Origin of the sequence: Aromatoleum diolicum, from assembly GCF_012910955.1 — a bacterium.
Classification (GTDB): domain Bacteria; phylum Pseudomonadota; class Gammaproteobacteria; order Burkholderiales; family Rhodocyclaceae; genus Aromatoleum; species Aromatoleum diolicum.
Genome location: NZ_WTVQ01000033.1, coordinates 1 through 55709, shown reverse-complemented (window position 1 = coordinate 55709; position 55709 = coordinate 1). Strand labels below are relative to the sequence as shown.

Below are 55709 nucleotides of genomic sequence, written 5' to 3'. Positions count from 1 at the left end.
CCGATAACCCGTATTGGTGATGCGGGTATCGCGCGCCAGGCATAGATTCGGTCGCATACGGACACCCCCGACGAACAGGAACCTGCAATGAAACCGGCATCGTTCGACTATTACGCGCCGCAGACGCTGCCCGAGGCCGTGGCCCTCCTGGCGAAGCTCGACGGCGAAGGCTGCGACGCCAAGATCCTGGCCGGCGGACAGAGCCTGATGCCGATGCTGGCGATGCGCGTCGCGCGCCCCGATGCGCTGGTCGACCTGCGCCGCGTCGCGGGCCTCGACCACATCACCGAAGCAGACGGCACGATCGCCATCGGCGCGATGGCGACCAAGCGCGCGGCCGAGGAATCGGCGCTCGTCCGCGAACGCCAGCCGCTGTTCCACGCCGCCACGCAGCTCGTCGGCCACCGCCAGATCCGCAACCGCGGCTCGGTCGGCGGCTCCTTCGCGCATGCCGATCCCGCCTCGGAATACCCCGCGGTCGCGCTCGTGCTGGACATGCAGATGCGCGCGGTGGGCCCCGACGGCGAACGCCTCATCCCCGCCGACGAGTTCTTCGTCACCTACATGACCACCGCCCTCGAAGCGGGCGAAATCCTGACCGAAGTGCGCATGCCGGTGCTGCCTGCCGGCACGGGCTGGGCGATCCGCGAGCTGTCGCGGCGCAACGGCGACCTCGCCCTAGCGGGCGTCGCGGTGACGCTGCGCCTGTCGGGCGGCGTGTGCGCGGACGCCCGCATCGCCGCCTTCGGCGTGGACGCGACGGCCGTTCGCCTTGGCGCCGCTGAAGACGCGGTGATCGACCAGCGCCCCGACGCGGCGACCTTCGCCCGCGTCGGCGCAATCGCCGCCGCCTCGCTCGCCGAGCCGATGAGCTGCATCCACGCCTCGGCCGACTACCGCCGCCACCTCGTCGGCGTCCTCGTCGAACGCACGCTGGTCGACGCCGCCGCGCGCGCCCGCTGACACCGCCCACCCAACCCGAACCGCGAGGCCCCCGATGACGACGAAGCAACAGATCCGCGTGACCGTCAATGGCACGCCCTACGTGCGCGAGGTCGAAGCGCGCCTCACGCTGGCCGACTTCCTGCGCCACGAACTGCATCTCGGCGGCACGCACGTCGGCTGCGAGCACGGCATCTGCGGCGCCTGCACGATCCTCATCGACGGCCGCTCCGCGCGCTCCTGCCTCACCCTCGCGGTGCAGGCCGACGGCGCCAGCATCACCACTGTCGAAGGCCTGCGCAACCGCGAAACGGGCCATCTGCACCCGATCCAGCAATCATTCGTCGACGCCCACGGCCTGCAATGCGGCTTCTGCACGCCCGGCTTCATGATGACGACGCTGGAACTGCTCAACGAAAACCCCTCGCCGAGCGACGACGAAATCAAGGAAGCCCTCGGCGGCAACCTGTGCCGCTGCACCGGCTACCAAGGCATCCTCGACTCGGTGCGCCTCGCCGCGAGCCGGCTGCGCACCGCGCAGGACGCCTGACCCACGGACAACCAAGGCGACCCAATGCGACCCCTCATGGCGATCGAAATCCCCACCCGTCCCGACCAACTGCCGACCACCGCGCCGCGTTTCGTCGGCAAGGCGGTCAAGCGCATCGAAGACCCGGCGCTGGTGTCCGGCACCGTCGAATTCATCGACAACCTGTCGCTGCCCGGCATGCTCCACTGTGCCATCCTGCGCAGCCCGCACCCGCACGCCCGCATCGTCTCGATCGACACCACCGCTGCACTGTCGCTCGAAGGCGTCGAGGCCGTGCTCACCGGCGACGACGTCGCCCGCTGGTGCGCGCCCGGCATCACCGCGCCAGAAGGCTGGGGCAACTATTGCATGGCAGTCGGCAAGGTGCGCTTCGTCGGCGAGCCCGTCGTCGCCGTGGCCGCGGCAAGCCGCTACATCGCCGAAGACGCGCTCGAACTCGTGCAGGTCGAATACGAGCTGCTCCCCCCCGTCGCCAATCCCGACGAAGCCATGGCGCCCGGCGCGCCGCTCGTCTTCGAGGACCGCGGCACCAACGTCATCCAGAGCCGCAGCTACACCTGGGGCGACATCGACCGCGTGTTCGCCGAGGCCGATCGCGTCGTGAGCCGCAAATTCCGCTGGAACCGCGTCGGCGCCAACCCCACCGAGACCTTCGGCTGCATCTGCCAGTGGGACCTCGCCGACAACAGCCTCACCTGCCGCGGCGCCTACCAGACGCCGCGCTTCATGGCGCTCGGCCGCGCCGCCTCGCTGAAGCTGCCGGCCAACAAGGTCAAGGTCATCAGCCACGCGCAGGGTGGCGGTTTCGGCGGCAAGGGCGGCCCGCGCGGCACCGACATCGCCGCGCTGCTGTCGCGCAAGACCAACGGCCGTCCGGTGAAGTACATCGAAGACCGCATCGAATACCTGCTCGCCGGCGGCGGGCAGTCGTGGGACCGCTACTACGAGGCCGCGCTCGCCGTGAAGGCCGACGGCACGGTCACCGGCTTCCGCGTGCGCCTCGTCGACGATCAGGGCGCCGGCGCCGAAGGCTACGGCACGATCTCGGCCGCCAAGCCGCTCGCCGCCTTCACCGGCAACTACCGCATCGAGGCCGCGTTCTACGACATGACGCTGGTCGCGACCAACCGCGCGCCGACCTACCCCTACCGCGGCTACGGGCCCCCGCCGCACAACCTCGTGCTCGAATCGCTGATGGACATCGCCGCGCGCGAACTCGCCGTCGATCCGGCCGAGCTGCGCCGCCGCAACTACATCCGGCCCGAGCAGTTCCCCTACACCGTGCCCAGCGGCAACGAATACGACAGCGGCAACTACGCGGCCGTGCACGACCGCGTGCTGGAAATGGCCGACTACCAGGCCCTGCGCAAAGCACAGGCGAAGGCCCGCGCCGAGGGCCGGCTGGTCGGCATCGGCGTCGTCAGCACCGTCGAGCCCGGCGTCTTCGACTGGAACGCCTACGCCACGGTCGGCGTGCCCGGCGTCGGGGTACCCGAAGGCGTCAAGGTCGCCGTGGACATTCTCGGCAACGTCACCGTTGCGGTCGGCTTCAACCTGCAGGGCCAGGGCCAGTTCACCGTCGCCGCGCAGGTCGTCGCCGACTACCTCGGCGTCGACATGAACAGCGTCAGGGTCGCGACCGCCTCGACGGACGTCGCGATGCCGCACTTCGGCCAGGGTGGCAGCCGGCTCGGCGTCGCGGTGAGCGGCGCCATCCTCGGCGCCTGCGACAAGCTCAGACAGACCTTCTCGCGTGTCGTCGCGCACCTGATGCACGCCGAACCGGAACAGGTCGAACTCATCGACGGACGCCTGCAACTGAAGCACGCGCCGGAGCACGGCATGTCGGTCGCGGAGGTCGCCGGCGTCATGCTCGCCCGCAGCGACCTGCTGCCGCCGGGCGTCGAACCCTGTCCCGAAGCCACCTACGTGTGGACCGCACCGAACCGCAACCTGCCCGACGACCAGGGCCGCTGCCGCAGCTACCTCACCGCGGCCAACGCGACCCACGTCGTGCAGGTCGAGATCGACCGCGACACCGGCCAGGTCACGATCCCCGCGTACTTCATCGTCGACGACTGCGGCACGCGCCTCAATCCGGCGTCCGTGGAAGGCCAGCTCCAGGGCGGCGTCGCACAGGGCGTTGGCGCGGCGCTGTACGAGGAATACGTCTACGACGCGCAGTGCCAGCCGCTCGTATCGACCTTCGTCGACTACCTCGTGCCGACGATCCACGAAGTGCCGATGACGACCAAGGACCACCTCGTCACGCCCTCGCCAGTCGCACCGCTCGGCGCCAAGGGCTGCGGCGAAGGCGCCATCCACACCACCCCGGCCGCGCTGCTGTGCGCGATCAACGACGCGCTCTCACCGCTCGGCCGCGAAATCCTCGAAACCCCCGCGTCACCGCACCGGCTGTGGAAAGTCCTGCACGGCCCGTGCGCCTGACATCCTCACCTGACTTCAACTCTCGCCCATGACCACCACCGACCTCACCGCCGGCCCGCTCGCCGGCCTCCGCGTCCTCGATCTCTCGACCATGCTCGCCGGTCCCTACGCCGCCACGCTGCTCGGCGACCTCGGCGCCGACGTCATCAAGATCGAATCGCACTACGGCGATGAAAGCCGCCACCTCGGCCCCAAGCGCGGCGACGAGCGCGGACCGTATCTGAGCCTCAACCGCAGCAAGCGCGACATCGTGCTCGACCTGCAGCGCGAGGAAGCGCAGGCCATCTTCGCCCGCCTCGCCGCCACCGCCGACATCCTCGTCACCAACATCCGCGAGCCCGCCCTGTCGAAGCTCGGGCTCGACTACGAACAGGTCCTGAAGCACCGGCCCGACATCATCTGGATTCGCGTCACCGCCTTCGGGCCCGACGGCCCCTATGCCGGCCGGCCCGGCATCGACTTCCTCGCCCAGGGCTATACCGGCGTGCTCACGCTCAACGGCGCCCCGGACGGCGAGCCGGTACGCACCGGCTTCCCCGCCGTCGATGTCATGACCTCGCTCCTCGTCAGCAACGCCGCTCTCGCCGCTCTGCGCGCACGCGATCTCACCGGCAAAGGCCAGCGCATCGAAGTCTCGCTGCTCGACACGCTGATGCACGCCCAGGCCAGTTCCATCGGCACCTGGCTCACCACCGGCGACCGCCCAAAGCGCACCGGCAACCGCAGCCTGTATTTCGCCCCCTCGGGCGTCTACCCGACCCGCGACGGCAAGCACGTCGTCATCACCACGCCGGGCGAAAAATTCTTCGCCAAGGTCTGCCGCGCCCTCGACGCCGACTGGGACACCGACCCGCGCTTCCACGACATCCACGCGCGCCTCGCCAACGAGGACGAACTCGACCGCGTGATGGCCGAACGCACCCGCCGGTACGACCGCGACGAACTCGTCGACAAACTCGTCGCCGCCGACGTGCTCACCGCCCCGATCAATGAAGTCGAGGACGTCGTGAAAGATCCGCAGATCCTGCACAACCGAATGATCGTCCCCGTCGAGCACCCCGAACTGGGCCGGCTCGACGTCACCGGCGTCCCCATCCGCTTTTATGGCACCCCGTGCGAGGTCAGGCGCCATCCGCCCATGCAGGGCGAGCACACGCACGAGATTCTCGGTGAACTGGGCTATGCCAAGGGCGACGTCGACGCCCTCATCCGCGAAGGCCTCGCCGCCGACAAGGCCGAGATGCTGCGGCGGCGCGAGGAACGACGAGCGCGAGCTTCCGGCTGAGCCGCCGGCATAAGGTCGCACTGCGGGGTACGAGTTCGACGCTCCCGCATGGCCCGGGAAACCATGCCCGTTACGGCGTCTCCAGCCATTTCCGCAATTCCTCGGCGGCCAGATCGACAAACACCCGCAACTTGGGCGGGACGAAGCGCTGACGCGGATAGACGATGTGGATCGGGTCGGTCTTTCCGTGCCATTCGGGAAGCACGCGCACCAGCCGGCCTTCGTCACACTCCAGACGGCACAGATAGCGCGGCAACAGCGCGACCCCTTCGCCCGCGATCGCCATCGTGCGAATCACCCGCACGTCGTTGACCAGCACCTGCCCGCACATCGGGACCGTGACGCTGCCGCTGTCGTTCGCAAGCGTCCACGCCTCCTTGCCGAGCGGCGTGAACTGCAGGCAGCAGTGATGGCGCAGGCCCTGCGGGGCGTCCAGCGGCGGGGCCGATTTCAGGTAACCGGGACTCGCAAAGGTAGCCCAACGCGCGATGCCGGCGTTCCTGGCGATCAGCGTCGAGTCCTTGAGATGGCCGGTGCGAATGGCGACATCGATACCTTCGGCGACGAGATCAACGTACTGGTTCATCAGCACCAGGTCCACGCTGACCTTGGGGCAATGGTGGCGCAGCTGCCTGACGATCTCGGCCAGGATGTAGCCGCCAATGTCCGCCGGCGCCGTCACCCGCAGCAATCCCTTGGGTTCGCCGGCCGACTCCGTCACCGCTGCCTCCGCGTCGAGCAAGTGACCGAGTCCGGTTGCGGCGTGCTCGTAATACAGCGCACCGGCATCGGTCAGGTGCAGGCGGCGCGTCGTTCGCTGCAGCAGCATCACGCCCAGCCGTTTCTCCAACCGCGCAACACGGGTGCTCACCGTGGAGGTCGGCAAACCCAGCAGGCGGGCCGCCGCGCTGAAGCTCCCGGCCTGCACGACCTTGACGAACACTGCGGCTTCGTTGAGATCCATTGTTCATCTCATCGAAAAGTATTTACACATTTAACCATCTAGTGCCCTGAATGTCTGCCGCCTAAAGTTCAGCCATCGAGCAACGGAGAGCGGACATGAAGAAACTGGCATTCATCAAGCGCAGCAGCGGCAACCACTGGGTCGGCGACGGCTTCCCGGTCAGGAGCATCTTTTCCTACAACGACATCGCCGAGGAAATTTCCCCCTTCCTGATGCTGGACTACGCCGGCCCGGCCAGTTTCCCGCCGACGACGCGCAAGCTCGGCGTCGGCCAGCATCCGCATCGCGGCTTCGAAACGGTGACCATCGTGTACGAGGGCGGCGTCTCGCACCGCGACTCGTCGGGCGGCGGGGGCACCATCGGCCCGGGTGACGTGCAGTGGATGACGGCGGCTGCCGGCCTGCTTCATGAGGAATACCACAGCCCGGAATTCGCCAGCGCAGGCGGCGCCTTCGAAATGGTGCAGTTGTGGGTCAACTTGCCGGCCCGGGACAAGATGGCGTCCCCCGGCTACCAGGGCATCACCGCCGGAGACATCCCCGAAGCTCCCCTGCCCGGCGAGGCCGGCACGGCACGCATCATCGCCGGTCGCTACGGTGACGTCACCGGCCCGGCGCGCACCTTCACGCCGATGAACGTCTGGGATCTGCGCCTGAACGCCGGCCACCGCGCGGCATTCGATCTGCCGGCCGGACATACCACGGCGCTCTTCGTGCTGCGTGGCGCGATCCGCCTCGGTGGCGGGCATGCGGTCGGCGCCGCCGAACTGGCCGTCATGGAGCGCGACGGCAGCCGCCTGGAGTTCGATGTCGACGAGGACACGACGCTGCTGCTGCTCAACGGCGAACCGCTGAACGAGCCCGTCGTCGGCTACGGGCCCTTCGTCATGAATTCGCAGCAGGAAATAGCGCAGGCTATCAACGATTTCAACAACGGCCGTTTCGGACAAATCGGCCACTAAGCCCCGCAGTCCCCCAACAAGGAGAAACACGATGAGCAAGCCCTACGTTCGCCTCGACAAGAACAACGCCGCCGTCCTGCTGGTCGACCACCAAGCCGGGCTGTCCTCGCTGGTGCGCGACATCGAACCGGACAAGTTCCGCAACAACGTCCTCGCGCTGGCCGACCTGGCCAAGTACTTCAAGCTGCCGACCATCCTGACGACCAGCTTCGAGAACGGTCCCAACGGCCCGCTGATGACCGAGCTCAAGGAGACCTTCCCGGAAGCCCCCTACATCGCCCGCCCCGGCCAGATCAACGCGTGGGACAACGAGGACTTCGTCAAGGCCGTCAAGGCGACCGGCAAGAAGCAACTGATCATCGCCGGCATCGTCACCGAAGTCTGCGTCGCCTTCCCGGCCCTCTCGGCCCTGGAAGAAGGTTACGAGGTCTTCGTCGTCACCGACGCCTCCGGCACCTTCGACGAGCTCACCCGCCATTCCGCCTGGGACCGCATGTCTGCCGCGGGCGCGCAACTGATGACGTGGTTCGGCATCGCCTGCGAGCTGCACCGCGACTGGCGCAACGACATCGAGGGCCTGGGGACGCTGTTCGCGAACCACATCCCCGACTATCGCAACCTGATCAACAGCTACACCACGGTGCAGCGCAGCAAGTAAGTGTTCAGGCGCCCCGGGCGACCGGGGTGCCTCGTCACCACAGAGGCCGGGGGTACACGCTCCGTTTTTTTGCCGCCAAATCGGTCAGTGCTGCCGGGTGCCGCCGGGTGCATTACCGCTACCGGACTGATCGACTGCGATAACGGTCAGGCAGCGCACCGTGCCATCGGGAAAGTCCCAATCGATCGATTGCCCCACACTGAGACCAATCAGGGCTGCGCCGACCGGCGCCAGAACGGAAACCTTCCCCTGCGCGATGTCGGCGTCTTCCGGAAACACGATTTTCACGTCACGGTCGACGCCGGTTTTCTCGTCGCGATAATGAACGCGCGAGTTCATCGTGACGACATCCGTCCGGATTGATTCCGTTGGAATCACAATCGCCCGCTCCAGTTCTGCGCGCAGCGCCGGTGAGGGCTGTATCGCCATCAGGCGCACAAAATCGATGTCGCTGACGACAATGTTAGTATCTTGCATATCTTCTCCTCAACTCCGGGGTCAGAGCGGCGCCTTATGCCGATGGTGACACCATGATAGGTTCGAGAATGACGATTGATAAGCCCTTCGGCGGGCACAAAACTGTTTCCATACTGGAAACAGTAAAGGAGAAACGTGCACGACATCAACGACATGCTCGTCTTCGCCCAGGTCGTCAAAGCGAAGAGCTTCTCCGACGCGGCCAAGCGCCTCGGTGTCTCGAAATCCCTGGTGAGCAAATCAGTCAGTCGCCTCGAGACGAAACTGGGCGTGCGCTTACTGCAACGAAGCACCCGCCGGCTGAGCCTGACCGAGGTGGGAGAGGCGTATTTCGAACACTGCGACCGGATTCTCGACGAGCTGGCACTGGCCGACAGCACGATCAGCCGTCTGCACATGGAGCCGCGCGGCAAGTTGAAGATCAGTGCCTCGGTTGCCTTTGGCACGCTGCATATCGCCCCGGCCCTGGCCGATTTCATGGCGCAGTACCCGGATATTTCGGTGGACATGACGATCAGCGACCGCATCGTCGATCTGGTCGATGAAGGTTACGACATCGCCCTGCGCATCACGACAGAGCCCGCGCTCAACCTGGTGGCGCGCCGCCTGGCGCCAATTCGTCGAAAGATCTGCGCCAGTCCGCGCTATCTGGCCAAGCACGGCATACCGTTAACTCCGGACGACCTGATTCGACACAACTGTCTCGATTACACCTACTTGAATACACAAGGGTTCTGGCATCTCAAGGGGCCCGATGGCGATGCCTCGATACCCGTTTCCGGAACCTTGCGGATCAATGACGACGAGGCGCTGTCCCAGGCCGTCCTGGGCGGACTGGGGCTAGCGCTGCTGCCGACCTTCATCGTCGGTAAAGACCTTCAGGCCGGAGGGCTGGTCGAGGTCCTGCCGGGTTACGGGCCGGTCGAGCGTTTTCTCCACGCAGTCCATCTACCCGACCGGCATCTGCCCCTGAAGGTCCGTGCTTTCATTGAATTCCTGAGCGCCCGGTTCGGCACCGAGCCCTACTGGGACCGACAGGAAGCCGTAGCGTAGCAAATCCGGTCCTCCGCTTTCGCCCCCTCATGTAACCGCGCGGACCGCCGATGCAGTATGACTATGGCCTGGGTCAGATAATCAGGCCGATGCTGGCTCCGTGCCGAGTTGCCTCCGCCAGCCGACGCGGCACCCACGCGGAGCCGGCCAGAAAGACTTCGGGGATGTCACCTTCGGCCTTGAGCTGCTCATAGAGTTGCGGCTGCTGCACCGAGCCGTAAGCCAGCACGACGCTGTCGAAGCCTTCCTCGCGATAGGTCTTGCCACCCCACGCCGAGATGAATTCGAGCGCGTCGGGGTGGATTTCCTTGAGAATCAGGTTGGGGTGGACCTTCACGCCGCAACTTTCCATGCGTTTGAGCACCATCCCGATCGAGTAGCGCGCCACCTCCGTGGCGAGGTGCACCGACTTGTGGAAGATCTCGACCTGCTTGCCGCGTTCGGCGAGGTATTCGGCGATGCAGGGGGTCTGGTAGTAGTCCTCCTGCGAGATGATGGCGACGCGCTCGCCGGTGACGGCCTTGCCGCGCAGCACGTCCCAGCCCTGCACGACGTGCGGCAGGTGGATGCCAAGGACTTCGTCGGGGACGCGCGGCAGCGAGCCGGTGGCGACGACGACGGCGTCGGGTGACAGCGCCTTGATGGCGGCGATGTCGGCGGCGCTTTCGAGGCGCACGTCGACACCGAGGCGCGCGAGGGCGTTTTCCTCGAAGTAGATCTGGTCCTCGAACGAGTCGCGCCCCGGGGCCTTGGCGGCGAGGAGGAGTTGTCCGCCGAGGCGCTTGCCTTGCTCCAGCAAGGTGACCTTGTGGCCGCGCATCGCGGCGACACGCGCCGCCTCGCAGCCCGCGGCACCGCCGCCCACGACCAACACGTGTTTCGATTTCGCGGTCGGGCGGAATTCGGTCTCCCAGCGCAATTCGTTGCCGATCATCGGGTTGATCGAACAGGTGGGTGTGTACGGAATGGTCAGCGGTTCGGATGCCTCGTCGATGCAGCGCGTACAGCCGATGCAGCGGCGGATTTCGCCCAGGCGGCCTTCGCGGGCCTTGTTGGCGAACTCGGGGTCCGCGATGCCGGCGCGCACCATGCCCACCAGGTCGCAGTAGCCGCCCTTGATCAGCTCCTCGGCGAGGACGGGGTCGTTGATGCGGCCGGTGAACAGCACGGCGATCTTCGCGTCGAGGTCTGCGAGGTCGGCGCGCGCGGCCTTGCCGAATTCGCGGTATTCGGCGTGCGGATGGTAGGACGAGGGCACGTAGGACGGCGCCCCCCAGCAGTGGCCGACGTCGAGATCGACGAAATCGAGCAGGCCGGTTTCGCCGATGTGGAAGAGCATCTCGCGCAGCTCCATGTTGTCGTAGCCGCCGGCGCGCGATTCCTGTCCGTTGATGCGGATGCCCAGCGCGATCGAATCGCCCACCCGTTCACGCACGCGCCGCAGCGTTTCGACCACGAAACGGACGCGCCCGGCCGGGCCGCCGCCCCATTTGTCGGTGCGCCGGTTGGTCACGGGCGACAGGAAGCTGTAGCCGACGGTCTCGTGCGCGCAGTGGATCTCGATGCCGTCCGCGCCGCTGTTCTTTGCAACCTCGGCGGCATCCGCGTAGCTGTCGAGCAGGAACTCGATTTCCGTCTCGCCGAGCACGTGAGGCGTGTAGTCCTGCGCCCCGACCACCGGCACGGGCGACGGTGCCCACAGCGCATTCAGGTGGGTGAGCTGCACGACCACGACCGAGCCATGGCCGTGCATTTCATTCACGAACCGGGTCCAGCCCTCCACGAATGCAGGGTTCTGGTAGGACGCGAAGTGGCAACCGAAGCCCCCGCGCAGGGAGATCTCGTCGGGCGCACCCGGCGGAAGCGGTACATCGAGGAGCCAGGTCTCGCTGCCGATCCAGCCGGTGCCGCCCTTCGCCTTGGCGCCATGGTGGGCGATGAAGTGCTCGTCGATCAGGCCCGGCGCCATCGACGAATTGATGGTGTTCGTCGTCTCGCAGATCCGGTTCGGCACCCGCATCGGCCCGACCTGGAGCGGCGAGAAAAGGCGTTCGAATTTGACGTTGCTCATGACGATCTTCCCCACTTGATTGCGGCGACGGTGCCGGCGGATGCGCCCGGCACGGTCAGGAGGCTTAAAGATGGTGCGGGTGACGGAACCGCTCAGGCGGGACCGGTCGGCGAAAGGATCACGATCGCGAAGGGGCGATCGGTCTGCTGCTGGAAGAAGCCCCAGGGCGGGAACAGTGCGGTCAGGCGCGGCCACAACGCCGCACGCTCAACGTCGGTGGCATCGCGCGCGACCGCCGCCATCCTGTTGCGGTCGCACTGCACCCAGCAGTCGGGATTGGCGCTGACGTTGAGATACCAGGTGGGGTGCGAGTCATAGCCGGCAAGCGAGCCGACGACGACCATGTCCTCGCCGTTCCGCAGGAAGACGAGCGGCGTCGTGCGCTGTTCGCCCGACTTGCGGCCCACTACCGTCAGCAGCAGCGTTGGAAAGCCGGACGGCGACCCCTTGCCCGAGGCCCAGCCGTCGGGATTGGCGAGGTAGCGCTGCACGTCGGCTTTCGCGTCGCCGCGGATGCGTTCGAGCGATGCGGTGGCATCCTTGATGGCCTGCCATTCCTCTTCGGACATGTAGTCCGGCTTGACCATATTTTCGCGATTCTGCGTCGACATTTTGCGGATTCCTTGGGGAAACGACCCATGGACGAGTGTAGGGAACCCGCGCGGACCGGACCCGGCACCGGCGCTTCCTATCCGGCCTTTGCCATGTCATTTGAGGACATCGCGAGGGGCATCCCTTCAGCCGCTGCGGGTGATGAAGCGGGCGAGCGCGATGGCTGCGAGCGAGATCGCCGCGGCGACGAGGCCGATGGTGTCGAAACCGCTCAGGCGGCCGCCCGCCTCCAGTTCGATGACGCTTCCGCTGAAGATTGCACCCGCCCCCATGCCGAGCTGGGTGGTGACGCCGTTGAGCATCAGGAAGGCGCCGCGCGAGGCCGGGGGCGGCACGTCGGACAGCATCGCGACGCAAGGCACCCAGCGGGCGTAGATGAAGACGAAGAAGCCGCCACCGAGCGCGAGGGCGGGAACGAGCGGCAGACGCGGGGCGTGGGTCGCCAGCACGATGCCGACAACGGACAGCAGCGTTGCGAGCGCAAACACGCCGAAGCGCCCATGCCGGTCGGCGAGGCGTCCGGCCAGGGGCGAGGTGTGCAAACTCATTGCGCCGGCCAGCAGGTAGACCAGCGGCAGCCACGCTTCGGCCACCCCGACGTTTCCGACCCAGTAGGGCGCGATGTAGGCGATGACCGCGTAGGCGGAGAACGTGACCGCGAAGGTGAGCAGGAAGCCTGCGAGGGACCGGAGTTCGACGAGCGAGGCACCCGGCCGGCGCGGTGCCGCCCCCTGCGCCCCGACCACAGTCTTGCCGGGTAGCGACGGCACGTGGCGCCGGATCCCGACGAGCACGAACAGCGCGAGACCCCACACGGCGAGGAAAGAGCTGCGCCAGTCGAGCGCCGAGGCCAGCGCGAGCCCTGCAGGCACGCCGATCACGGCGGCCAGGGCGTGACCGGTCGTGACGCGACCGATGGCGCTGGCGCGCAAGGATGGAGGCACGACTTCGACGACCATCGCCTGGATCATGGCGGACAGCACGCCACCGGTCACCCCGGCGACGATGCGCGCGCCGACGAGTGCATCGAGGCTCGGCGCAAACGCCGTGAGCAGCAGCGACGTCGTGAAGCCGCCATACCCCGCGAGCAGCACCGAGCGGCGATCGAAACGGTCGATGACGCCACTGACGAGCACGCCCGAAACGCCCGCACTCACCGTGTAGGCGAACACGAGCCGGCCGAGATCGGACGGCGCGGCGCCGAGGGAACGGATGAAGTACGCGCCGAGCGGCATCATGATCATGAAATCGATCAGATGCGTCATGTGCGCGGCACGCAGGACCGCGATCAGGCGGCCCTCCATCACCGCGCCCCCCTGGCCCGCTTCAGCCCGCCGTCCAGCGCGGCGACAGGACGACGTACTGGCTGGTCTGCACGACGTCGAGCTTGTCCATGTCGATGAAGCGCTTGCAACTCGCGCGCATCGCCAGGACGTTCTGCTGGAATTTCTCCTCGTCCCCGACGGCTCCGTAGAAGGCCTGGAGGTTGCCGAACGCGGCGGGCGGGAAGCCCTCCTCGACGATCGCGTCGCAGGGCGGCGCATCGAACGTGAGCGCGCGTGTGACGACGTTCTGCACGTACAGGAAGGTGTCCTGCGTATCGATGGCGATCTGCGTGTGCGAACCCAGCCAGACATCCAGCCACGATTCGCGGTCGATGCGCGGCGGGCGGCGGAACAATGCCATCTGCGCAAACCCTTCGGTCCGCTGGCCGGCCGCCGGCGGAAAACGGGTGTTGCGCATCGGCTGTGATTCGCTGACGAGCCAGGCCGCGAAACGCGCCGCGCAAGCACCGATCGCCTCGTCGAAAGGCTTGCGCAGCGGGTCGTTGGCCGAATCGACCCAGATCGACACGAAGGCCACGATCGGTGCCTGCACGGCCCGCAGCGTCGGCGCGGCGCCGTCGGCGGCGGCATCGGAAAGATTGAGCTGCACGCCCCGGGCACCGAGCTCCACCAGGCGTGGCGCGAGCTCGCTGCGCAGGCGCCCGATGAACGCGGCCCGCTCGCTGCGCGGGTCGCGCCACAGCGCGTAGATGATCTTCTCCATGATGCGGGATCCGATCAGCGCAGCGGTGCGCGTTTGGTCGGTTCGATGCCGGTCAGGCGCGCGAGGTTGAGGCCGAGGATGTTGGCCTTGTCCTGCTCGGTGACCTGCGCATACCCCCACTTCTCCTGCAACTCCGCGGGCATGTCGAGGTTCTTGATGTAGTCGACCACGCGGCCAAGGTCGTCAAAGGGCAGGTCGAAGCCCAGCACGATCTTTTCCGAGCTCATCCACTGCAGCGCCGTGCCGATGGTGTGGTAGCCGCGGTACGGCGCGCGCTGGAACCAGCCGATGATGCCCGACAGGCTCAGGTACAGGTTCTTGTGCTTGCCGCACAGGCCGATCAGCTCCTCGGAATGCGGCCAGCCGGCGTGGTAGGCGATGATCTTGAGGTCGGGGAAGTCGAGCATCACGTCGTCGAGTTGGGACGGATGGCAACGGTTGCTCGGCTGCGGGCACACGTAGCTCATGCCGGTATGCACCGTCAGCGGCACGCCCAGCTCGACGGCTTTCTCGTAGAAGGGCCACAGGCGCTTGTCGTTGAGCGGGCCGTCGTCCTCCGGCGTGTAGAGCTTGCACAGACGGGCGCCGCGCTCCTTGACGAGGTATTCGAGTTCCCAGTTGGCGTGCTTGATGCCGCGCTTGATGACCGGACCGACGTTGGCTTCCAGGTACATGCGCTCCGGATACGGCTCGATCTGCTGCAGCATGAAGCCGTTGGTCGACATCGACACGACGCCGCCGGTGATGTCCATCATCGGCTCGCGCAGGCAGAACGCAACGTCGACGCTGGTCTTGTCCATGTACTTGATGAGCTCGCTGGCGATGGGCTGCGGCCACTCGCTGTCGAGGTCGCGACCGGCCCAGGCGCGCAGCACGCCATTGACGCTGTCGTGGAACTGCTGCATCCCCGGGTAGTAACCGATCTCGCTCATGGTCTGCAGATTCATGAAGTGGAACTCGGTCAGTGCGACGAAGTAATCCCTGGCCATCTGTCTTCCTCCTGGTATGGATGCGGTACGGCTCAGCGGCCGTGGTATTCGGGTTTGGTCTTGGCGGCGAAGGCACGCGGCCCCTCGCGCGCATCCTCCGAGGCGAACACGCGCGCCGACATCGTCTTTTCGAGCACGAAGGCCGGTTCGTTGCTGAGCGCCCGCAGGGCGATTTCCTTCGCGGTGCGCACGGCCAGCGGGCCGTTCTCGCAGATGCGTTCGGCGTAGGCGAGCGCCTCGTCGAGGAGACGGTCCGCAGGCACGACCTTGTTGATCAGCCCGACCTCGTAGGCGCGCTGCGCGTCGATGGTGTTGCCGGTGAGCAGCAGCTCCATCGCGATCGCCCAGGGAATCTGCTGCGGCAGGCGCACGTGCGACCCCCCGGCCGGCACGACCGCCCAGCGCACTTCGGCCAGCCCGAATTTCGCGTGCTCAGCCGCGATGCGGATGTCGGTGCCGAGCAGGAATTCGAGTCCGCCCGCGACGCACACGCCATTGATTGCGCAGATGATCGGCTTGTAGACAGTCTGGAACGGGCGCTTGGCCGGGTCTTCGTAGCCGAGCGCGTCACCTTCGTTGAGCGCCGGCAGCGCGACCTTGAGGTCGAGACCGGTGCAGAAGGCGCGCTCGCCAGCGCCGGTAAAGATCGCGCAGCGCAGTTCCGGGTCCTTGTTGAAATCGTCGAAGGCGGCCTCCAGGCCGATCAGCATCTCCTTCGTCAGCGAGTTCATCGCCTCTGGGCGGTTCATCGTGATGATCGCGATGCGGCCGCGCTTTTCGTAGCTCAGGCTTGCGGGCAGGTTCAGGCCCATGTCTGTGTCCCCTTTGTGATGGTTATTGCACGCGCCGGGCGCGGCGAAATACGGGCAGGGTCAGCGCGTCGCCGATCTGCTGGAACTCGACTTCCACGGCCATGCCGATATGCAGTTCTTCCGGCGCGCAATCAACGACCTTCGACAGCAGGCGCACGCCCTCCTCCATCTCGACGACGACCGGCGCGTACGGCGTGGCGTCGGCAAAGGCGGGATGCAGCGCGCGGACCACTTCGGTCCAGGTAAACACCGTGCCGCGCCCGCCGGAGCGCGCCCATTCCCATTCCATCGAACTGCAGTGCGCGCAGATGTCGCGCGGGACGTGGCGGTAACGGCCGCAACCGGTGCAGCGCTGGAAGCGCAGCTCGCGGTCGCGACACCAGGCGTAGAACTCGCCATGCAGGCCCGTGAGGGTGGGAAGCGGTTTGTCGTACGGTTTGGTCTGTTCGCTCATTGCATGACTCCGACTTTTGTTCGCTAGCGCCGCAGGATGGCGATGCTGCCGTCGCCGAAATCGCCCCAGCCGGTCACGACGCCGATCTCGGCATCCGCGACCTGCCGGGCACCGGCCTCGCCGCGCAGCTGGCGCACGGCCTCGACGACGTGCGAAATGCCCAGCACGTGCGCCTGCGAAAGCAAGCCGCCATGCGTATTCACCGGCAGCCGGCCGCCGAGTTCGATGCCGCCGTTCTCGACAAAGGCCCCACCCTCGCCGCGCTTGCAGAAGCCGGCCTCCTCGAGCTGCTGGATGACCTCGAAGGTGAAGCAGTCGTAGATCTGCGCGAAATCGGCGTCCGCCGGCGCGACGCCGGCCATGCGGAAGGCTTCGGGCGCGGCGGTCGTAAGGCCGGTGCGATGGAAGTCGGCGCGGTTGGTGATCTCGTCGGCCGGATACGGCTGGCCCGCTGCCGCGCCCATGACGTAGACGGGCTTCTGCCTCAGGTCGCGCGCACGCTCGACGCTGGTAACGATAAAGGCCGCCGCGCCGTCGGTCTCGACGCAGCAGTCGAGCAGCCGGTAGGGCGAGGCGATCATCGGCGAGGCGAGGTAGTCGGCCATCGTCAGCGGCTTACCGTGCATCAGCGCCGCGGGATTCAGTTGCGCGTGTTTGCGCATCGCGAGCGCGACCGCCCCGAACTGCTCGGCGGTGGTGCCGTACTCGTGCATGTGGCGTCGGGCCATCAGCGCATACCATTGCGGCGGCGCGGTCAGGCCGAAGGGGATGTAGAAGTCGCGCGCGATCGCGCCGCCCGGAATGGAGTCGACGTCGTTCGCGGCGGTCTCGCGCACGCGCGCACCGGAGAAACCGTTCCAGCCGCCGGGCACCAGCACGTAGTCGGCCGCGTCGCTGCTCACCGCCATCGCCGCCATGCGCAGCGACGCGACCGGTGCGGCCCCGCCCACGTGCAGCGTCGCCGCGAAGCGCAGGTTCTCGCAACCCAGGCTCGCGGCGAAGGCCTCGGCCTTGCCGACGTTCGGGAAGGGCAGGATGCCGTCGATCTGGGCGGCCTTCAGCCCCGCATCCTCGAGCGCCGCGACGGCGGCCTTGAGCTGGATGCCCATCTCGCTGAGCCCCGAGCCGGGCTTGCGGCAGAACGGGGTTTCGCCGATGCCGACGATGCAGGCCTTGTCCTTGAACATGCGTCGGCCCCGCTCAGTCCGGCACGGCCGGCTGCTGTGCCTCGTACTCGGCGAGCAGCTCGCGCCGCGCCTCGGCGTCGCGGCGGCGGATGCTCCAGAACTGCGACTTGCGCTTGGCGAGGAAGGCCGCGCCGCCCTCCTTCCCCTCGGGCATGTCGAACCAGTCCGGGTACATCGCGGCGGAGGTCACGCAGGATTCCTTGTAGCCGTCCATCTCCTGGTCGAAGGCCGCCTTCAGCACCTCCAGGCAGCCCGGGCTGACGGCCAGCAGCTCCTCGCACCAGCGGTCCACCTCCGCCTCCAACTCGGCGAGCGGCACGACCGTGTTGACGAGACCCATCTGCAGCGCCTCGGGGGCCTTGTACTTGCGGCACAGCATCCACATCTCGCGCGCCTTCTTGGCACCGACGACCTTGGTCAGGTAAGGCACGAAGAAGCCGTCGGCGGGCGAGGACACGCGCGGCCCCGCCTGGCCGAAGATGGCGTTGTCGGCGGCGATCGTGAAGTCGCAGCAATAGGCCATGTGGTTGTGGCCGGCGATGCAGTAGCCCTGCACCTGCGCGATGATCGGCTTGCGCGACAGGCGCATCAGGCGGTTGTGCGGGTAACGGTTGTAGAAGGCCTCGCGCAGGCCCCAGCGCTCCCACTCGACATCGCCACCGGCGCCGAAGTGCTTGCCCTTGCCGGCGACGACGATCACGCCGATGGCGGGGTCGTGGTTGGCGTCGTAGAAGGCGCGGAACATCTCGTCGACGGTCGCGAGCGTCAGCGTGTTCATCTTCTCGGGCTTGTTCAGCGAGATGCGCGCGACGCCGCCGCCGTGGTCGCGGTGGAATTTCTTCTCGTAGAGAATCTCGGCGAAATCGTCGAGGCCGTCACCCTCCACAGGCACCCAGTCGCTCCAGGCCGAAGCGGCCATCGGTTCGTTCTTCATCGGTTTCGTCTCCACATGCGGACCGGGCGTCACGGAATGGCGCGCTGCGCCTTGAGCGCCTCGATCTCGTCCCACTCGTAGCCGAGCAGGTCCATCAGCAGCAGTTCGGTGTCCTGGCCCAGTTGCGGGCCCAGGCAGTTGATCTCGCCGGGCGTCTTCGACAGCGTCACGGGCAGGCCGCGCACATCGACCTCGCGCTGCACCTCCTCGCAGTACGCCTTCATGAAGTAGTTGTTGCGCCAGGCCTGCTCGTCGCGCACGACGTCGGCGAGGTTGTTCACCGGGCTGGCGACGACCGCTTCGGCGACGAAGGCCGTCATCAGCGCCTGGTGGTCGTACCGCAGCGTCAGCGATTCGATGGCCGCGATCAGCGCCTCGTTGTGCTGCGCGCGCAGGGCGCTGGTCGCGAAGCGCGCATCGGCATGCAGCGAAGGCACGTCGAGTGCGCGGCACAGTGCGGCGAAGCGCGCGTCGTCGTTCGCCTCGCACAGGTAGATCCATTTCCCGGCGGTCGGGTACAGGTTCCACAGCGGGTTCTCGACCTGCTTGCGCGAATGCTGCAGGGCCGCGTCGCGATTGCCGGCGAGGAAGGACTGCAGGTACGGCGCGGCAAGGAAGAGCTGCGCGCCGTAGAGCGAGGCGTCCAGGTACTGCCCGCGACCGGTGCGGCGCCGCTGGTACAGCGCGAGCACGATGCCGAGCGCGGACATGATGCCGCCGTAGGCGTCGCCCGAGCCCATGCCGAGGTACACCGGCGGCTCGCCCGGCTCGCCGAGCCGCGCCATCGCCCCGGTGAGCGCCTGCACCGTCATGTCGAACGAGGGCTTCGACGCCCCGCCGAAGCGCCCGTAGCCGGTATTCGTCGCATAGACGATCTGCGGGTTGATCGACGTCAGCTTCTCGTACGACAGCCCCCAGCCCTCCAGCATCTCGGGCGCGAGGTTCGACAGGAACACGTCGGACTTCGCCACCATGCGATACAGGATCGCGCGCCCGGCCTCCGTCTTGAGGTCGATCGCGATGCTCTTCTTGTTGCGGTTGATGACGAGGAAGTACTGGTTCCAGTCGCCGACCGGCAGCGACTTGATCGAGCGCACGCCGCGCCCCTGGTCGCCGCCCTGCGGCCGCTCCACCTTGATGACCTCCGCGCCGAAGTCGGCGAGGAACTGCGCCGACACCGGCCCCTGGAACCACACGGTGAGGTCGATGACCCGTATGCCTTCGAGTGCTTTCGCCACGAGCGTTCTCCGTTCGCGCTGCTGGGTTCGTCAGGCCACCGCGCCGTCGGCGCGGAGCTTCTGGATGGTTTCTGCCGGATAGCCGAGCAGCTCGTGCAGGATCTGATCGCCGTGCTGGCCGACGCAGGGAGCGAGCCGTTCGAGGCGCGCCGGGCTGTCGCTGAGGAAGATCGGAAAGCCGAGGCTCTTCACGCGCCCGAAGCTGGGGTGATCCAGTTCGAGGATGTAGCGGTTCGCGAGTACCTGCGGATCGTTGGCCGGATAGTCGAACTGTTCGATCACGTCCGCCGACATCTGCTTTTCCTGGAACACGGCGCGCCAGTGGCTGCCGGATTGCCGCAGGAAGGCCGCCTCGAGTTCGCGGATCAGCTCCAGCCGGTTCGTCTCGGTACGCTTGTCGTGCGTATCGAAGCGCGAGTCGTCCGCAGCGATGCCGACGGCGGCCGAGAACTCCGGCCACCAGCGGTCGGTATCCGGCATCGTCAGCGTCACCCAGCGCCCGTCGGCACTTGGATAGAGCGAGCCGGACATCGGGTTCGACACGTCGAGGCGCGAAATCGGATTCAGGAAGCGCTCGCCCTCCCCGATCGCGAGGAAGGCCTGGATGTCGAGCGCGGCGCCGTACATGTTGGCGCCGAAGAGCGACACATCCACCTCCTGCCCCTCGCCCGATGCCTGCCGGTGCATCAGCGCGGTCACCACGCCGAAGGCCAGCATCACCGTCGCGTGCATCGCGCCGGCGCCGGTGTAGATCGGCGGCTGCCCGGGCTGCGGCAGGATCGGCATCATGCCGGTGCGCGCCGCCGCCAGTTCGTCGATCGCGGGCAGGTCGGCATCCGGGCCCACCGGGCCGAAACCGGAAATGCGCCCGAACACGATGTCGGGCCGCAGCGCGCACGCGCCCGCATAGTCGATACCGACCGCCGCAAGCTCCTCGCGCTGCCAGTCGGTGACGATCACGTCGGCCTCGCCGACGAGCGCCTTCAGCAATGCGAGCCCGCTCGCATGCGTGGGATCGAGGGCGATGCTTTCCTTGTTGCGGTGGATCAGGTCGGCCTCGTGGTTCCAGCGCCCGTCGGTCGCCACGCGCACGGGCGGCACGTCGAGCCGGATCACCCGCGCGCCGAAGTCGGCGAGGAAGGCTGCCGACAACGCGGCAGCGAACTGGCGGGTCAGGTCGAGTACGACAACATCATCGAGAGCGCGGCTCATCGGACGTCCTCAAACGGTTTCGGATCAGGGGTGCGAACTCCCGCACCTGCCGAACCCAGTTTAATGATCCGGACATCGCGATCAGGGCTGGCGGCGAGTCATTTGCGGCCGATCGAAGATCAAATGCGGACGCCCTGAAAGCCGCACCGCACAAGGCTTTCCGGCAAGACTGCGGGCGTGTCGTCGGCACGCCCATCCCTCACCCGCGTACCGGCGAAGGACGGGTCAATTCGCCGCTGTCGTCGACCGGGCGCGGCCGGGGATCGCGCAGCAACGCGTTGACGCGCAACAAGGCCAGCATCGCGGCGACGATCGTCACGCAGCCGAACAGCAGCGCGTAGCGCAGCGACTCGATGCCGAGAAATCCCTTCAGCAGGTCGCTCAGCGCACCGACGAATAGCGGCCCTACGCCGACCCCGAACAGCGTGCTCAGGATCGTGAGCAGCGCGAGGGCGACGCCGCGACGGTCCGGCGCGACCAGATGCGTGATGAGGCTGTAGGACGGCCCCACCCACCACACCGAAAAGAAGCCGTTCAGCGCGCACCACAGCATCGCCGTCGGGACGGCGATCGGGCCGACCTGGACCAGCGTGGATTGCGGCCACAGCAGGTAGGCTGCCAGCGCGAGGACGGAAACGGCGTGACCGGCGAGCGGAATGCGAAGGTGCCACGCGGGACGAAGGCGCGTCACATGGTCACCCAGCCATCCGCTGAAGAGCACACCGAATCCGGCCGAGGTTCCGCCGATGAGGCCGGCCAGCATCCCCGCGTGTTGCAGCGGCAGGCCGTGCGAACGCACGAGGAAGCTCGCATTCCACATGCCGTACGCGTTGGCGCCGAGCGTCGTCACGGCGCAGGCAAGGACCAGGTAGCGATACGGCTTGAAGGCCCACAGTTCGACGACGGTCGCGAACATGCCGCCGCGCGGCGTCGGAACGCCCCTGCCGGCCGGGCTGCCGCCATCCCACACGCCACGCGCGGGCTCGCGCACGACGAAGGCCAGCAGCAGCACCGCCACGAAGATCGGCAGCGCGACGACCACGAAGGCCGTGCGCCAGCCATGCGAGCCCACCAGCCACGCGCCCCCGCTGAGCGCGAGGATCGCAGCGAAGGTCGGTGCGGCCGTGAAACAGCTGATCGCGAACGAACGGCGATGCGGCGGATAAAGGTCCGAGATGATCGACAGCGAAGTCGGAGTCGCCGGCGCCTCGGCCGCCGCCACCGCCATGCGGGCGACCACCAGCAGCACGAAGCTGCCGGCAAACCCGCACAGGATCGTCGCCACGCCCCACAGCAGGGAGGAGACGGCCAGCACGCGCACGCGCGAGTAACGGTCAGCGATGCGCCCGGCGGGCAGGCCGAGCAAGGCATAGACGCCCGCGAACGCGAGGCCGGAGATGAGCCCCATGGCGGTGTCGGTGGCGCCGAACTCCAGCCGGATCGGCTCGATCATCACCGCCATGATCTGCCGGCCGATGAAATTGTCGGCGTACAGCAGGGCCAGCAGGAGCAGGAGCCCGTGGCTGCGCCATCCGGTCGTCGAGGGAATGGGTGCGGCCATCATGGCTCCTTGTAAGGTGGCGCGGAATGGGGGCGGGCCGCTCCCATTCCGGTATGAATCACGCGGCGGCCCGCGCCTTGGCAAGCGTCATCGCGGTGTCCTCGATCATGTCTTCCTGCCCGCCGACCATGCCGCGCCGGCCCATCTCGACCAGGATCTCGCGCGCGGGCACGCCGTACTTCTTCTCCGCACGCTTGGCGAAGAGCAGGAAGGAGCCATAGACGCCCGCATAGCCGAGCGTCAGCGCATCGCGGTCGATGCGGATCGGGAAGTCCATGATCGGCACGACGAGATCCTCGGCCACGTCCTGGATCCCGAACACATCGACACCCGTCTCGATGCCCATGCGCGCGCACACCGCGACGAGCACTTCCATCGGCGTGTTGCCGGCGCCCGCGCCAAGCCCTGCCGCCGCCGCGTCGATGCGGTTGGCGCCGGCCTCGATCGCTGCGATCGAGTTGGCCACGCCCATCGCGAGGTTGTGGTGGCCGTGGAATCCCAGCTCCGTCTCGGGCTGCAGCGCCGCGCGCACGGCGCCGATGCGCTCGCGCACGTCGTCGGGCAGCATGTAGCCGGCCGAATCGGTGATGTAGATGCAGTTCGCGCCGTAGCTCTCCATCAGTTTCGCCTGCGCGACGAGCCCTTCGGCGCTGTTCATGTGCGCCATCATCAGGAAGCCCACAGTGTCCATGCCGAGGCTGCGCGCCATGCCGATGTGCTGCTCGGAAACGTCCGCCTCGGTGCAGTGCGTGGCGACGCGGATCGTGCTCACGCCGAGCCCGTGCGCCATCTTCAGGTGGTCGACGGTGCCGATGCCCGGCAGCAGCAGCGCCGACACCTTCGCGTGCTTCATCAGTGGCACCACGGCGCCGAGGTATTCCTCGTCGGTGTGCGCCGGGAAGCCGTAGTTCACCGAGCTGCCGCCGAGGCCGTCGCCGTGCGTGACCTCGATCAGCGGAATGCCCGCAGCGTCGAGGCCGCAGGCGATGCTCTTCATCTGTTCCAGCGTCATCAGGTGACGCTTGGGGTGCATGCCGTCCCGCAGGGTCATGTCGTGGACGGTGATCTTCTTGCCGCGCAAATCCATGTCGGCTCTCCTCAGGCGGTCAGGGCTTGGGGTTGCGGGGCGGTCGGCGCAAGCACGAGTTCCCCCTTGAGGATCTCGCCCGCGAACATCTCGGCGGTGCGCGCCGCGGCCGCGGTCATGATGTCCAGGTTGCCGGCGTACTTCGGCAGGTAGTCGCCCAGCCCTTCCACCTCGAGGAATACCGATACGCGCTTGCCGTCGAACACCGGCCCGTTCGCCAGCCGGTAGCCCGGCACGTACTTCTGCACTTCGGCGATCATCGAATGGATCGACGCCGTGATCGCCGCCTGGTCGGGTTCGCTCTCGGTGAGGCAATGCACGGTGTCGCGCATCATCAGCGGCGGCTCGGCCGGGTTGATCACGACGATCGCCTTGCCGCGCTGCGCGCCGCCCACCTGCTCGACGGCCCGCGCGGTGGTGCGCGTGAATTCGTCGATGTTCTTGCGCGTGCCCGGTCCGATCGAGCGCGACGCCACCGTCGCGACGATCTCGCCGTACGCAACGGGCTGCACGCGCGACACGGCGGCCACCATCGGAATCGTCGCCTGTCCGCCGCACGTCACCATATTGACGTTCATTTCGCGCTTGCCAACGTGGCCGGCGAGGTTCACCGGCGGCACGCAGTAGGGTCCGATCGCAGCCGGCGTCAGGTCGATCACCAGCACGCCCAGGGCGTTGAGCTTGCGGCTGTTCTCGGCGTGGGTGTAGGCCGAGGTCGCATCGAAGGCGATCTGGATGCCGTCCGCGGCGACATGCGGCAGTAGCCCGTCCACGCCCTCGGCGGTGGTCTTCAGGCCCATCTCGCGGGCACGCACGAGCCCCTCGGAGGCCGGATCGATCCCGACCATCCACACCGGCTCGAGCACGGGGCTGCGCTTGAGCTTGTACAGCAGATCGGTGCCGATGTTGCCCGGCCCGATCAGCGCGCATCGGATCTTTCTCATTGTGTATTCCTTATGGGTTCTCTGTTGGGGTGGCGCAGCACACGCGGCGGGGAGGAGGAGAGCGACGAATACCCACCGCGTGCCTGCAACCGGAAAAGCTATGCAAAAGCGATCGAGCAGCTCCCCAGGCCGTCGATTTGCATCGTGAATCGGTCGCCCGCCGTGGCCGGGACGAGCGGCGCGAGCGAACCGGACAGGATCAGCTCGCCCTTGCGAAACGGAATCCCGAATTCGCCCAGCGTGTTCGCGAGCCATGCGACCGCCTCGGCCGGGTGCCCCTGCACCGCCGCGCCCACGCCGCTGCCGGCCCGCTCGCCGTTGCGGAACATCTCCATGCGCACGGCCGCGAGATCCAGCTTGCGCGGATCGACACGCTCGCGACCGACGACAAACACGCCGCACGACGCGTTGTCCGCGACGGTGTCCTGGATGCGGATCTTCCAGTCGTCGATGCGCGAATCGACGATCTCGAAACACGGCGCGACCCACTCCGTGGCGGCGAGCACGTCGTCGCGGGTAACACCCGGCCCGCACAGATCGGCCTTGAGCATGAAGGCGATCTCGCCCTCGGCCCGCGGCTGGATCAGCGGATAGTCCTTCAGGCTGATCGTCGCGCCGTCGTCGAACAGCATCGCGTCGGTCAGGAAGCCGAAGTCCGGCTGATGCACGTCCAGCATGTCCTGCACGGCCTTGCTGGTGACGCCGATCTTCTTGCCGATCACACGCTCGCCGTCCGCCTCGCGCCGCTGCAGCAGCCGCAGGGAGATGCGATACGCGTCGTCGATGGTGATGTCGGGATGGCGCGTCGTCAGCGGCGGCACGGTGCGGCCCTTGCGCAAGGCCTCGTAGAGTTCGTCGCCGAGTCCGGTCGTGAGGGTGTCGTTCATTTTTTGGTGTCGGTCACTGTCTGTCGATAGAAGCTCGGCTCGCCATCAGCCCGGCCACACACTGGACTCGGCGCCACCATCGACTTCGATGATCTTGCCCGTGACCCAGCGCGAAGCCGGCGAGGCGAGGTACAGCGCCGCCGCGGCGATGTCCTCGGTCTCGCCCAGGCTCTTCAGCGGCGTGGCCGCGACCATGCCGTCGCGCATGTGGGCCGGCAGCACGCGGTTCAGTGCGTCGGTGAGGATCGGCCCCGGCGCGATCGCGTTGACGCGCACGGCCGGCGCGAAGTCCTGCGCCAGCAGGCGCGTCAGCTGCGTCAGCGCGGCCTTCGCCGTGCCGTAGGCGCTGAACTGCGGCTGCGCATAGCGCGCGGCACCGGACGTGATGTTGATGATGTTGCCGCCGCCCGCCTCGCGCATCAGCGGCACGCACAGCTGGCTGAGCGCATAGGCGGAACCGACGTTGAAGCGGAAGATGTCCTCGAACTGCTGCGCCGTCATCTTCAGCGGATCGTTCGGCCCCGCGCCGCCCGCGTTATTCACGAGATGCGTCACGCGCCCGAAGGCTTCGCGCGCGGCAGCGACGACGGCCGCACGCTGCTCCGCGTCATTCACGTCGCACGAGATGGCCAGCGCCCGGCGGCCCATTGCCCGCACTTCCTCGGCCACCGCCTCCACGTCCGCCAGCGTGCGCGCCGCGCACACCACGTCGGCGCCCGCCTCCGCGAACGCCAGCGCGATGCCGCGTCCGATGCCGCGCCCCGCGCCGGTGACGATCGCGGTGCTGCCGGCCAGATTGAAACGTTCCAGAATGCTCATGCCTGCCTCTTGAAGTCGAATTCGTGATCCGGATTTGCCATCGAAGGATTCAGCGCGGCGCCCACAGGTCGGGCAGGCCGGGATCAGTGCTCGCGACCAGCCGTTTCAACAGCAGCTTCAGCGCCATCACGTCGCCCGCCCCGAGCTTGTCCGCCAGATCCTCTTCCTGCGCCTTGGCCAGCGCGATCTGGCGCAGCACCACCTCGCGGCCATCCGCGGTCAGCACGTAGCGGATCTCGCGCCGCACCCGCTCGCGGGCGACGAAGCGCCGCGCCTCCAGCGCCTCCATTGCCTGTTCAGTTGCATCGATGCCGGTATAGCCGACGAAGGCATTGATCTCCTCGAGCGTCAGCTTGTCGCGGATGCACAGCACCGACAGCACGAAGAAGCTCCCTTCGTCCAGCGAGTGCCCCGACAGCATGCGCCGCAGCAAATGCAGCATCTGGTAATGCGAACGGCCGAGCAGGTAACCGAGGAGGTCCTCCGTATAGCTGCACTCGGGCGGCGGCGGCGACGCGAGCCGCAGCTCCTCGCGCGGTCTGCGCGCGGCCAGCGCGTACTGGCCGCCCTGATACACCAGCGGCGGCTGTTCGCTGCGATCGAAAGCACGCACCTCGCCGACGTAGATCACGTGATCGCCGCCGTCGTAGCTGAATGCCGTGTGACACTGGAAGCGCGCCGTGCACTGCGGCAGCAGGGGCGCGTTGCTGATGCCCTCGTCGAGCTCGATGCCGTCGAACTTGTCCGTGCCCTGCGAAGCGAAGCGGCCCGACAGCCCCTCCTGGGCGGCCGCCAGCACATGCACATTGAAGAACGGATTCGACGAGAACGCCGGCAGGCTGCGCGCACTCTTCGCGAGGCTCCACAGCACCAGCGGCGGGTTGAGCGACACCGAGTTGAAACTGTTCGCCGTGACGCCGACCGGCGCCCCGTCGGCATCGCGGGTCGTGATGATCGTGACCCCTGTCGTGAAGGTTCCGAGCGCAGCGCGGAAAGCCTGGGGGTCAAAGCTGGTTCGGGTGGTCATCGGGGGCCTCGCCGGGCGGTGGATCGTGGCACGAGTATCCGAGCCGCCGCGGCACGCAACATCGTCCCAACGGACTAACGCGAAAGTCCGCCGTGGAAACCGTCCGGCGTCGGGCATGGTCCGATCGGACGAGGCCCGCTTCCGTCCCGAGTGCTAGTGTTGCACCCACACCGCGCCGAGGCGCACGCTCACACTCGTTGTCGCCGGGCAACGGCGGCACGTTCCGCAATCATCGGAAGGGAAGCCCGAACGCCATGAACACCCCCGAATGCACCGTCGCCAACCTCGCCGAACTGCTCGCGCGCCAGAAAGCCGCCTTCACCGCCGCGGGCCCCGTCAGCGCAGCCGAGCGCCTCTCACGCGTCCAGAGCGTCATCGACCTGCTCGTCAAATACCACGACGCTCTCGCCGCAGCGATGGACGCCGACTTCGGCGGCCGTCCGAAGGGCTTTTCGATGATGAACGACGTGCTCGGCTCGCTAAGCTCGCTCAAGCATGCGCGTGAGCACCTCGAAGCCTGGATGGCCTCCGAGGCCCGGCAGCCCTTCCCCCCGTACGACCAGCTCGGCGGCGAAGCCTGGGTGATGTACCAGCCGAAGGGCTCGGTCGGCATCATCGGCACCTGGAACGCGCCGCTATTCACGCTGCTGAGCCCGCTCGCCTACGTGCTGGCCGCCGGCAACCGTGCCATCCTGAAGCCGTCCGAGATCACATCGCGCACCGCCGACGTGCTCGCGGGCGCCTTCGCCGAAATGATCGACCCCGAAGTGGTCGGCATCGTCACCGGCGGGCCGGACCTCGGCGCGGCGTTCAGCGCCCAACCCTTCGACCATCTGGTCTTCACCGGCAGCACGGCGATCGGCAAACAGGTGATGCGCAACGCCGCGGAAAACCTCGTGCCGGTCACGCTGGAACTGGGCGGCAAGTCGCCGACCATCATCGCCGCCAGCGCCGACCTCGCCACTGCCGCCTTCCGCATCGCCGCGGCCAAGGCGTCCAATGGCGGCCAGCTGTGCGTCAATCCCGACCTGATCTACGTCCCGCGGGATCGCATGGAAGCCTTCATCGGCGAACTCAAGGCCGCCTTCAGCGGGCTCTTCCCCACGGTCAGCGACAACCCCGACGTCGTCGCCGTCGTTAATGCACGCCACCTCGCCCGTGTCGAGGGCTACGTCGAGGAAGCCGCCGCAACCGGCGCGCGCATCGAAGTCGCCCCCGCCACCGTGCCGGCCAACCCGGACAATCGCCGCCGCCCCCTGCGCATCGTCATCGACCCGCGCCGCGACACCCGCATCATGCAGGAGGAGATCTTCGGACCCGCCGTGGTCGTGCTCCCCTACGACGACATCGACGGCGCGATCGCCGACATCAACAGCCGTCCGCGCCCGCTGGCCCTGTACTACTTCGGCGAGGACGCCGCCGAGCAGCAACGCGTGCTCGACCACACGCTCTCGGGTGGCGTCACGATCAACGAGGCCATGTACCACGCCGCGATGCAGGACGCCCCCTTCGGCGGCGTCGGCGCCTCGGGCATGGGGCACTACCACGGCCGCGAAGGCTTCGTCGAATTCAGCCACGTCCGCACCGTGTTCAAGGCGCCCGCCTACGACCCGCGCCGCGAGTGGGGAACGCTGCCGCCCTACCCCGCCCACTTCCTCGCCGCGATGCAATCCCAGATCACCCCCTGAGGCGGCCGACGCCCGCCGGTCATAAACGAAAGGAGCCGAGGATGGCGCACGACATCGACGTCACACCCGCTTTCAACGCCTCCGGACTGGGTGTCTCGGAATTCGACCGTCTGGTCCGGCTCGTCTATGAAGGCATCGGCGAGCCGGTCCCCTGGACCCGGCTGCTCGAATTCCTGCTGCGCCCGCTCGGCGCCAACTACGTCTCGCTGATCCTGCGCCCGCCGGCGCCGGACCTGCCCTGGCGCGTGGTGTTCGCGGGCGAAGCGCAACCGGTCATCGCCGCCACGTACGAAAGCTTCTTCTATGCGATGGACCCCTTCGTGAACCTGCCCGCCGACCGCATGGTGATGGTCGACGAGGTGATCAACGAAGCGGACTGGCTCAAGAGCGCGATCTACCAGGAATTCCTCAAGCCACTGAACATCCGCTACTACATGGGCGCCGACCTCGGCGGCGGCGACGACGCGATCTGCCGCCTCCGCGTCAGCCGCCCGATCGGCTCCACCCCCTTCGGCGAGCGCGAGCGCGCCATCTGCACCCTGCTCCTCGCCCACCTCAAGTGCGCCGTGCGCCTGCGCTCGCTGCAGGACGTCACCGAAGCCGAACGCAGCGTGTACGCGGGAACACTGGAGCGCCTGTCGATCGGCGCCGTGATCCTCGACAAGAAGGGCCGCGTGCTGAAGACCAACCACGCGGCGGACGAAATCCTCGCCGCGAAGAACGGCCTCAGCATCGTCAATGGCAGCCTGCACGCCGCCTACGGCAGCGAACACCGCGAACTGCAGCGCCTGATCAACCACGCAATCGCCGGCACCACCGACAGCGGCCCCGGCGTCGTCGCAGCCATGTCCATCACCCGCACCGCCGGCCACGGCAACCTCGGCGTTCTCGTCCGCTCGGCCCCCCTCGCCGAATGGTCCGAATCCGCCAACCGCCCCGCCGCCGTCGTCGTCATCCGCGACTCGGAATCCCGCGTCCAGGCCTCGCAGACGATGATGAAGCGCCTCTACGGCCTGACGCCGGCGGAATCGACGCTGACACTGAAACTGCTCGACGGCCTCACCGTCGACGAAGCCGCCGAAGAGCTTTCCATCAGCCGCAACACGGCGCGCTGCCAGTTGCGCGCGATCTTTGCGAAGACGGGGGTGACGCGGCAGACTGAGCTGTTGAGGCAGTTGTTGAGTGGGGTGATTCCGTTGGGGTGAAGCAAACTGGACGGATTCCTCGGCTGCGCTCAGCAGCCGCAGGTTCTCCTCATCGGTCAAGCCGTAGCCCGACTTCGGAGCATGCACGGCGCGCGCCGCGAGATTGGCCCTCAGAGAAGAGGGCACCCTTTCCGAATGCGTCGGAAGGGCCAGCTTGAGCGAGGCGGCGGGCTCTGCTCTCGGCGGGGTCGCGGCTGGTAGTGCCGCGCGGTCGCCACCTGAATCAGCAAGGGCCCCAGTTCCTCGAACAACTCGCACAGATCGTTTTCCATCTGCGCACGGCAACCCTCCACGAGCTCACCGAGGGTTGCGTCTTTTTCGGTCATATCAGGCCTGATTCCGGGAATCGTTCCGCCCAATTATCACATTTGCACATCGCAAAGAAAGTGAGTGACCTCCATTTTTCACCTTCCAACCGATGGTCCAGCAACCAGGCGGCTCTGAAGTGCCCCGGCTCTTGCAGACCGCATGAAGCCCGGCAACGGAATTCGCGGGATCTTCCACGTTAAGTCACGGGGATGTTTCCCCGTAACCCCGCCGCGTCTGCACTACGCCGCCCGAATCTTCTCTATCAACTGCCGTGCCACATCCGCCGGCCCCCCCGTCAGGAACTGGCAATTCCCCTGCACCTTCGGCACATACTGCTTGAGCAGCACCACCGCCGGCTGAAGCTGCTGCGCCGTCAGACCGAGAGCCGGGGTATCGAACTCCACAGGACTCATCTTCCGCGCCGCCATCTTGCTCTTGGCCGTCGGGAAGCGTGGCGTGCCGATTTCGTTGCTGACGGTGACGACCGCAGGCAGCTTGCCCTGCACGACTTCGTCGCCATCGGCGGTGGCACGCACGACCTTCACGTTCGTGCCGTCGATCTCCACCGCGCGGGCGAGCGTCGCGGCGGCGAAGTCGAGCTTTTCGGCGAGCAGTAGCGGAACGACGCCCTGGTCGTCGTCGGAGGCTTGGCGGCCGCACAGGACGAGGTCGGCGCCGCCGGTTTGGGTGATCCAGGCGGCGAGGATGTTGGCGACGACCTGCCCGTCGAGCGCGATGTCGCCGGGATGGATCTCGACGATCTCGTCGGCGCCGAGGGCGGCGCAGTGCTTGAGGAGGTTCTTCTGGTCGGGTCCGATCGAGACTGCGACGATCTTGCAATCGATGCCTTGGTCGCGGATGCGCAGCGCGGCTTCCATGGCCTGTTCGTCGTAGCCGTTGATCAGGCGCGGGATGGCGGCGACCTCGGGCGTACGGCCGTCGGCGGCGATCCTGAGCTTGCCCGCGAGCGCGTAGTTGTTGACCGCCGCGGGGTCCAGCACTTCCTTTACACACACCACGATACGCATGGCGATTACTCCTGAACGGGATTGCGGGGATCGGGGATTTCCTGGCCGATCAGCGTGAGGCTGTCGGCGTCGCACCAGACGGCCTCGTGCGCGAAGCCTTCGGGCTTGCGCGTGAGCTTGGCGAGCAGGTACCAGCGCCACGGATAGGGGCCGAAGTCGCGGTAGGCGCCGGTGAGGGTGCCGGTGAATTCCTGCCGGCCGGCGAACTTGGTGCCGGCGACGTGACGGCCGCCGTCGCACTCGGCGATGCGGCCGCGCAAGTGCGCTTCGAAGCCGGAGCGGTAGCCGGCCGCGGCCTCGCTGGCGTCACTCGCTTGCAAAGCGGTCGAAGACATCAAGGGCCTCCTCGACGATGTCGGACAGGATCTGGCGGGCGGGCTTCATCTCGGTGACGTAGTGGATGCCCTGCCCGGCCGCCTCGGTCATCAGGTCCTTGCGCTGGTAGTCGAGCGAACCCTGGATGTAGTTGGACGAGAGGATCATCTGCAGCGGCGGCTTGAGGACGGCCGGGGCGGCGTCGCTGCCCCATTCGTCGTGCCACGGGCAGCGCGTGGTGCGCATGGTGTAGCCGGAGATGCAGTTCGAGTAGACGGTGTCTTCGGTCTCGGCCTCGATGAGGCGTTCCTTGAGCGGCAGGTTGACGTCCGATTCGCGCGAGGCGAGCCACAGTGAGCCGGTCCACACGCCGTCGGCGCCGAGCGCGAGGGCGGCGGCAAGGTGGCGGCCGGTGGTGACGCCGCCCGCGGCGATGACCGGAACCCCGGTGCCGCGCGCCGCATCGACGACCTGCGGCACGATGGAGAAGGTGCCGATGTTGCCGGTGTGGCCGGCGGCGTCGTAGCCCTGCGCGATGATGACGTCGGTGCCGGCGGCAATCTGCTTCTTCGCCTGCCTGGGCTTGCCGACGAGGCCCCACACCTGCATGCCCAGTTCGTGTGCGCGCTTGAGCAGGAAGGCCGGGGAGCCGAGCCCGGAGGCGAAGACCGGGACGCGTTCGTCGAACACGACGTCGAGCTGATCGAGCGCGCGCTTCTGGTCGAGGCCGCCCCAGTGGTGGATGTCCGGCGCGATCTTGGGATCGGGCACGTCGTATTTGCGCTTGATGGACTGCTCGAACGCGCGCTGTTCAGGCGGGATCATCGCGAGGAGTTCGTCGACGGTCTTTTCCTCGGGCACCGAGGACGGCAGCACGAGATCGATGCCGAAGGGCTTGCCGCCGATGCGCTCGCGGATCCACTTGATGTCCGCGGCGATCTGGTCGGGCGTATGCAGGGCCTCGCCCAGCACGGCGAAGCCGCCGGCGTTGATGACGGCGACGGCAACGTCCTTGCAGTGCGTGAAGGCGACCACCGGATATTCGATACCGAGCTTGTCACATAGTTGGGTGTGCAACGGGTTGCTCATCTTGGCTCCTTGGGAATTGGGAGTGACCGGCGGGCATTGACCGGCGATCGACGCAGGTCTCGATTCGATTCTATTGAGCGGCCCTGAGGGCTTCCGCCGGGATTGGTATCCGAAACGGCCCGCGCGGTATCCGTAACTGACAGACCGGATTCAGCCGAACGCCTTTTCCTGCGTCAGCGCGTCGATGGTCCCGGCGTCGTAGCCGAGCACGTCGCGCAGGACTTCCTCGCGGTGCTCGCCGACGGTCGGCGCCTTCGACGGTTCGGGCAGCTCCTCGCCGACGAACTGCACGGGAAAGCCGAGCATGTCGGCGCCGTGGCGTTCGTGCGGGAGGATCCTGAAGCGGGCGCGGAACTGCGGGTCGTCGACGATGTTCTGCGGGGTGTTGACCGGCGCGATGGGCGTGTTGGCCTCGACGCCGAAGGCGAGCCATTCCTTGGTCGTGCGGGCCTTGAAGATGTCGCGCAGGATGGCCTGCAGCTCGCGGTTGCCGCGCGCGTGGTCGGCGTACTTCGAGCCGGGCCACTTGTCGAAGAGGTCCATGCGCCCGACGCCGGCACAGAAGTTCTTCCACAGCGATTGCTCGGAGGCCATGAAAAGGACATGGCCGTCGGCCGATTCATACATCTGGTAGCGCACGCCTTCCTTCATGCCGGCGGTGGCGACCGGGCGGCGCACCCAGTTGTCGGATTTGTTGCCGGTGACCACCGCTTCCGGGCGCGCATAGGCCATGTGGCTTTCGCTGCGGTACCAGTCGAAGGCGGCGGCAGCGTCGCTCTGGGCGAGTTCCATGAAGCAGCCTTCGCCGGTTTCGCGTGCGCGGATCACCGCGGCGAGCACGCCGAGGCCGCCGAACAGCGGCGCGGCGTTGATGCCGATGCCGACGTGCTCGGGGATGTAGCAGAAGCCTTCTTCGTCATAGGCGGGCTTCACGGCGCCGCACCAGGTGTCGTAGGCGATGCCGTGCGAGGGCATGTCCCTGTAGGGGCCGGTCATGCCGTAGCCGGAGACGGTGCAGAAGACGATCTTCGGGTTGATCGCGCGCAGATCTTCGTAGCCGAGCCCATACCTGGCGAGCGCGCCCGGCTTGGACGCTTCGATGACGACATCGGCGTCGCGCACGAGGTCGCGGTAGATGCGCCGTGCGGCCTCGGTCTTGAGGTCGAGCGCGATGCTCTTCTTGCCGCGGTTGAGGTGGTAGTGCATCAGCGACACCCCCTCGATGATCGGCCAGGTCATCTCGCGGATGTAGTCGCCGGCCGGCGTTTCGACCTTGATGACTTCGGCGCCGAGATCGGCGAGCGCGGTGGTGATGGCTGCGGGCCCGAGGATCGAGCTTTCGATGACGCGCAGGCTGGCGAGCGGCGGAACGGTGTTTTTCATGGCGGGCTTCACTCCATGGGCGGATGCGGAGATCCAGCGGATCGGGGCGGGTGCCGGATCGCCCCGCGCATTGATCGCGGGCAGATCCGGCCTACGCAAGCACGATAGGGAAATTACGGTTACGGGCCGGGAGCACTGCGTTTCTGATCGGGCCAATGCGGGCGCAATTCGGGCCAGCCGGCGTTCGGGGGCATTTCCGTCGACCAGAATCCGATTCAAATCAACGTGTCGGGCCTGCATCCGCGGATGAGGGCCGGTGCACGCGGATCGGATCCGAACCGGTTTCCCCCATATGCGCATCCGCCGAATTGCATCGCAGGCCGGATGACGCGCTGGCCCATGAAAAGGAGCATCGATGAAAACCCTCAAAGCCGGAACGCGCCTGAAGAGCGCAGTCTGCGATACCGAAGTCATGGTCATCCGCACCCGCCCCGCGGCAATGTTGTTGTGCTGCGGGGGCACGGAGATGATTGCGATGGACGGTGAGAAGCTCGGCACGGTGCCGGACGAGGCCTTCGCGCAGGGCACACTGGTGGGCAAGCGCTACGTGGACGAGCAGGACGCGACCGAACTGCTGTGCACCAAGGGTGGCAAGGGCAGCCTGTCGATCGACGGCCAGGCGCTCGCGGTAAAGCAGGCCAAGGCCCTGCCCTCCTCGGACTGATGCCATGAATATCGTGATGGCCCTGGAGATGGCGGCCGACTGCCATCCGGACCGCTTCGCCGTGACCTCGGGCGCGACGAACCTGAGCTATACGCAGCTCCTGCGGGCGGCCCGCACCGCCGCTGCGGCGATACGCGACAGCGGCTGCCGCTACGTGGGCCTGCTGGATATCAACAGCCCCGCGGCGCCGATTGCCGTGTATGCCGCGGCGTATGCGGGCGTGCCGTACGTGCCGATGAACTACCGCCTGACGGTGCCGGAGCTGGGCGACCTGCTGGCGCGCATCGAACCGGCCTTCCTGATCGCGGACCCCGCCTACGTCGCCCCGTTGAAGGTGCCGGAGGGCGTGCGCGTGATGTCGCGCGAGGATTTCCTGGCCCTCGCGCTGGGCGGCGGCGCGCAGGCCGACGCGGCGCCGGGCGAGCCGTCCAGCGTCGCGGTGCAGCTCTTCACCAGCGGCACGACCGGCGCGCCCAAGGCCGCGGTGCTGCGCCACGAGAACCTGATGAGCTACATCCTCGGCACGGTCGATTTCGCCGGCGCCGACGAGGCCGACGCGACACTGGTGGCGGTGCCGCCGTATCACATCGCGGGCATTTCGGCGGTGCTGAGCTCGACCTACGCGTGCCGGCGCATGGTGCAGCTGCCCAATTTCGACGGCGCGACCTGGCTCAGGCTGTGCCGCGACGAAGCGATCACGAACGCCTTCGTGGTGCCGACGATGCTCTCCCGCGTGATGGAGCATCTCGAGGAGAGCGGGGAGTCCGGTGATCTGCCCGCGATGAAGGCGATCGCCTACGGAGGCGGCAAGATGCCGCCGCAGGTGATCGAGAAGGTGATGGGCCTGTGGCCCGCGGTCGACTTCACGAATGCGTACGGGCTCACCGAAACCAGTTCGACGATCTGCCTGCTCGACCCCGACGACCACCGCATCGCGTTCGGCAGCGACGATCCGGCGATCCGACGGCGTCTCAACTCGGTCGGCAAGCCGCTGGCCACGGTGGAGATCTCCATCCGCGGCGAGGACGGCCGCGCGATGGGTGCCGAGGACGTGGGTGACGTGTATGTGCGCGGCGGGCAGGTGTCCGGCGAATATCTCGGCGTCGGCAGCCTGCTGGATGCCGAGGGCTGGTTCCCGACGCGCGACCGTGGCTACCTCGACAGCCACGGCTTCCTGTATCTCGACGGGCGGGCCGACGACGTGATCGTGCGCGGCGGCGAGAACATCTCCCCGGGCGAGATCGAGGACGTGCTGCGCAGCCACCCCGCGGTGTCCGACGTCGCCGTCGTGGCGATGCCGGACGAGCAATGGGGCGAGGCGGTCGCTGCGGTAGTTGTGCCGCGCAACGGACAACGCGTCGAACCGGCGGATCTGCAGGACTGGGTGAAGCAGCATCTGCGCTCGTCGCGCGTACCCACCGCGATCCGCTTCCGCGAGGAGTTGCCGTACAACGAGATGGGCAAGGTCCTGCGCCGGCTGCTGAAGGAAGACTTCCGCAGCACACCGCAGGCGGCCTGAGACCGCGGAGTCGGACGGACAGGGGCCGAGGATGGCGAACGCAGGCATCGCACCCCTCGACGGGTTTCGCGTCGCTGCCGGCGGACAGGGTACGGCCGGGGACTACGCGCGCCTGCTGCTCGCCTCGCTCGGCGCGCAGGTGTCGCCCGCCGGCATCTTCGACCACGAGCATCCGGCGCTCGCGTGGAAGCGCAGCGGCCTGATGGACCTGACCGGCCGTGCCGAAGGACCGCCACGCATGTGCCCGGTGCCGCTCGCTGCCTGCGCCGACGGCGTAATCGCGACGCTTGCGGCGCTCGCGGAAGGATTCGATATCGGCATCCCGTCCGGCGCGGCCCTGCTCGGGGTTCGCGCCCGTCATGCCGGACTACGGCGAAACGGCGCGGCATCCCCCGGCGGCAGTTGCCGCCTGCTGCGGACGGCGGACGGCGAACTCGCGATCAACCTCGCGCGGCCCGACGACTGGGCGCTCGTGCCGGCGTGGCTCGAATGCGACGCGACGACGGACTGGGAACAGATTGCCACGGCCATCGCCCGCGCCTCCGGTACAAAGCTCCTCGAGCGTGCCCGTCTGCTCGGACTCGCCGCTGCGGTCTCGGACGTCCCCACAGTCGAAGCGCCGCCCTGGGTGCGCCTCTCGGCCGTCGGCACACGCCTCCCAGCCGGTGGCCGCGACCCGGCTCCGCTGGTGGTGGACCTGTCGTCGCTGTGGGCTGGCCCCCTTTGCGGTCACTTGCTGCACCGGCTCGGCGCGCGCGTCGTGAAAGTGGAATCGCATCAGCGCGAGGACGGCGCGCGCAACGGGCCGCCGGCTTTTTTTGACCTGTTGAACGCCGGCAAGGCGAGCGTGCGGCTCGATCTCGCGACGCTGGCGGGACGGAGCCAGTTGCGGCAGCTGGTCGCACGCGCCGACATCGTCATCGAGGCCTCGCGTCCGCGCGCGATGCGCCAGCTCGGCATCTGCGCGGAGGAAGTCGTCGCAGCCCGCCCCGGGGTCACCTGGCTGAGCATCACCGGCCACGGCCGCGAGGAACCGCAGGCCGGCTGGATCGCGTTCGGCGACGATGCGGGCGTGGCGGCCGGGCTGTCGCGCATCCTGCACGATACGACCGGGGAGCGCCTGATCTGCGCCGACGCGATCGGCGACCCGCTCACCGGCACGCATGCGGCACTGGCGGCGTGGGCCAGCTACCTTGCGGGGGGCGGGCATCTGGTCGCGCTGTCGCTCGCGGGGGTGCTCGGACATTGCGTCGCCTTCGATCTTCCCGCGTCGGCGGAGGCGCTGCGCGAGCGCAATGACGAATGGACCCGAGTCGCCGGGTGCGCCGGCGCGTGCAGATCGACGTATCCCGCCCCCGCTGCACGGGCACGCCCTATCGGCGCCGACACCCAAGCCGTGCTCGCGGAACTGGACATCCGATGCTGATCCGCGACGCCGAACTGCACGACGGAATGCATGCGGACGTGCGACTCGCGGGCGGCCGCATCGCGGCGCTCGCCCGGCGCCTGTTGCCGCTGGATGACGAACCCGTCATCGACGCGGCCGGTCGCGCACTGTCGGTCGGACTGCACGATCACCACATGCACCTGCTGGCCTATGCCGCGGCACTGGAATCCTTTCCCTGCGGCACGCCCGCGCTCGGTTGCGTGACCGGCCTGGCGGAAATCCTGCGCATCCGGGCGCGCCAGGAGAACCCCGCTGCGCCGGGCTGGATCCGCGGCATCGGCTACCATGAGTCCGTCGCCGGCGACATCGACCGGGACTGGCTGGACGCCATCGTCCCGCACGTGCCCGTCCGCATCCAGCACCGCAGCGGCCGGCTGTGGATCCTCAACACGCGCGCGCTGCGTACGCTGGGCATCGCGGAGAATGAACGCACGTCTCCCCTGGAGCGCGTCTGCGGGCGACTGACCGGACGGCTCTACGACGGCGACGACTGGCTGCGCTCGCGCCTCGCGCCCACCCTGCCCGCGCTCGGGCGCGCAAGCGAGGCGCTCGCGCGAATGGGCGTGACGGGCGTAACCGATGCCGGCCCGCGCAACGGCTGCAAGGAGTTCGAGCACTTCGTCGGCGAGCGGCTGAGCGGGCGGCTCGGGCAGGAGGTGTTGCTGATGGGGAACGCCGAACTCGACGGTTGCGCCGACAGGGAGGGCGTACGGCGCGGGCCGACGAAGCTCTACCTGCGCGACGCCGAGCTGCCCGATTTCGACGACTTCTGCACGGCCATCGCGAAGAGCCACAGGGCGGCGCGGGCCGTTGCGATCCACTGCGTCACCGTCGCCGAACTGGTGTTCGCGACCACGGCGCTGCGGCATTGCGGCGTGGCGGGGGGCGATCGCATCGAGCACGCCTCCGTGGCCCCGCCCGACACGCTGCAATTGCTCCTCGGCCTCGAACTTGCCGTTGTGACGCAGCCGAACTTCGTCTTCGAGCGCGGGGATGCCTACCTCTGCGACGTCGACGCGATCGACCTGCCCTGGCTGTACCGCGGCAAGGCCTTCGACGAAGCCGGCATCCCCCTCGGTGCCGGCACCGACGCCCCCTATGGCGACGCCAACCCGTGGGCGGCGATGGCTGCCGCCGTTCGGCGCCGCACATGCAGCGGCAAGCCGCTCGGACCAGACGAAAATCTCTCGCCCGCCCGTGCCCTGGCGCTGTTCACGACCGCAGCGGACTCGCCCGGCGGCGCGCCGCGACGCATCGAAGCGGGCGCGCCCGCGGATCTCTGCCTACTCGACCGTGGCTGGGAAGCGGCCTTCGCGGACCTCGCGGCGGTGCGCGTCGAGCTGACGCTCAAGGACGGCCGGCCGATCTGGCAGCGCTAGTTCGTAACTAATCGACAATCTCGTCGACCAAGCCCCACTCGCGTGCGGTCGCCGCATTGATCCGACGCATCGACAGCGCAAGCCAGGCCGTGCGCTGTCGGCCAATGCGGCGCGGCAGGCTGACGCAGCCGCCCGCGCCGGGGATGAGGCCGAAGCGGAGTTCCGGCAGCTGGATGAAGGTGTCGCGCGCGGCCGTGACGCGACGGGCGAAGGCCGGAAGCTCGATCCCGGAACCGATGCAGGCACCCTGCAGATGGGCGCTCACGCGTTCTGCGCAGGCGAGAAGCACCGCCGCGGGCAGTCGCTGGCTGCGCACGGCATGGGCTGTGGCCGGATCGGGAGCGGTGCCGAATTCGCGCACCTCGCCGCCGGTGCTGAAGCAGGCGCCGGCGCCAGAGAGGCGGACCGAAGCGATCGAGTCGTCGGTGACGACGAACTGCAGCGCTTCGCACAGGGCATCGCGCATCTCGACGGACATCGGATTGCGGTTGCGCGGACGGTTCAGCACCAGATCGAGCCGCGGGCCATCGCGCTCGATGCGTACCGCCGGCCCCTCCTCCGCGACGATCCGGTGCGGCGCCGACGGATTCGCGCGCGACCACGCCGCAAATTCGGGGCCAGCCTGCAGGGTCGCGTAGGCCAGCGACTCGACGACGAGCGCCTGTTCGGGCGGCATGCCGGCAGTCACGCGCAGCACCTGCACGAGCGTCATCGCGGCAAGCGGGGCCTTGCGGATGTTGGCGACAATCGGCGCGACATCGCCAATGTCGTCCACTACGACATCGCAGGCGGCGAGCACTGCGCGCGCCGCGGTGACGGCCCCGGTCTTCGCCGCAATCCCGATCACCGGGCAGGGCTGGACCGCGAGCCAAGCGGCGATTGCATCCTCGTCCCCGAGTTCCACGCCGACGGGCGCGACCACTAGAAACGGGTCGGACGCGAACGGCCAACCACCCGCTCCCGCGGCCGAAGCAAAGCGCAGTTCGCGCAGGCCAGCGAGATCGAGCATCGATGGGACGCCGTCGGCCATCGCTCAGCCCATCTTCGCGATGACCTCGTCGCCGAACCGGCGGATCGCGTCGATCTGGCCCTGCACGTCCATCGGGTCGCTGCGGGTATCCCAGGGCAGCACGCCGGCATCGGTGACGCCGATCTCGGCCAGGTGGCGGAAATCGTCGACCGTGCGCGCGCTGAAATCGATGCCGTGGAACTGGAACTCGTGCGCGGTAGTGCCGAACTCCTCGCGGAAGCCGTTGATCGTGCCGATCATGTCCTTCAGCGTCGGCAGATCGGTGTTGGCCGACACCCAGCCGTCCCCGACCCGTGCGGCACGCCGCAGCGCGGGCTTGCTGTGCCCGCCGACGAGGATGGGAACCGGCTGCGGCGGCACCGGACGCATGCGCAGGGGGCCGAAGTCGTAGTGCCGGCCATGGAATTCGAAGAACTCGCCCGCCATCGCGCCGCGCAGGACCTCGATACACTCGTCCATCAGCTCGCCGCGCTTTTCGAAGTTCGCGCCGTTGTACTGGAAATCCTCCTTCCACGGACTGAGACCGGCGCCGAGGGCGATGCGGCCGTTCGTCATGACCGCGAGCGAGCTCAGCATCTTCGCGAGGATCAGCGGCTGGCGCACCGGCACCTTGAGTACGCCCGGATAGAAGCGCAGGCGGGTCGTCACGGCGGCCATCGTGGACATCGCAACGAAGGGCTCGATGAAGTCCGAATGCTCCAGGTATTGGCGGATCGCGTCGGTTTCGGCGTACGGATATTCGGATTCGGTGCGCTGCGGAAAGAACAGGCTGTCGGGCATCGACAGCCAGGTCCAGCCGCTTTCCTCCGCCGCGCGCGCGATCGCCGTGTAGTTGCGGTAGTTGCTGAAGCCGAGTTGCAGGACAAAGCGCATGGGAGATTTCCTTTTTCGTGCGCGTCAGCGCGGCATCCCGAGCGCGCGCTCGGCGATGATGTTGAGCTGGATTTCATTGGTGCCCGCGTAGATCGTGTCGGCGCGCGAGAAGAAGAACACCTGCTGCAGGCGCCGGATCGTCGGGTCGTCGGAACGGATGTCGCCGGCCGGGCCGAGGACGTCCATCGCGAGCTGACCGAGGCTGCGGTGCCAGTTGGACCACACGTACTTGTACATCAGCGATTCGGGGCCCACGCCGCCGGGCTTGCCGGCCAGCATGCGCAGCGCGTTGTGCCGCAGGGCGCGCAGGCCGATCCACGCGTCGGCGATGCGCTCGCGGAGGGCGGGATCGCGCGCCGCGCCGGTGACCAGCGCGGCATCGACGATCAACTGCATTTCGTGCACGAAGTGCATCTGCTGGCCGAGCGTGGACGCGCCGCGCTCGAAGCCGAGCAGCGCCATCGCCACGCGCCAGCCCTCGCCCGGCTTGCCGACGATGCAACCGGCATCGGTTGCGGCGCCGTCGAAGAACACCGCATTGAACTCGGCCTCGCCCGTCATCTGGCGGATGGGCTGGATCTCGATACCCGGCTGCGCCAACGGCATCAGCAGGAAGGTGAGCCCCTCCCGGCCGACTGAACCCGGCGTGCTGCGGGCGAGCACGAAGATCCAGTCGGATTCGTGCGCGAGCGAGGTCCACACCTTCTGGCCCTGCACCCGCCACACCTCGCCGTCCTGCCAGCAGCGGGTCGTGATCGCGGCGAGGTCGGAGCCCGCGCCGGGCTCGGAATAGCCCTGGCACCAGAACTCCCGCCCCTCGCGGATGCCGGGCAGGAAGCGCTGCTGCTGTTCCGGTGTGCCGAGTTCGATAAGCGTCGGCGCCAACAGCGTCTCGCCGATGTGCCCCATGCGGCCGGGGCCGCCGGCGCGCACGTATTCCTCGTGGAACGCCAATTGCAGGTCGAGCGGCAAAGCGCGACCGCCGTGCGCCTGCGGCCACCACAGGCCGACCCAGCCGCCCTCGGCGAGCTTGCGCTCCCACGCCTTGCGCAGCGCCGGGAAAGCCTCTTCGTCGCCGGGACCGCCGCGATGGCGCAGGCAGGCGAATTCGCCCTTGAGCTCGCGCGCGAGCCACCCGGCCACGTCGGCGCGAAAACAGGTTTCGGTCATCGGATCCATATCAAGCAAAGTCCAGAAGATGGGTGGCGACGCGCTCGCGCCAGCGCGCAGCCGTGCCGAACCATTGGCTGCCCCACTGCGCGCGCTTGAAATGCAGCTGGGGGTCGTACTCCCAGGTGAAGCCGACGCCGCCATGGAGCTGCACCGCTTCCTGGGCGCAGTAGCGGTAGGCGTCGTTCGCGAGCACCCGCGCCACCGCGACTTCGCGGGCGAGTTCATCGGCATCCACGAGCCCCGCCGCGATTGCGGCCACGCCCCGCACCGCCGAGCGTGCGGTTTCGAGCCGCAACATCATCTCGGCGCAGCGGTGCTTCACGGCCTGGAAACTCGCCACCGGTTTACCGAACTGCATCCGCTCGCGGGTGTAGGCGACTGTCATTTCGAGGCAGGCCGCGGCGCCGCCCACCTGCTCCGCCGCCAGTTGCAGCGCGGCGTGCGCGACGGTACGCGCGAGGCCGGCATCCAGCCGCTGCGGGTCATCGACGCGGGCGTCGGGCGGCAAGCGCAGGTCGCGGAAGCGCCACGTCATCTGCGGCCGGGTGAGATCCCACACGTCGAGCGCCACGCGCTCCACGCCCGGCGCATCCGCCGGCACATGGAACAGCGCGACCCCGTCGGCGTGGCGGGCGGCGACGAAGGCCACGTCGCAGCTGCCGTCGTCGATCACCTGGAACGCCTCGCCGCTCAAGACCCAGCCATCCTCGTCGCGACGACAGCCAACGGAGAGTGCGTCCCGCGACCACTCGCAGCCTGGTGCGAGAATGAGCGTCGCGCTCGCCTCGCCTGCCGCCAGCGCGGGCAGATGGCGTTCCTGCGCGGCGGCGTCCGCAGTCTCGATCAGCGCCGTCTGGGCCAGCACGACGGATGCGAAGAAGGGGCTTCGGGTCAGCCGCCCCCCCATCTCTTCCATCAGCAGGGCCAGTTCGACCGGCCCCATGCCCAGTCCGCCGAGCGCTTCCGGCACCTGCACGGCAGGCCAGCCCAGTTCGGCGATCCGCTGCCACAGTGCGGCATCTTCGTCCCGCGGCTTGCGGGCATTGGCGAATTCCGCGAGGAATGCCGCGGCAGTTTCCTGCAGCGCCGATTGCTCGTCGGAAAGCAGCAATACGTTTTGCATTGGCAGTCCAGTGAGTTGCCCCGTGGATTTTGGTAGGGGCATTCTCGCGACCGCCCGTCGCCGGCACATCATCCAATGGGACTACCCGACCCACGGATCGAGGCGATGGCCGGAAATGAACCTACGCCCCCCGGCCGGGTAGTGCAAAAGAACGATGACCCCGCCGTGGTGCCGCTGATAGCTTTGACCCCAAGCTAACCAGGGGCATCGAACATGACGGACGGAACACGCAGGACCATTGGGGTGATCGGTGGCACGGGCCACCTCGGCGCGGCGCTGGCGCGGCGCTGGGTGAAGGCCGGGCTGCGCGTCGTAATCGGCTCGCGCGACGCCGGCAAGGCACGGGAAGCGGCCGCAGCCATGGCCGCCGAGACCGGACGTGAGGTCGCCGCCGGCACGAACCGCGAAGCCGCGGAGCTGGCCGATATCGTCGTCGTCACCGTGCCCTTCGCGTCGCAGGCGGCGATGCTCGAGGAAATACGCCCGGTCGTCGCCGGCAAGATCGTCGTCGACACCACTGTGCCGCTGGTTCCGCCCAAGGTCATGCGCGTGCAACTGCCGCCCGAGGGCTGCGCGGCGTTGCGTGCCCAGGCATTGCTCGGCGGCGACGTGCGCCTCGTCTCGGCCTTCCATAACGTCGCCGCGCACAAGCTGGCGACCGATGAGGAGGTCGAGTGCGACGTGCTGGTGTTCGGCGACGACAAGGCCGCGCGCGCCGAGGTCGTTGGGCTGGCCGAAGCTGCCGGCCTGCGCGGCCTGCACGCGGGCGCGCTGGCGAATTCGGCGGCCGCCGAGGCGCTGACCTCGATCCTGATCTTCATGAACAAGACCTACGCGGTCGACGGCGCCGGGGTCCGCATCACCGGCACGCTCGCCGCCTGCGCCGACTAGGTTTCATCATGGCCCAGGCGCTCTCCTTCACGGCCGTTGCGGGAATCCCCGCCGTCGCCCCCGGCGACGACCTGCCTGCGCTCATCGCTGCGGCGCTCGCGCAGTCCGGCAGCACGCTGACTGAAGGCGACGCGCTGGTGGTCGCGCAGAAGATCGTGTCGAAAAGCGAGGGGCGCTTCATCGACTTGCGCACGGTGACGCCGTCCGCCCGCGCGCTCGAACTCGCGGCCATCACCCGCAAGGACGCGCGGCTCGTGGAGCTGGTACTTTCCGAGTCGAACGAGGTGCTCCGCGCGGTGCCGCACGTGCTGATCGTGCGCCACCGTCTGGGTTACGTGATGGCGAATGCGGGCATCGACCGCTCGAATGTCGACAGCCGCGACGGCGCCGAACGCGCGCTTCTGCTGCCCGTCGACCCCGACACCTCCGCGGCCCGGCTGCGCGCCGGCCTGCGCACGCTGACTGGCGTCGCGCCCGGAGTGATCGTGAGCGACAGCTTCGGTCGTCCGTGGCGCAACGGTGTCATCAATATCGCGCTGGGGGCGGCCGGCCTGCCGGCCCTGATCGATCGCCGCGGCGAGACCGACCTGTACGGGCGCCGCCTCGAAGTGACACAGGTCGCCTGGGCAGATGGACTCGCGGCCGGTGCGGCGCTGGTGATGGGCGAAGGCGCGGAAGGCACGCCGGTGGCGCTGGTGCGCGGCGCTCGCCACGACGCGCCGGAAGTGAATGCCCAGGCGCTGGTGCGCCCGATTGCGGAGGACCTGTTCCGATGAGCGCGAGACGGATCGTCGCCCTTTCCGGCGGCGTCGGGGGCGCCAAGCTCGCCGACGGCCTGATGCGCGTCTTGCCGCAGGACACGCTGACCGTCGTCGTGAACACCGGCGACGACTTCCGCCACCTGGGCCTGCACATCTCGCCCGACATCGACACCGTGCTATACACCCTGTGCGGACTCGCCAATCCCGAGACGGGATGGGGCCGTCGCAACGAAACGTGGCAGTTCATGCAGGCGCTGGCGAGCCTGGGCGGCGAGACATGGTTCCGCCTCGGCGACGCCGACCTCGCGATGCACATCGAGCGCACGCGACGGCTCGACAGCGGACAAAAACTGAGCTCCATCGTCGCCGACTGCGCGCACCGGCTCGGCATCCGCGCCGAGGTTCTGCCCATGACCGACGCCCCAGTGCGCACGCGCGTGGACACCACGGAGGGCCGGCTCGACTTCCAGGACTACTTCGTCCGGCGGCAATGCGCGCCGGTCGTCTCCGGGCTGCGCTATGACGGTGCCGCACGGGCCGAACCGGTCCACTCCGCGGTTGCGGCGATCCGCAGCGCGGCGGCCATCCTCATCTGCCCGTCGAACCCCTACCTCAGCATCGCGCCCATGCTCGCGGTACCGGGGCTGCGGCAAGCGCTGCGTGACGCGGAAGCGCCGGTGATCGCCGTATCACCGCTCATCAACGGCGCGGCCGTGAAAGGGCCGACGGCGAAGATCATGGCGGAACTCGGGTTGCCGGTCTGCGCCCCCGAGATCGCCCGCCACTACGGCGACCTCATCGACGGCTTCGTCCTCGATGAACGCGACGCCGCCCTCGCGGACCAGATCGACATCCCGGTGTGCCTGGCCGATACCCTGATGAAGGACATCGACGACCGCGAGCGCGTCGCACGCGCGAGCCTCGCCTTCGCCGAGCGCCTGCGCGCGGAGATGATCGCATGACCTGCTGGGCACTCATCCCGCTGAAGGATCCGGCCCACGGCAAGGGCCGGCTCGCCGGCGTGCTTTCGCCGGCGGAACGCAGACGGTTGATCGGCGCGATGCTCGACCGCGTGCTACGCACGCTGGAAAACATTCCGCAGATCGACGGCATCGCGCTCGTCACGCCCGCGAGCGGAATCACCGCACGCGACATCTTGATCCTGCCCGATCCCGGCGAAGGCCTGAACGCCTCGTTGGCAACCGGCACCCGGACACTCGCGAAGCGCGGCGCAAGCGAACTGCTGGTGCTGCACGCCGACCTGCCGCTGCTCGCCTGCACGGACGTGGAAGCCCTGATCGCGCTCGGCCGCTGCACGGGGCTCGGCATTGCTCCCGACCGTTACCGCCGCGGCACCAATGCCATTTTCCTCAAGACCGGCAGCGATTTCAGCTTTCACTTCGGCGTCGGGAGCTTTCCGGCACACCTTGCGGAGGCCGTGCGTTGCGGCCTGGTGCCGTCCGTCGTGGACCGGCCGGGGCTGGCGATGGACATCGACGAACCCCACGACCTCAAGCAATTGAGCTGGTACGACCTGCCCCGGAGCACTCGCCGTGCGCCGGCCCTCACCCCCTTCGAACGGAGCCACCCGACATGGCTGACAGCGTCACCCGAATCCTCGCCGATGCGCGTGCGGGACTGAGACTCACCGCAACGCAGGCCGCGCAACTGGCCGCCGAGCACGAACTCAGCCCCCTGCTGGAGACGGCCGAAGCGCTGACCCTCGCCGGTCACGGGCGCGCCATGGGCTGGTCGCGGAAGGTCTTCATCCCGCTCACCCAGCTGTGCCGTAACGCATGCGGCTACTGCACGTTTGCGCAGTCCCCCCGCCACGCGCAGCAGGCCTATCTGAGTCCCGAAGAAGCGCTCGACATCGCCGGTGCGGGCGCACGCACGGGGTGCCGCGAAGCCTTGCTCACCCTGGGCGAAAAGCCCGAACTGCGCTACGCCGCGGCACGCGAAGGTCTGGCTGCCCTGGGCCACGCCACGACGATCGACTACGTCGCCGACATCGCGCTGCGCATCCATGCCGAAACCGGCCTGCTTCCGCACATCAACGCCGGCACGCTGTCGCCCGCCGATCTCGCAAAGCTGCGCCCCGTGTCCGCGTCGATAGGGATCATGCTGGAATCCACCGCGGCCCGCCTGTGCGAACGCGGCGGCCCGCACTGGAACAGCCCCGACAAGCATCCGGAAGCACGCCTCGCAACGATCCGCCACGCCGGCGAGCAGTCGGTGGCCCTGACGAGCGGGATTCTCATCGGCATCGGGGAGACGCGCCTGGAGCGCATCGAGGCGCTGCTCGCGCTGCGCGAACTGCACGACATCCACGGTCATCTGCAGGAAATCATCATCCAGAACTTCCGCGCCAAGCCACGCACCGCGATGGCCCGCGCGCCCGAGCCCGAACTCGGCGAGCAGTTGTGGACGATTGCGATGGCGCGGCTGATCTTCGGCCCCGGGATGTCCATCCAGGCCCCGCCGAACCTGCGCCCCGGTGAGCTCGCGCCGCTGGTAGCAGCCGGCATCAACGACTGGGGCGGCATCTCGCCGGTGACGCCGGACCACGTGAATCCGGAAGCGGCGTGGCCGCACATCGCGGCGCTACGCCGCGACACCGAGGCGGCAGGCCGCCATCTGGTCGAACGGCTGGCTCTGGTGCCGCGCCACGCCCGCGATGCCGCGCGCTGGACCGATCCGGGCATTCGCCATTCGATCCTGCACCTCACCGACGCGGAAGGCTTCGCCCGCAGCGACGACTGGCACGCGGGCTCGGGCGCGCCACTGCCGCCTCATTCCGTGATCCGCGGCGCCAGTGCGGCGGATCAGCCTTCGCCCGAAGTCCTGCGCATTCTCGACCAGGCGGCGGCGGGCGACACGCTCGCCGAAACCGACATCGCACGCCTGTTCGCGGCGCGCGCTGCCGACTTCGATGCGGTGATCGGCGCGGCCGACCGCCTGCGCCGCGAGACCTGCGGCGAAGCGGTGTCCTATGTCACCAACTGCAACATCAACTACACGAACATCTGCCAGCACCGCTGCGGTTTCTGCGCGTTCGCGAAGGGGCGCAACACGGAGGCCCTGCGAGGTCCCGCCTACCGCCTCACGGCGGAGGACGTTGCCCGCCGCACGCTAGAGGCGCGCGACCGCGGGGCGACCGAGGTGTGCCTGCAGGGTGGCATCCATCCGCACTACACCGGCGAGTCCTACCTGGAGATCCTCGCCGCGGTGCGCAGCGCCGTGCCGGACATGCACATCCATGCGTTCTCGCCGCTCGAAGTCCTGCACGGCGCCACGACGCTGGGCCTGCCGGTGAAGGACTACCTGCGCCGCCTGCAGGCCGCCGGCCTCGGCAGCCTGCCCGGTACCGCGGCCGAAGTGCTGGATGACGAAGTGCGCGCGCAGTTGTGCCCTGACAAGCTCGACACCGCGCAATGGCTCGCCGTCGTTCGCGCGGCCCACGAGGTCGGCCTGCGCACCACGTCCACGATCATGTTCGGCCACCTCGACACGCCACAGCACTGGGCGCGCCATCTCCTGAAACTGCGCACCCTGCAGCTGGAGACCGGGGGCATCACCGAGTTCGTCCCGCTGCCCTTCGTCCACATGGAATCGCCGCTGTGGCACAAGGGCCGCAGCCGCTCCGGCCCGACCCTGCGCGAGGCCGTCCTGATGCATGCCGTGGGGCGCCTCGCGCTGCACCCCTTGATCCCGAACGTCCAGACCTCGTGGGTCAAGATGGGAGCGGACGGCGCCGCCTTGTGCCTGCAGGCGGGCGCGAACGACCTGGGCGGCACGCTGATGTACGAATCCATCACCCGCGCTGCCGGCGGCGCCAATGGCCAGCTGATGGACGCCGCAAGCATGAACGTCATCGCCTCCGGCATCGGTCGCCCCCTGTGGCGCCGCACGACGCTCTACCAGGGCGCGCCGGAGACCGTCCCCCAGCCGACCGGACCCTGCAGCACGCAAGCCGCGTGCGCCGCCTGATCCGGGCCTGATCGAACCACCGCTACAAGGAATACATGATGGCCCTGCAAATCGAGGAGAAATTCGAGGTCGCCGCCCCGGTCGAGGCAGTTTGGGACTTTCTGCTCAACCCGGAAAACGTCATCGCGTGCATGCCCGGCGCCTCGCTCACGGAGATCGTCGACGAGCGCAGTTTCGTCGGCGCCGTGAAGCTCAAGATCGGCGCCGTGAGCGCCCAGTACCAGGGCACGATCACCTACACGGAGAAGGACCCTGCCACCCGCACCGTGAAAATGCTGGCATCGGGCAACGAGCGCGGTGGCGGCACGGTCAGCGGCACCATCCTGACCCGCCTCGCGCCGTCCCCGGACGGCCGCGGCACCGAAATACGCTGCGAATCGAGCATCGACCTCACCGGCCGCATCCTGCAGGTCGGCCGCGGCATGATCGAAGGGGTTTCGGCTCAGATCATCAAGAAGTACGTCGGCAACGTGCGCGCGCTGCTGGAAGTGCCCCGCGAGAGCGAGGCCGCATCGGCCAATCCCGGCTCGACGGAGCCCGCCGCCGCCCCGACCGCCAACCGGACTCCTCCCCGTCCGCAGCCGCAGAAAGAGGATTCGATCAACGTCGTCGCAGTCGTGTTCAAGGTGTTCTTCGATCGGCTTGCCAGCTTCTTCCGGCGCGTTTTCGGTCGCGCCTGAAACCCTCCGCACCCACCGGCCGGCGTTCCGACACCGGCCGGAGCCGTCAGGCCGGCGTCAGCCCGCAGAGGATTTCACCGCGCGAAGCGCCGGCAGTCTCCAGCGGCTTGCCGGTCCCGGAGCACTCGTGCAGCGGCGCCGCTCGATCCCGCGCGAACCCACCGCGGCGGCCGCTCAGGACCGCCTGGATCTCGGCAAGGATCGACAAGGCGATCTCTTCGGGCGTCTCGGCGCCGATATCGAGTCCAGCCGGCCCATGCAGCGCGGCCCGCATCCCGGCATCCAGCACGACACCTTCCTCTGCGAGCGCCGCGAGCAGGCGTTCGGTACGCCGCTTCGGCCCCAGGATCGCGACATAGCGCGGGCGGCGCGACGCGAGCGCACGCATCACACGCAGATCCTCGAAGTAGTTGTGCGTCATGACCACCGCGAGCATGTCCGCGGAAGCACCAAGGCGGTCCAAGGCCTCTTCCGCGTCCCCGACGATGAACTGGTTGGCGCCCGCGAACCTCGCCGCGGCGCCATGGCCGCCCGTGCGCGTAACCACCCGCAGCTCCCAGCCCAGTGCCTTGGCGAACCGCATCAGCGGCACTGCGTCGTGCCCGGCGCCGAACACGGTCAGCACGGTCGGGGGTGCGACGTGTTCGAGAAACACCTCGACACGGCCGTCGCCCGTGTCGACGATGATGCGCGCCGAACGGCCGCCGCGCAGTGCTTCGCGTGCCTCGTCCTCGACGCGTGAGCGCAAATACTCGTCGGCTATTCCCCGGCAGCGCACGCCGATCTCCTCATCCAACATCAGGCGCGCACCAATCTCCGCCCCTGCCGCGCCGTCGATGCCGAACACCGTTGCGACGACGCCCGAGCGACCGCGCTTGAGGCAAGCCGAGATGAAGTCGAGCACATCCGCTTCGCCGGCGACAAGCGGCTCGATCAGCACGACGACGACGCCGTTGCAGCCGAGCGCGTAGCCTTCTGCCACCTCCTCGTCAGTCGAGTCGTACACCGCCACGACCGGTTCGCCCCGGTGCAACACGCGCGCGGCCAGGCGGACGACGTCCCGCTCCAGGCAGCCGCCGCTGATCGCCCCGACCGACGTGCCGTCCGCGGTGACGAGCATGCGTGCGCCGGGCCGCCGATAGGTCGAGCCTTCGACCGCGACCACCGTCGCGAGGGCCATTTCCTCGCCGCATGCACGTGCCTTGGCGTGGGCCTGCAGGATTCGCTGCGTTTCAGTCATCGCATGTCCCCAAACGTGTATCACGACTCGGGCCCCACTCTTGCACGCACCGGGCCGGGACGCATCGTTCCATTGCACTACTGCATGGTCCGGGTGGAACCGGTGACACCGGACAGGCCTTTAATGCGATCAGACGATGCCCCGATTCCGGTTTCGTCCGACGATTGCCTCACCCCGCGCACTCCGGCGCAGGTCCTCAGCGAGAACCGCGCCGCGCGGCTGCAGATATGGAGGGGGCGTCAATGACCGACCTGAAGCCGACAGGCAAACTCGACTTCTATCTCGAACGCATGGCAAGCCGGGGCATCGGTCCCGCGCGGATTCTCGCCGGCACGGGCCTCCAGGCGGATCAGCGCACCGAGGGCGGTCTCCAGCCGCATCCCCCGCAATACCGCCGCATCATCCTCAACATGCTGGAACTCACCCGCAACCCCTGGCTGGGTATTGCGCTGGGCGAGGAATTCAAGATCAGCCACCTCGGCATCCTCGGCTACGCGGTGCTGAGCGCATCCACGCTGAAGGACTCGCGGGAACTCTACGACCGCTACCGCGCGCTCAACGAGCACATCTTCTCGACCACCAACTACATCAAGCACGGTCGCTGGTTCTCCGAGATCCAGGACGTCTACCGGCTGGGTGAAGTAATGCGCTTCGCGGTCGAGGAGTTCGTCAGCCAGACGATGCAGCTGGCGTCCACGCTCACGAACCGTCCGTTCCCCATCCTCGAACTGCACCTGACCTACCCGCAGCCGGCCGACGTCACGCCCTACATCCGGCGCTTCAACTGTCCGGTCTACTTCAACCAGGCGCGCAACATCGTCGTCTTCGACATCAATCGCCTGCAGGACCCGATCAGTCTCTCCAATCCCGAGGTCTTCAAGCTGTGCTCGCGCCAGTGCGAAATGCTCGCCGCCAGCCGGCGCGACACCTCCCGGCTTTCGGAGCAGATCCGCAATCACCTCGTCAGCCATCCCGGGACTTTCCCGACGCTCGAGGAAATGGCCGAGCACCTGCACATCGGGGCGCGCACGCTGCGCCGTCGCCTCGTCGAGGAAGACCAGAGCTACCAGCGCATCCTCGACGACACGCGCAAGGAGCTGGCGATCCAGTACCTCCAGCACACGCGCCTGACGCCGAAGGAAATCGGCTACATGCTCGGCTACAGCAGCGTCAGCAACTTCCGCCGCGCCTTCAAGGCGTGGACCAACCAGACCCTTTCCGACGTGCGGCTCACGCACGCGTGAGCCCGCCAACCCGGTAGTCCCATCGGACGATGGCATGCCTTGCGGACATGCCTACCGTCCACGAACACAAACGATTCATTCAAAGGAGACAAGGCATGAGATTCGCTGGAAAAGTGGCGGTCGTCACCGGTGCAGGCCAAGGCATGGGACGTGCCATCGCACTGCGTCTCGCGCAGGAAGGTGCACAGGTCGTCGCGGCAGACATCAACGAAGCCAGTGCGCGCGAAACGCTCGAACTCGCCGGCCAGCCGGACGGCATCGCCCGCGCCTGCAACATCGCCGACAGCGCCGCCGTGAAGGCCTTGTTCGAGGAAGTCGACGGCCGCTACCGCCGCCTCGACGTGCTGGTGAACAACGCCGGCATCGGCAGCGCGAAGAACGACGGCTTCGACAAGCTGCTCGGGCGCATGAACGAACGGGGCGCCCAGATGGCCCGCGGCGAGACGCCGACCGTCTATCCCGACCTCATCTGCGACATGGCCGACGAGGGCTGGCGCGGCGTCATGCAGGTGAACCTCGACGGTACCTTCTTCTGCACGCGCGAAGCGGTGCGCCTGATGATCAAGCACGGAGTGAAGGGCTCGATCGTCAACATCTCCAGCACCGCCGCGATCTCGGGCGAAGGCGCACTGCACTACGCCGCCTCGAAGGCGGCGCTCACCGGCATGACGCGCAGCCTCGCCCGCGAAGTCGCACCGCGCGGCATCCGCGTCAACAATGTCATGCCCGGCCCGGTCAATACGCCGATCATGGCCAATGTCTCGCAGGCCTGGATCGACTCGATGATCGCGGGCATCCCGCTCGGCCGCATGGCCGAACCGTCCGACATCGCCGCGGTCGTCGCCTTCCTCGCGTCGGACGACGCGGCAATGGTCACCGGTTCCGATCTCGTCGCCAACGGCGGCTCCTACTTCAAGTAAGGGGAAAAACATGTCCGGAAAACTGCATGGACAGGTCGCCTTCGTCACCGGCGGCGGATCGGGAATCGGCGCGGCGACCGCGCGGCGGCTGGCCGCCGACGGCGCAACGGTGGTGATCTGCGGGCGCCGCAAGGAACCGCTCGACGAGGTCGTCGCCGGCATCGTCGCCAGGGACGGCAAGGCCGAAGCCGTGGTCGTGGACGTCGGCAACGAGACGCAGTTCGTCACGGCACTGGAAGACACGGCGAAGCGCCACGGCCGCCTCGATATCCTCGTGAACAACGCGATGGCCTTCACCTGGGGGGCGATCGAATCGACCTCGACCGCGGATTGGCATGCCAACTTCACCACCTCGGTCGATGGCACCTTCTGGGGCACGCGCACCGCCATGAAGCTGATGAAGGGCCGCGGCGGCGCGATCGTGAACCTCTCGTCGATCTGCGGCACGCTCGGTACGCCCTGGATGGCCGGCTACTCGGCCGCCAAGGCCGCCATCATCAACTTCTCGCGCGCGGCGGCGGCGGAAGGCGCAGCCGAAGGTATCCGCGTCAACGTCGTGATCCCCGCGGTCGTCGAAACGCCCGCCACCGCCGGCATGCTTGCCGACGAGAAATCGCGCCGCACGACCGAAAAACTGATCCCGATGGGGCGCGTCGGCCAGCCCGACGAGCTCGCCGCCGCGGTCGCCTTCCTCGCCGGCCCCGACGCGTCCTACATCACCGGCGTCGCCCTGCCGGTCGACGGCGGCCGCTCCGCGGTGCTCGTCACCGCCCTCGAATGAGATCCGCCCGATGAGCACGCCCTCCCTCGAAGAACGTATCGAGCGCCTCGAGTCGATCGACGAGATCCGCCAACTCGCGGCCAGGTACTCGCTGTCGCTCGACATGCGCGACATGGATGCACACGTGAATCTCTTCGCGCCCGACATCCGCATCGGCCGCGACCGCGTGGGCCGCGCGCATTTCAAGGCCTGGCAGGACGAGACCCTGCGCGACCAGTTCACCGGCACCTCGCACCACCTCGGCCAGCACATCATCGAGTTCATCGACCGCGACCACGCCACCGGCGTCGTCTATTCGAAGAACGAGCATGAGTGCGGCGGCGAGTGGGTCATCATGCAGATGCTGTACTGGGACGACTACGAGCGCATCGACGGTCGCTGGTGCTTCCGCCGGCGCCTGCCCTGCTACTGGTACGCCACCGACCTCAACAAGCCCCCCATCGGCGACCTGAAGATGCGCTGGCCCGGCCGGCAGCCTTACTCGGGCACCTTCCACGAGCTCTTTCCCTCGTGGAAGGAGTTCTGGGCCGACCGGCCGGACAAGGAATCGCTGCCGGAAGTGGCACCCCCGGCCCCGCTCGATAAGTTTCTCGAAACCATGCGGCGCGGCACCCCCGCGCCGAAGATCCGCGTCCGCTGAACGAGGCCAGACGATGACAGACCTGTTCTCCCCGGTCACCCTCGGTGATCTCCGCCTCGCCAACCGCATCGTCATGGCGCCGATGACACGCAGCCGCGCCGGCACCGGCGACGTGCCAACCGACCTGATGGTGGAGTACTACCGCCAGCGCGCCAGCGCCGGCCTGATCGTCGCCGAAGGCACGCAACCGAGCGCCAACGGCAAGGGCTACTGCCGTACCCCCGGCATCCACACGGCCGAACAGGTCGCCGGCTGGCGCAAGGTCACCGACGCCGTGCATCGCGCAGGCGGCTGCATCGCGCTCCAGATCATGCACGTCGGGCGCGTCGCGAGTCACCTCAACAAGGACCCGGGCAGCGAAACGGTCGCGCCGTCGGCGCTCCGTGCGGCGGGACGCATCTTCACCGACGCGGCCGGCATGGTCGAATACGACCTGCCGCGCGCGCTGCGCACCGACGAAATCCCCGGCGTCATCGCCGAATACCGCCGCGCCACCGAGTACGCCTTGGATGCAGGCTTCGACGGCGTCGAACTGCACTGCACGAGCGGTTATCTGCCGATGCAGTTCCTCGCCAACAACACCAACCTGCGCGACGACGCCTACGGCGGATCTCCGGGAAAGCGCATGCGCTTCGTCGTCGAGACGCTGGAAGCGATGGCCGCGGCGGCCGGGCCGGGCCGCGTCGGCCTGCGCATCTGCCCGGGCAACCCCTTCAACGACGTCGTCGACGACGACCCGGTCACGACCTACAGCGGCCTGCTGCGCGCCATCGACCCGATGGGCCTCGGCTACCTGCACGTGATGCGCTCGCCGATCCGCGAGCTCGACGCACTCGCCCTCGCAAGGCGTCACTTCCGTGGTCCGATCATCGGCAACGACAGCTTCAAGCTCGCCAGCGCCCAACGCGTGGTCGGGGACGGCACCTGCGATGCCATCTCTTTCGGTCGCTACTTCATCGGCAATCCCGACCTCGTCCATCGATTCCGCCACGGCGCCCCGCTCGCCGAGTTCGACCAGAACACGCTGTACACACCGGGCGAACACGGCTACACGGACTATTCTTCGCTCGTGGCTTGAGCCGCGTCACGGCACGAGGCGGCCCTCTCCCCAACCC

The 55709-nt window shown here is 68.0% G+C and carries 52 protein-coding genes; 24 read left to right on the top strand and 28 right to left on the bottom strand.

The genetic code is table 11. The features are described 5' to 3' along the window. Positions 1-87: 87 nt before the first annotated feature. The 4 genes from GPA25_RS17265 to GPA25_RS17250 are packed head-to-tail and all read left to right on the top strand — an operon-like array spanning position 88 to position 5225. A complete protein-coding gene (locus GPA25_RS17265; protein ID WP_169261652.1) occupies positions 88-963 on the top strand; it encodes an FAD binding domain-containing protein in 876 nt (291 codons plus the stop codon). 34 nt (positions 964-997) lie between these two features. Next, positions 998-1492: a (2Fe-2S)-binding protein gene (locus tag GPA25_RS17260; RefSeq protein WP_169261651.1), complete on the top strand. Its 495-nt coding sequence runs from the start codon at positions 998-1000 to the stop codon at positions 1490-1492. Positions 1493-1516: 24 nt separating this feature from the next. Next, positions 1517-3940, top strand: a complete 2424-nt coding sequence (locus tag GPA25_RS17255) for a xanthine dehydrogenase family protein molybdopterin-binding subunit (RefSeq protein ID WP_169261650.1) — start codon at positions 1517-1519, stop codon at positions 3938-3940. Positions 3941-3968: 28 nt separating this feature from the next. Continuing rightward, the gene (locus GPA25_RS17250; RefSeq protein WP_169261649.1) at positions 3969-5225 is read left to right on the top strand and encodes a CaiB/BaiF CoA transferase family protein; all 1257 of its coding nucleotides are present in this window, start codon (positions 3969-3971) and stop codon (positions 5223-5225) included. A gap of 70 nt (positions 5226-5295) precedes the next feature. Here the strand turns inward: GPA25_RS17250 and GPA25_RS17245 are convergent, their stop codons facing one another. Beyond that, a complete protein-coding gene (locus tag GPA25_RS17245; protein ID WP_169261648.1) occupies positions 5296-6189 on the bottom strand; it encodes a LysR family transcriptional regulator in 894 nt (297 codons plus the stop codon). 95 nt (positions 6190-6284) lie between these two features. Between GPA25_RS17245 and GPA25_RS17240 the strand changes: the two genes are divergently transcribed. Together GPA25_RS17240 and ycaC are read left to right on the top strand one after the other, a co-directional pair. Then, positions 6285-7151 carry a pirin family protein gene (locus GPA25_RS17240; RefSeq protein WP_169261647.1) on the top strand — a complete coding sequence of 289 codons (867 nt, stop codon included), beginning with the start codon at positions 6285-6287 and terminating at the stop codon, positions 7149-7151. A gap of 31 nt (positions 7152-7182) precedes the next feature. Continuing rightward, complete coding sequence (gene ycaC, locus GPA25_RS17235; RefSeq protein WP_169261646.1) at positions 7183-7809, top strand: isochorismate family cysteine hydrolase YcaC; 627 nt, start codon at positions 7183-7185, stop codon at positions 7807-7809. Between the two features lie 84 nt (positions 7810-7893). Here the strand turns inward: ycaC and rnk are convergent, their stop codons facing one another. Next, positions 7894-8286, bottom strand: coding sequence for a nucleoside diphosphate kinase regulator (gene rnk / locus GPA25_RS17230; protein WP_169261645.1), 393 nt, complete (start codon positions 8284-8286; stop codon positions 7894-7896). Positions 8287-8421: 135 nt separating this feature from the next. On the opposite strand from rnk, the gene GPA25_RS17225 reads away from it, so the two are divergent. Further along, complete coding sequence (locus tag GPA25_RS17225) at positions 8422-9339, top strand: LysR substrate-binding domain-containing protein (protein WP_169261644.1); 918 nt, start codon at positions 8422-8424, stop codon at positions 9337-9339. Between the two features lie 73 nt (positions 9340-9412). Here the strand turns inward: GPA25_RS17225 and GPA25_RS17220 are convergent, their stop codons facing one another. The 17 genes from GPA25_RS17220 to GPA25_RS17140 all read right to left on the bottom strand — a co-directional run bounded on the left by GPA25_RS17220 (position 9413) and on the right by GPA25_RS17140 (position 27222). Next, the gene (locus GPA25_RS17220) at positions 9413-11410 is read right to left on the bottom strand and encodes an oxidoreductase (RefSeq protein WP_169261643.1); all 1998 of its coding nucleotides are present in this window, start codon (positions 11408-11410) and stop codon (positions 9413-9415) included. Positions 11411-11502: 92 nt separating this feature from the next. Then, positions 11503-12021, bottom strand: a complete 519-nt coding sequence (locus tag GPA25_RS17215) for a nitroreductase/quinone reductase family protein (protein ID WP_169261642.1) — start codon at positions 12019-12021, stop codon at positions 11503-11505. A 126-nt stretch (positions 12022-12147) separates the two neighbouring features. Then, the gene (locus GPA25_RS17210) at positions 12148-13326 is read right to left on the bottom strand and encodes an MFS transporter (RefSeq protein WP_246265798.1); all 1179 of its coding nucleotides are present in this window, start codon (positions 13324-13326) and stop codon (positions 12148-12150) included. Between the two features lie 22 nt (positions 13327-13348). Next, the gene (locus GPA25_RS17205; protein WP_169261640.1) at positions 13349-14071 is read right to left on the bottom strand and encodes an EthD domain-containing protein; all 723 of its coding nucleotides are present in this window, start codon (positions 14069-14071) and stop codon (positions 13349-13351) included. Between the two features lie 14 nt (positions 14072-14085). After that, entirely contained in the window at positions 14086-15060 is a 975-nt protein-coding gene (locus tag GPA25_RS17200; protein ID WP_169261639.1) for an amidohydrolase family protein, read from the bottom strand. 32 nt (positions 15061-15092) lie between these two features. Then, positions 15093-15872 (bottom strand): enoyl-CoA hydratase-related protein, encoded by a 780-nt coding sequence (locus GPA25_RS17195; protein ID WP_169261638.1) that lies wholly within the window; start codon positions 15870-15872, stop codon positions 15093-15095. 22 nt (positions 15873-15894) lie between these two features. Beyond that, entirely contained in the window at positions 15895-16326 is a 432-nt protein-coding gene (locus GPA25_RS17190; protein ID WP_169261637.1) for a Zn-ribbon domain-containing OB-fold protein, read from the bottom strand. A gap of 23 nt (positions 16327-16349) precedes the next feature. Then, entirely contained in the window at positions 16350-17513 is a 1164-nt protein-coding gene (locus GPA25_RS17185; RefSeq protein ID WP_169261636.1) for a thiolase C-terminal domain-containing protein, read from the bottom strand. A gap of 13 nt (positions 17514-17526) precedes the next feature. Beyond that, positions 17527-18447, bottom strand: a complete 921-nt coding sequence (locus GPA25_RS17180) for an enoyl-CoA hydratase-related protein (protein WP_169261635.1) — start codon at positions 18445-18447, stop codon at positions 17527-17529. 29 nt (positions 18448-18476) lie between these two features. Beyond that, positions 18477-19685, bottom strand: coding sequence for a CoA transferase (locus GPA25_RS17175; RefSeq protein WP_169261634.1), 1209 nt, complete (start codon positions 19683-19685; stop codon positions 18477-18479). Positions 19686-19715: 30 nt separating this feature from the next. Further along, complete coding sequence (locus GPA25_RS17170) at positions 19716-20897, bottom strand: CaiB/BaiF CoA transferase family protein (RefSeq protein WP_169261633.1); 1182 nt, start codon at positions 20895-20897, stop codon at positions 19716-19718. 199 nt (positions 20898-21096) lie between these two features. Next, entirely contained in the window at positions 21097-22461 is a 1365-nt protein-coding gene (locus GPA25_RS17165) for an MFS transporter (RefSeq protein WP_169261632.1), read from the bottom strand. A gap of 55 nt (positions 22462-22516) precedes the next feature. After that, entirely contained in the window at positions 22517-23545 is a 1029-nt protein-coding gene (dmpG, locus tag GPA25_RS17160) for a 4-hydroxy-2-oxovalerate aldolase (protein WP_169261631.1), read from the bottom strand. A gap of 11 nt (positions 23546-23556) precedes the next feature. Continuing rightward, positions 23557-24489 carry an acetaldehyde dehydrogenase (acetylating) gene (locus GPA25_RS17155; RefSeq protein WP_169261630.1) on the bottom strand — a complete coding sequence of 311 codons (933 nt, stop codon included), beginning with the start codon at positions 24487-24489 and terminating at the stop codon, positions 23557-23559. A 98-nt stretch (positions 24490-24587) separates the two neighbouring features. Continuing rightward, the gene (locus GPA25_RS17150) at positions 24588-25376 is read right to left on the bottom strand and encodes a fumarylacetoacetate hydrolase family protein (RefSeq protein WP_169261629.1); all 789 of its coding nucleotides are present in this window, start codon (positions 25374-25376) and stop codon (positions 24588-24590) included. A 45-nt stretch (positions 25377-25421) separates the two neighbouring features. Beyond that, positions 25422-26195 (bottom strand): glucose 1-dehydrogenase, encoded by a 774-nt coding sequence (locus GPA25_RS17145; RefSeq protein ID WP_169261628.1) that lies wholly within the window; start codon positions 26193-26195, stop codon positions 25422-25424. Positions 26196-26244: 49 nt separating this feature from the next. Beyond that, positions 26245-27222: a flavin reductase gene (locus GPA25_RS17140; RefSeq protein WP_169261627.1), complete on the bottom strand. Its 978-nt coding sequence runs from the start codon at positions 27220-27222 to the stop codon at positions 26245-26247. Between the two features lie 254 nt (positions 27223-27476). Here GPA25_RS17140 and GPA25_RS17135 point away from each other — a divergent pair, with 254 nt between their 5' ends. Then, complete coding sequence (locus GPA25_RS17135; protein WP_169261626.1) at positions 27477-28910, top strand: aldehyde dehydrogenase family protein; 1434 nt, start codon at positions 27477-27479, stop codon at positions 28908-28910. Positions 28911-28951: 41 nt separating this feature from the next. Continuing rightward, positions 28952-30115 (top strand): helix-turn-helix transcriptional regulator, encoded by a 1164-nt coding sequence (locus tag GPA25_RS17130; RefSeq protein WP_169261625.1) that lies wholly within the window; start codon positions 28952-28954, stop codon positions 30113-30115. 548 nt (positions 30116-30663) lie between these two features. On the opposite strand, the gene GPA25_RS17125 is transcribed toward GPA25_RS17130, so the two are convergent. From GPA25_RS17125 to GPA25_RS17110, 4 genes are all read right to left on the bottom strand, one after another. Further along, positions 30664-31452: an electron transfer flavoprotein subunit beta/FixA family protein gene (locus GPA25_RS17125; RefSeq protein WP_169261624.1), complete on the bottom strand. Its 789-nt coding sequence runs from the start codon at positions 31450-31452 to the stop codon at positions 30664-30666. Positions 31453-31457: 5 nt separating this feature from the next. After that, entirely contained in the window at positions 31458-31787 is a 330-nt protein-coding gene (locus GPA25_RS17120; protein ID WP_169261623.1) for a hypothetical protein, read from the bottom strand. Beyond that, positions 31759-32856 (bottom strand): nitronate monooxygenase, encoded by a 1098-nt coding sequence (locus GPA25_RS17115; RefSeq protein ID WP_169261622.1) that lies wholly within the window; start codon positions 32854-32856, stop codon positions 31759-31761. The genes GPA25_RS17120 and GPA25_RS17115 overlap by 29 nt, the downstream gene beginning before the upstream one ends. A 150-nt stretch (positions 32857-33006) precedes the next feature. Next, entirely contained in the window at positions 33007-34239 is a 1233-nt protein-coding gene (locus tag GPA25_RS17110; RefSeq protein WP_169261621.1) for a CaiB/BaiF CoA transferase family protein, read from the bottom strand. Positions 34240-34594: 355 nt separating this feature from the next. Here GPA25_RS17110 and GPA25_RS17105 point away from each other — a divergent pair, with 355 nt between their 5' ends. The 4 genes from GPA25_RS17105 to GPA25_RS17090 are packed head-to-tail and all read left to right on the top strand — an operon-like array spanning position 34595 to position 39248. Then, positions 34595-34903: a hypothetical protein gene (locus GPA25_RS17105; protein WP_169261620.1), complete on the top strand. Its 309-nt coding sequence runs from the start codon at positions 34595-34597 to the stop codon at positions 34901-34903. 4 nt (positions 34904-34907) lie between these two features. Continuing rightward, positions 34908-36422: a class I adenylate-forming enzyme family protein gene (locus tag GPA25_RS17100; RefSeq protein WP_169261619.1), complete on the top strand. Its 1515-nt coding sequence runs from the start codon at positions 34908-34910 to the stop codon at positions 36420-36422. A 31-nt stretch (positions 36423-36453) separates the two neighbouring features. After that, a complete protein-coding gene (locus GPA25_RS17095; RefSeq protein ID WP_169261618.1) occupies positions 36454-37848 on the top strand; it encodes a CoA transferase in 1395 nt (464 codons plus the stop codon). Beyond that, complete coding sequence (locus GPA25_RS17090; protein ID WP_169261617.1) at positions 37842-39248, top strand: amidohydrolase family protein; 1407 nt, start codon at positions 37842-37844, stop codon at positions 39246-39248. The genes GPA25_RS17095 and GPA25_RS17090 overlap by 7 nt, the downstream gene beginning before the upstream one ends. A gap of 7 nt (positions 39249-39255) precedes the next feature. Here GPA25_RS17090 and GPA25_RS17085 read toward each other — a convergent pair whose 3' ends face one another. From GPA25_RS17085 to GPA25_RS17070, 4 genes are read right to left on the bottom strand one after another with little or no spacing between them, the layout of a single operon-like run. Further along, the gene (locus GPA25_RS17085) at positions 39256-40257 is read right to left on the bottom strand and encodes an enoyl-CoA hydratase/isomerase family protein (protein WP_246265795.1); all 1002 of its coding nucleotides are present in this window, start codon (positions 40255-40257) and stop codon (positions 39256-39258) included. A gap of 24 nt (positions 40258-40281) precedes the next feature. Further along, on the bottom strand, positions 40282-41151 hold the full coding sequence (locus GPA25_RS17080; protein WP_169261615.1) for a TIGR03619 family F420-dependent LLM class oxidoreductase: 870 nt from the start codon (positions 41149-41151) through the stop codon (positions 40282-40284). A gap of 24 nt (positions 41152-41175) precedes the next feature. Beyond that, positions 41176-42330: an acyl-CoA dehydrogenase family protein gene (locus GPA25_RS17075; RefSeq protein ID WP_246265794.1), complete on the bottom strand. Its 1155-nt coding sequence runs from the start codon at positions 42328-42330 to the stop codon at positions 41176-41178. A gap of 1 nt (position 42331) precedes the next feature. Continuing rightward, positions 42332-43447: an acyl-CoA dehydrogenase family protein gene (locus GPA25_RS17070; protein WP_169261614.1), complete on the bottom strand. Its 1116-nt coding sequence runs from the start codon at positions 43445-43447 to the stop codon at positions 42332-42334. 213 nt (positions 43448-43660) lie between these two features. Between GPA25_RS17070 and npdG the strand changes: the two genes are divergently transcribed. Genes npdG through GPA25_RS17040 form a run of 6 tightly spaced genes read left to right on the top strand, consistent with a single transcriptional unit; the run spans position 43661 to position 49769 of the window. Next, positions 43661-44338, top strand: a complete 678-nt coding sequence (gene npdG, locus GPA25_RS17065; RefSeq protein WP_169261613.1) for an NADPH-dependent F420 reductase — start codon at positions 43661-43663, stop codon at positions 44336-44338. 8 nt (positions 44339-44346) lie between these two features. After that, the gene (gene cofE, locus GPA25_RS17060; protein WP_169261612.1) at positions 44347-45114 is read left to right on the top strand and encodes a coenzyme F420-0:L-glutamate ligase; all 768 of its coding nucleotides are present in this window, start codon (positions 44347-44349) and stop codon (positions 45112-45114) included. Beyond that, positions 45111-46061 (top strand): 2-phospho-L-lactate transferase, encoded by a 951-nt coding sequence (gene cofD / locus GPA25_RS17055; protein WP_169261611.1) that lies wholly within the window; start codon positions 45111-45113, stop codon positions 46059-46061. Before cofE ends, cofD begins: the two co-directional genes overlap by 4 nt. Next, positions 46058-46741: a 2-phospho-L-lactate guanylyltransferase gene (gene cofC / locus GPA25_RS17050; protein ID WP_169261610.1), complete on the top strand. Its 684-nt coding sequence runs from the start codon at positions 46058-46060 to the stop codon at positions 46739-46741. Before cofD ends, cofC begins: the two co-directional genes overlap by 4 nt. Next, positions 46693-49089, top strand: a complete 2397-nt coding sequence (cofH, locus tag GPA25_RS17045; protein WP_169261609.1) for a 5-amino-6-(D-ribitylamino)uracil--L-tyrosine 4-hydroxyphenyl transferase CofH — start codon at positions 46693-46695, stop codon at positions 49087-49089. The genes cofC and cofH overlap by 49 nt, the downstream gene beginning before the upstream one ends. 35 nt (positions 49090-49124) lie before the next feature. Further along, positions 49125-49769 carry an SRPBCC family protein gene (locus GPA25_RS17040; protein ID WP_169261608.1) on the top strand — a complete coding sequence of 215 codons (645 nt, stop codon included), beginning with the start codon at positions 49125-49127 and terminating at the stop codon, positions 49767-49769. A 46-nt stretch (positions 49770-49815) separates the two neighbouring features. Here the strand turns inward: GPA25_RS17040 and GPA25_RS17035 are convergent, their stop codons facing one another. Next, the gene (locus GPA25_RS17035) at positions 49816-51009 is read right to left on the bottom strand and encodes an XdhC family protein (RefSeq protein WP_169261607.1); all 1194 of its coding nucleotides are present in this window, start codon (positions 51007-51009) and stop codon (positions 49816-49818) included. A gap of 242 nt (positions 51010-51251) precedes the next feature. Between GPA25_RS17035 and GPA25_RS17030 the strand changes: the two genes are divergently transcribed. The 5 genes from GPA25_RS17030 to GPA25_RS17010 all read left to right on the top strand — a co-directional run bounded on the left by GPA25_RS17030 (position 51252) and on the right by GPA25_RS17010 (position 55672). Next, positions 51252-52253 (top strand): AraC family transcriptional regulator, encoded by a 1002-nt coding sequence (locus GPA25_RS17030; RefSeq protein WP_169261606.1) that lies wholly within the window; start codon positions 51252-51254, stop codon positions 52251-52253. A gap of 95 nt (positions 52254-52348) precedes the next feature. Further along, complete coding sequence (locus GPA25_RS17025; RefSeq protein ID WP_169261605.1) at positions 52349-53173, top strand: SDR family NAD(P)-dependent oxidoreductase; 825 nt, start codon at positions 52349-52351, stop codon at positions 53171-53173. A 10-nt stretch (positions 53174-53183) separates the two neighbouring features. After that, the gene (locus tag GPA25_RS17020) at positions 53184-53954 is read left to right on the top strand and encodes an SDR family NAD(P)-dependent oxidoreductase (RefSeq protein ID WP_169261604.1); all 771 of its coding nucleotides are present in this window, start codon (positions 53184-53186) and stop codon (positions 53952-53954) included. Positions 53955-53964: 10 nt separating this feature from the next. After that, positions 53965-54594, top strand: a complete 630-nt coding sequence (locus GPA25_RS17015) for a nuclear transport factor 2 family protein (RefSeq protein ID WP_169261603.1) — start codon at positions 53965-53967, stop codon at positions 54592-54594. 13 nt (positions 54595-54607) lie between these two features. Further along, positions 54608-55672 carry an alkene reductase gene (locus GPA25_RS17010; RefSeq protein WP_169261602.1) on the top strand — a complete coding sequence of 355 codons (1065 nt, stop codon included), beginning with the start codon at positions 54608-54610 and terminating at the stop codon, positions 55670-55672. Positions 55673-55709: the final 37 nt, after the last annotated feature.

Coding starts and splice junctions, on each gene's coding strand:
- GPA25_RS17115 (WP_169261622.1), bottom strand. CDS start 32,856: ATGAGCAACCCGTTGCACACCCAACTATGTGACAAGCTCGGTATCGAA.
- GPA25_RS17010 (WP_169261602.1), top strand. CDS start 54,608: ATGACAGACCTGTTCTCCCCGGTCACCCTCGGTGATCTCCGCCTCGCC.
- GPA25_RS17100 (WP_169261619.1), top strand. CDS start 34,908: ATGAATATCGTGATGGCCCTGGAGATGGCGGCCGACTGCCATCCGGAC.
- GPA25_RS17030 (WP_169261606.1), top strand. CDS start 51,252: ATGACCGACCTGAAGCCGACAGGCAAACTCGACTTCTATCTCGAACGC.
- GPA25_RS17020 (WP_169261604.1), top strand. CDS start 53,184: ATGTCCGGAAAACTGCATGGACAGGTCGCCTTCGTCACCGGCGGCGGA.
- GPA25_RS17265 (WP_169261652.1), top strand. CDS start 88: ATGAAACCGGCATCGTTCGACTATTACGCGCCGCAGACGCTGCCCGAG.
- ycaC (WP_169261646.1), top strand. CDS start 7,183: ATGAGCAAGCCCTACGTTCGCCTCGACAAGAACAACGCCGCCGTCCTG.
- cofH (WP_169261609.1), top strand. CDS start 46,693: ATGGCTGACAGCGTCACCCGAATCCTCGCCGATGCGCGTGCGGGACTG.
- GPA25_RS17105 (WP_169261620.1), top strand. CDS start 34,595: ATGAAAACCCTCAAAGCCGGAACGCGCCTGAAGAGCGCAGTCTGCGAT.
- GPA25_RS17185 (WP_169261636.1), bottom strand. CDS start 17,513: ATGTTCAAGGACAAGGCCTGCATCGTCGGCATCGGCGAAACCCCGTTC.
- GPA25_RS17090 (WP_169261617.1), top strand. CDS start 37,842: ATGCTGATCCGCGACGCCGAACTGCACGACGGAATGCATGCGGACGTG.
- GPA25_RS17180 (WP_169261635.1), bottom strand. CDS start 18,447: ATGAAGAACGAACCGATGGCCGCTTCGGCCTGGAGCGACTGGGTGCCT.
- dmpG (WP_169261631.1), bottom strand. CDS start 23,545: ATGGATTTGCGCGGCAAGAAGATCACCGTCCACGACATGACCCTGCGG.
- GPA25_RS17260 (WP_169261651.1), top strand. CDS start 998: ATGACGACGAAGCAACAGATCCGCGTGACCGTCAATGGCACGCCCTAC.
- GPA25_RS17190 (WP_169261637.1), bottom strand. CDS start 16,326: ATGAGCGAACAGACCAAACCGTACGACAAACCGCTTCCCACCCTCACG.
- GPA25_RS17035 (WP_169261607.1), bottom strand. CDS start 51,009: ATGACTGAAACGCAGCGAATCCTGCAGGCCCACGCCAAGGCACGTGCA.
- GPA25_RS17200 (WP_169261639.1), bottom strand. CDS start 15,060: ATGGCCAGGGATTACTTCGTCGCACTGACCGAGTTCCACTTCATGAAT.
- GPA25_RS17150 (WP_169261629.1), bottom strand. CDS start 25,376: ATGAACGACACCCTCACGACCGGACTCGGCGACGAACTCTACGAGGCC.
- GPA25_RS17220 (WP_169261643.1), bottom strand. CDS start 11,410: ATGAGCAACGTCAAATTCGAACGCCTTTTCTCGCCGCTCCAGGTCGGG.
- GPA25_RS17245 (WP_169261648.1), bottom strand. CDS start 6,189: ATGGATCTCAACGAAGCCGCAGTGTTCGTCAAGGTCGTGCAGGCCGGG.
- GPA25_RS17130 (WP_169261625.1), top strand. CDS start 28,952: ATGGCGCACGACATCGACGTCACACCCGCTTTCAACGCCTCCGGACTG.
- GPA25_RS17205 (WP_169261640.1), bottom strand. CDS start 14,071: ATGGAGAAGATCATCTACGCGCTGTGGCGCGACCCGCGCAGCGAGCGG.
- GPA25_RS17140 (WP_169261627.1), bottom strand. CDS start 27,222: ATGACCACCCGAACCAGCTTTGACCCCCAGGCTTTCCGCGCTGCGCTC.
- GPA25_RS17255 (WP_169261650.1), top strand. CDS start 1,517: ATGCGACCCCTCATGGCGATCGAAATCCCCACCCGTCCCGACCAACTG.
- GPA25_RS17075 (WP_246265794.1), bottom strand. CDS start 42,330: ATGGATCCGATGACCGAAACCTGTTTTCGCGCCGACGTGGCCGGGTGG.
- GPA25_RS17040 (WP_169261608.1), top strand. CDS start 49,125: ATGATGGCCCTGCAAATCGAGGAGAAATTCGAGGTCGCCGCCCCGGTC.
- cofC (WP_169261610.1), top strand. CDS start 46,058: ATGACCTGCTGGGCACTCATCCCGCTGAAGGATCCGGCCCACGGCAAG.
- GPA25_RS17155 (WP_169261630.1), bottom strand. CDS start 24,489: ATGAGAAAGATCCGATGCGCGCTGATCGGGCCGGGCAACATCGGCACC.
- GPA25_RS17215 (WP_169261642.1), bottom strand. CDS start 12,021: ATGTCGACGCAGAATCGCGAAAATATGGTCAAGCCGGACTACATGTCC.
- cofD (WP_169261611.1), top strand. CDS start 45,111: ATGAGCGCGAGACGGATCGTCGCCCTTTCCGGCGGCGTCGGGGGCGCC.
- GPA25_RS17120 (WP_169261623.1), bottom strand. CDS start 31,787: ATGTCTTCGACCGCTTTGCAAGCGAGTGACGCCAGCGAGGCCGCGGCC.
- GPA25_RS17210 (WP_246265798.1), bottom strand. CDS start 13,326: ATGGAGGGCCGCCTGATCGCGGTCCTGCGTGCCGCGCACATGACGCAT.
- GPA25_RS17080 (WP_169261615.1), bottom strand. CDS start 41,151: ATGCGCTTTGTCCTGCAACTCGGCTTCAGCAACTACCGCAACTACACG.
- cofE (WP_169261612.1), top strand. CDS start 44,347: ATGGCCCAGGCGCTCTCCTTCACGGCCGTTGCGGGAATCCCCGCCGTC.
- GPA25_RS17250 (WP_169261649.1), top strand. CDS start 3,969: ATGACCACCACCGACCTCACCGCCGGCCCGCTCGCCGGCCTCCGCGTC.
- GPA25_RS17015 (WP_169261603.1), top strand. CDS start 53,965: ATGAGCACGCCCTCCCTCGAAGAACGTATCGAGCGCCTCGAGTCGATC.
- GPA25_RS17145 (WP_169261628.1), bottom strand. CDS start 26,195: ATGAGCATTCTGGAACGTTTCAATCTGGCCGGCAGCACCGCGATCGTC.
- GPA25_RS17165 (WP_169261632.1), bottom strand. CDS start 22,461: ATGATGGCCGCACCCATTCCCTCGACGACCGGATGGCGCAGCCACGGG.
- npdG (WP_169261613.1), top strand. CDS start 43,661: ATGACGGACGGAACACGCAGGACCATTGGGGTGATCGGTGGCACGGGC.
- GPA25_RS17195 (WP_169261638.1), bottom strand. CDS start 15,872: ATGGGCCTGAACCTGCCCGCAAGCCTGAGCTACGAAAAGCGCGGCCGC.
- GPA25_RS17070 (WP_169261614.1), bottom strand. CDS start 43,447: ATGCAAAACGTATTGCTGCTTTCCGACGAGCAATCGGCGCTGCAGGAA.
- GPA25_RS17125 (WP_169261624.1), bottom strand. CDS start 31,452: ATGCGTATCGTGGTGTGTGTAAAGGAAGTGCTGGACCCCGCGGCGGTC.
- rnk (WP_169261645.1), bottom strand. CDS start 8,286: ATGCAAGATACTAACATTGTCGTCAGCGACATCGATTTTGTGCGCCTG.
- GPA25_RS17110 (WP_169261621.1), bottom strand. CDS start 34,239: ATGAAAAACACCGTTCCGCCGCTCGCCAGCCTGCGCGTCATCGAAAGC.
- GPA25_RS17170 (WP_169261633.1), bottom strand. CDS start 20,897: ATGAGCCGCGCTCTCGATGATGTTGTCGTACTCGACCTGACCCGCCAG.
- GPA25_RS17025 (WP_169261605.1), top strand. CDS start 52,349: ATGAGATTCGCTGGAAAAGTGGCGGTCGTCACCGGTGCAGGCCAAGGC.
- GPA25_RS17240 (WP_169261647.1), top strand. CDS start 6,285: ATGAAGAAACTGGCATTCATCAAGCGCAGCAGCGGCAACCACTGGGTC.
- GPA25_RS17085 (WP_246265795.1), bottom strand. CDS start 40,257: ATGCTCGATCTCGCTGGCCTGCGCGAACTGCGCTTTGCTTCGGCCGCG.
- GPA25_RS17135 (WP_169261626.1), top strand. CDS start 27,477: ATGAACACCCCCGAATGCACCGTCGCCAACCTCGCCGAACTGCTCGCG.
- GPA25_RS17095 (WP_169261618.1), top strand. CDS start 36,454: ATGGCGAACGCAGGCATCGCACCCCTCGACGGGTTTCGCGTCGCTGCC.